Raw genomic sequence first — 57,671 nt, 5'->3', positions numbered from 1 at the left:
TGAGCGTCGCGGCAGCCGCCGCGATGTCGGGCACCTCGAAGCAGACATGGTGCATGCCACCCGCCGGCGACTTGGCGAGGAAGGCCGCAATAGGCGAATTCTCGCCCAGCGGCTCGATCAGCTCGACCTTGGTGTTGCCGGTATCGATGAAGACCACCGTCACGCCATGCTCAGGCAGCGCCTGGGGCTGACCGACATGGGCGCCCAGCAGATCGCGATACTTGGCCGATGCGGCTGCGACGTCCGGCACGGCGATGGCGATGTGGTTGAGGCGGCCGATCATCGATTGCTCAACCTTCCTTCGATCTGGCTGAGCACGGAGAACGCCGCACTGAGCACATTGGTGCCGGGGCCGAAGATGGCCGCGACGCCGCAATCGAGCAGGAAATCATAGTCCTGCTCGGGGATGACGCCGCCGACAATGACGGTGACGTCTTTGAGTTCGCGGTCCGCCAATGCAGCGATCAGCTCGGGCACCAGCGTCTTGTGGCCGGCGGCCAGCGAGGAGACGCCGACGGCATCGACCTTGAGGTCATCGACATGGGCGGCGACTTCCGGCGCTGTCTCGAAGAGATCGCCCATATGGACGGTGAAGCCGAGATCGGCGAAGGCCGAGGCGATGACCTTGGCGCCGCGATCATGGCCATCCTGGCCCATCTTGGCGATGAAGATCGACGGGGCGCGGCCCCGTGCAGCCTTGAAGGCAGCGATGCGGCCAGAGATGGATTTGAACTCGGCGTCGTCGCCATAGCCCTCGGCATAGACGCCGGAGATGACGCGGGTGACGGCATGGTGGCGGCCGAACACATCCTCCATGGCCTGGCTGATCTCGCCCAAGGTGGCGCGGGCACGGGCAGCCTCAATGGCCGCTTCGAGCAGATTGCCCTCGTCCTTGGCCGCGAATTCGCGCAGGGCCGCCAGCATGGACTGGCAGCGCGCCTCGTCGCGGCTGGCGCGGACTTTGCTCAGCAGCGCCATCTGTTCGAGCCGCACCTTGGCATTGTCGATATCGCGAACGTCGATGGCGTCCTCGACATCGAGCCGGTAGCGGTTGACGCCGACAATGACATCCTCGCCGCGGTCGACGCGGGCCTGGCGCAAGGCGGCAGCCTTTTCGATCTCGAGCTTGGGCTGGCCGGATTGCACCGCCTGCGTCATGCCGCCAAGAGCCTCGGCCTCGCCGATCAGCGCCTTGGCGCCCTTGACCAGCTCAGCCGTCAGCGCCTCGACATAGTAGGAGCCGCCCAGCGGATCGACCACATCGGTGATGCGGCTTTCGTGCTGCAGGATCAGTTGGGTATTGCGGGCGATGCGGCTGGAGAACTCCGTCGGCAGGGCAATGGCTTCGTCGAAGCTGTTGGTGTGGAGGCTCTGCGTACCGCCCAGCGTGGCGGCCAGGGCCTCGATGGTGGTGCGCACGATATTGTTGTGCGGGTCCTGCTCGGTGAGCGACACTCCGGAAGTCTGGCAGTGGGTGCGCAGCATCTTGGAGCGCGCATCCTTGGCGCCCAGCCCGGTCATGATCTCGCTCCAGAGCTGGCGGGCAGCCCGCAGCTTGGCGACTTCGAGGAAGAAGTTCATGCCGATGCCGAAAAAGAAGCTCAGCCGGCCGGCGAAAGCATCGATATCGAGGCCGCGGGCCTGGGCGGCGCGGACATATTCCATGCCGTCGGCCAGGGTATAGGCCAGCTCCTGCACTGCCGTCGCCCCGGCTTCGTGCATGTGATAGCCCGAAATCGAGATCGAGTTGAACTTGGGCATGTGCTGGGCGGTATGGGCGATGATGTCGCCGACGATGCGCATGCTGGGCTCGGGCGGGTAGATATAGGTGTTGCGGACCATGAACTCCTTGAGGATGTCGTTCTGGATGGTCCCGTCGAGCTTGGCCTGCGGCACGCCCTGCTCTTCAGCCGCGACGATGAACATGGCCAGCACGGGGATAACCGCGCCATTCATGGTCATGGAGACGCTCATCTGATCGAGCGGAATGCCGTCGAACAGGATTTTCATGTCCTCGACAGAGTCGATGGCCACGCCGGCCTTGCCGACATCACCGACCACGCGCGGGTGGTCGCTGTCATAGCCGCGATGGGTGGCCAGGTCGAAGGCGACCGAGAGGCCCTTCTGGCCCTTTTCCAGCGCCTGGCGATAAAAGGCATTGGACTCCCGCGCCGTCGAGAAGCCGGCATATTGGCGGATGGTCCAGGGCCGGTTGGCATACATGGTCGCCCGCACGCCGCGGGTAAACGGCTCGGCGCCGGGCACTTCGCCGCCCGCGCCAAAATAGACCGGCTGCACCGGAATGCCGCCATAGTCGCGGGTCAACGACTCCACTGGCGTATCGCGCAGTTCCTTCTGGGCAAGCTTGGCCCATTTCTCGCGGTTATCAGACAATGCTGCCTCCGTGAACGGGCCGGTCGGCCAGTATCCCCCTCCACCCTTGAGGGGGAGGGTTGGGGTGGGGGGTGGTACAGTTGTTCACTGATGGACCCCCTCCCTCATTCCCTCCCCTCAAGGGGGAGGGATGCGAAAGAGCCAATACTGTAGCAACAGTACCACTCATCATACCGCCTCGAACTCGAGGATCACCTGATCGACCGCCAGCACGGCGCCGGCGACGGCGTGGACCTTGCTGACGCGGGCACGCTTTTCGGCCTTGAGCACGTTTTCCATCTTCATGGCCTCGACAATGGCCAGGGTCTGGCCGTCCTCGACGATATCGCCTTCGGCGACGTCGATGCGCACCACCTGCCCCGGCATGGGGCAGAGCAAATATTTGCTCATGTCGGGCGGCAGCTTGATGGGCATGTGCTTGAGCAGGCCCGCCACATGGGGCGCCAGCACCAGAACCTTGAGATCGGCCCCGCGATAGCGGATGCGGAAGCCCGATGTCGTAGTCTGGACCTTGAGCACAGAGGTGCGCCCGTCTGACCAGTCGATGGTGGCCAGGCGTTCGCCGGGCTGCCAATGCAGATGCGCGGCCTGGCTGCGCCAATCGGCCGAGACGGTGTAGCCATCGGATGTGCTGCCGATGCTGACCGGCAGGGCGTGGTCGCCGATCTGCACATGCCACTGCCGCTCCGCTCGACCGCCATCGCTGACATCGGCGCGGCGGCTCATCAGCAGGGCGGCAGCAGCGGCAACGTCCAGCCGATGCTGATCGCTGAGCGTAGCGCCATGGAAGCCCTCGGGGAACTCCTCGGCAATATAACCGGTGGTGAGCCGCCCGTCGCGGAACCTCTCCTGCTCCATGACGGTGGAGAGGAACGGCAGATTGTTGCCGACGCCTTCGACCTCAAAGCTGTCCAGCGCCACGGCCATGGCGTCGATGGCCGCGATGCGCGTCGGCGCCCAGGTGCAGAGCTTGGCGATCATGGGGTCGTAGAAGGTGGAGATCTCGCCGCCCTCGAAGACGCCGGTGTCGTTGCGCACATGCAGATCTGCCGCGGCGCTTTCGGCGGGCGGACGATAGCGGGTCAGCCGGCCGGTCGAGGGCAGGAAGTTGCGATATGGGTCTTCGGCATAGAGCCGGCTTTCGATGGCCCAGCCATTGCGCTGCACCTGGCTCTGGGTCAGCGGCAGCTTCTCGCCATTGGCGGCGCGGATCATCAGTTCCACCAGGTCCAGCCCGGTGATCAGCTCAGTCACCGGATGCTCGACCTGCAGGCGCGTGTTCATCTCGAGGAAGTAGAAGTTGCGGTCCTTGTCGACGATGAATTCCACCGTGCCGGCGCTGGTGTAGCCCACGGCCTTGGCCAGGGCGACGGACTGTTCGCCCATGGCCTTGCGCGTCGCTTCATCGAGGAATGGCGACGGGGCCTCCTCGATGACCTTCTGGTTGCGGCGCTGGATCGAGCATTCGCGCTCGTTGAGATAGAGCACATTGCCGTGGCTATCGCCGATGAGCTGGATTTCGATATGGCGCGGCTCGGTGACGAATTTCTCGATGAAGATTCGATCATCGCCGAAGCTCGACGCTGCCTCGGACTTGGAGCGCTCGAAACCTTCGCGGGCCTCGGCGTCGTTGTGAGCAATGCGCATGCCCTTGCCGCCGCCGCCGGCCGAGGCCTTGATCATCACCGGATAGCCGATCGACTTGGCGATCGTCACGGCATGTTCGGCGTCGTCGATCAGGCCCATGTGGCCGGGCACCGTCGAGACGCCCGCTTCGGCCGCCAGCTTCTTGCTCGTGATCTTGTCGCCCATGGCCTCGATGGCCTTCTGCGGCGGACCGACAAAGATGATGCCTGCCGCCTTGAGCGCCTCGGCGAACTTGGGGTTTTCCGACAGAAAGCCATAACCGGGATGCACCGCCTGGGCGCCGGTGGCCTTGCAGACGGCGATGATCTTGTCGATCTGCAGATAGCTGTCCTTGGCCGGCGACGGGCCGATGTGGACGGCCTCATCGGCCATGCGCACATGCAGCGCCTCGCGGTCCGCATCGGAATAGACCGCGACCGTGGCAATACCCATCTTCTTGGCGGTCTTGATGACCCGGCAAGCAATCTCGCCGCGATTGGCGATGAGGAGTTTGGTGATCATGGCTCAGCTCCTCACAACGGAATATTATCGTGCTTCTTCTTGGGCCCCTGGACGCTCTTGTTGCGCAGGGTCGAGAAGGCGCGGATGACGCGGCGGCGGGTGCCGTGGGGCATGATGACGTCGTCGATGAAGCCGCGTTCGGCGGCCACAAAGGGGTTGGCGAAGCGCGCTTCGTAGTCGGCGGTGCGCTGGGCGATCTTGTCCTTGTCGCCCAGTTCGGAGCGATAGAGGATTTCCGTGGCGCCCTTGGCGCCCATCACGGCGATTTCGGCCGAGGGCCAGGCATAGTTGACGTCGGCCTTGATGTGTTTACTCGCCATCACGTCATAGGCGCCGCCATAGGCTTTGCGCGTGATGACGGTGACCAGCGGCACGCTGGCTTCGGCATAGGCGAACAAGAGCTTCGCGCCATGCTTGATGATGCCGCCATATTCCTGCGCCACGCCGGGCAGGAAGCCGGGGACGTCGACCAGTGTCAGAATGGGGATTTCGAAGCTGTCGCAGAAGCGGATGAAGCGCGCGGCCTTCTTGGACGCGTTGATGTCGAGGCACCCGGCCAGCACCAGCGGCTGGTTGGCCACGACGCCCACGGTATCGCCACCCATGCGGATGAAGCCGACAAGGATATTGCCGGCATGATCCTTCTGCAGCTCTAGGAAGTCGCCCTCGTCGGCGATCTTTTCAATCACCTCGCGCATGTCATAGGGCTTGTTGGCACTGTCGGGGATGATGGTGTCCAGACTCGGCTCGTCGCGATAGCCGGTGTCATGGGTGGGGCGGTGCGGCGGCTTCTGGCCGGCGGCGAGCGGCAAGAAGCTATAGAGGCGGCGCACTTCGAGCAGGGTTTCGATGTCGTTCTCGAAGGCTGCGTCGGCCACCGAGGAAATCTTGGTGTGCGTCGTCGCGCCGCCCAGCTCTTCCTGGGTCACGCTCTCATTGGTCACGGTCTTGACCACGTCGGGGCCGGTCACGAACATGTAGCTGGTGTCTTTGACCATGTAGATGAAGTCGGTCATGGCCGGGGAATAGACCGCGCCGCCGGCGCAGGGGCCCATGATCACCGAAATCTGCGGAATGGCGCCCGAGGCCTGGGTATTGCGCCAAAAGACATCGGCATAGCCGCCCAGGCTGGCCACGCCCTCCTGGATGCGGGCGCCGCCGCTGTCGTTGAGGCCAATCACCGGCGCGCCATTCTGCATGGCCAGATCCATGATCTTGCAGATCTTTTTGGCATGGGTTTCGCTCAGCGAGCCGCCGAAGACAGTAAAGTCCTGGCTGAACACATAGACCAGGCGCCCCTCGATGGTGCCCCAGCCGGTGACCACGCCATCGCCGGGAATGATGGTCTCGGCCATGCCGAAGTCGGTCGCCCGATGGGTGACAAACATGTCGTATTCTTCAAAGCTGCCGGGATCGAGCAGCACGTCGAGCCGTTCGCGGGCGGTGAGCTTGCCCTTGGAATGCTGGGTATCAATGCGCCGCTGCCCGCCGCCGAGCCGCGCCTGGGCGCGCTTGTCTTCGAGTTCGGCGATGATCTTCTGCATGGGTGCCCTCCACTTGTGCCGGCAGACTAGCGCGCCAAACGAGATCCCCCAAGACAGCAAATGGCGCAGGTGTTACAATCACACAGAGCAGATTTTGTAATTTTGTGGATTTGTGAAGATGGCGACACGCAAGATCTTCGCCGGGGCGCGGCTGCGGGCGCTGCGCAACCAGCATCGGCTGACGCAGGCCGAGCTGGCGGCACGGCTCGATATCTCCGCCTCCTATGTCAACCAGATCGAATCCAACCAGCGGCCGCTGACCGCTTCGGTCATGCTGGCATTGGCGGACGGGTTCAATCTCGATCTCTCCAGCCTGATGACCGATGGGTCCGATCGCCTCCTGGCCGACCTGCGCGAGGCCATGGCCGATCCGCTGTTTGGCGAGGCGGTTCCGAATCTGCAGGAACTCAAGACCGTCACCGCCAATGCGCCCGACATGGCGCGGGCGCTGCTGACGCTTTACGAGGCCTATCGCAAGAGCAATGAGCGCCTCAACAGCGTGGACGCCGCGCTGACCCGCGACCCGCAATCGGGGATGCAGACGGCCTATGAAGAGGTGCGCGACTTCTTCCATTATGCCGACAATTACATCGACCCGCTGGACCGCGCCGCCGAGGCGCTGGCGACCGAACTGGGCGAGTTCGGCCCGGACCGGCTCAACAGGTTGATCGCCTATTGCCAGGAAGCCCATGACTTGCGCGTGGTGCTGACCGCGCCCAACCGGCCCGAGGTGATCAAGGAATTCGACCGCGCCGGGCGGACGCTGTCGATCAACACGCGGCTCGAGCCGAGTTCACAGTTCTTCCAGATCGCGGCGCATCTGGCCGGCATGGAGCAAACGACGCTGCTCGACCAATTGCTCGACGCCGCCAATTTCAAGACCGCCGATGCCCGCGCCATTGCCCGCATGGGTCTGGCCAATTACTTCGCCGGCGCGCTGCAGATGCCCTATGGCGCCTATCTCAAGGCGGCCGAAGCGCATCGCTATGACATCGAGGAGTTGGGGCAGCTCTTCGGAGCCAGTCTCGAACAGGTGGCGCATCGCCTCTCCACAATGCAGCGGCCGCGCGAGCGGGGCGTGCCGTTCTTTTTCGCGCGGGTGGATGCGGCTGGGACCATCACCAAGCGCCATTCAGCCACGGCGCTGCAGTTCGCCCGGTTCGGCGGCGCCTGCCCGCTGTGGAATGTGCATCGCGCCTTTGAGGCGCATGGCCAGATCACAAGGCAATTGGCCGAAACGCCCGATGGCAATCGCTATCTCTGCCTCGCGTGGTCGAGCGAAAAGCGCAGCGGCGGTTATCATGGCATCACGCGGCGCTATGCTTACGCGCTGGGCTGCGAAATCAGCCATGCCAATCGGCTGGTCTATGGCAGCGATGTTGATGTCACCCGCGACCGCTTCGACCCTATCGGCATCTCCTGCCGCATCTGCGAACGGCGCAATTGCCCGCAGCGCTCAGTGCCGCCGCTGGGCGCCGGCATCTCCATCGACGCCGACCGCCGCAGCATCGTGCCCTATCAGATCGGCTGACCGCGCAGGGCAGCGTTCTCGGCGCGGATGCGGATCCACAGCACGGCGCCATTGAGCGCCGAAAAAATCAGCGCGAACCAGCTCAGGCCAAAGACCAGCGGCAGCACGGCGATCTCGCCGATCACCACAACGTAGTTGGGGTGACTGAGGAAGCGATAGGGACCTTTTTTGACCAGCGGCGCGCCGGGCAACACGATGATGCGGGTGGTCCAGCGCGGCCCCAGCGTCGCCAGCACCCAGACGCGCAGGCCCTGCAAGACCACGAAAACCAGCAGCCAGGCCGTGTCGATGGAACGGTTCCAGGCCATTGGCCACAGCCCCACCAGCCAAGCCGTATGCAGCGCGACGATCAGCACATAGTGGCCGGGCGCATGTTCGACAGCGCCCTGCGCCAGGAGGCGGCTGGTGTTGTGGCGGGCCAGCGCCAGCTCCCCCAGGCGCTCGGCGGTGACCAGCGCCAGCAGCAGGATCGACCAGATCATTCTGCAGCCACCAGCGAGACGCAGCTCACCGAAAAGCCCGGCCCCATGGCAGCGAGCACGGACCGGTTCGGCAGGCCCTTGCGGCGGATGCGATCGAGCACGAAAAGCACCGTGGGCGCGGACATATTGCCATAGTCGCGCAGCACGTCGCGCTCCACATCGAGGGCCCCCTGTCCCAAATCAAGCGCATGTTCCAGCGCCTCGACCACCTTGGCGCCACCGGGGTGGCAGATGAAGCGGTCGACCTGGCTGCGCGTGAGACCATTGCGCCCAAGGATGCCGTCGACGGCCGGCCCCATTTCGGCCTCGGCAAAGGGTGGAATGGAGCGATCGAAAATCACGCCAAAGCCCTCGGGGTCAACGCTCCAGCCCATGATGTCGAGCGTATCGGGCCAGGTGTGCTGGCCGGCGGCCTCGACAGTGGCAAGGCCCCCCTCCCCCGCGCGCAGGATGCAGGCGGCGGCGCCATCACCGAACAGCGCCGTGGCGACCACATTGGCCTTGGTCATTTCATCGAGACGGAAGGCGAGCGTACAAAGCTCGACGGCGACCACCAGCACATTGGTGCCGGGGCGGGCCTGGGCCATGCGGGCCCCAATGCTGAAGCCGGAGACGCCGCCAGCGCAGCCCAGGCCAAACACGGGCACGCGTTCGATATCGGGGCGGAAGCCCAATGCGCCCGAAACCCGGGCCTCGATCGAGGGCGTGGCAATGCCGGTAGAGGAAACGGTGACAACGGTGTCGATATCCGTCGCCAGCAGCCCGGCTTCATCCAGCGCCCGTCGCGCCGCCGAAACGAAGAGCGCGCTGGCCACATCGAGATAGACCGCCGTTCGCTCGGGCCAGCTGCGCGGCTCGCGGAACCAGTCGATTGGCCGGGCGGCGTGACGCTTGTGGATGCCGGCGCTGTCGAACACCCTGGCCATGCGATCGAACTCGCGGAAGCGCGGCCCGAAGATTTCGCCAGCGGCAGCGGCGACGTCGCTCTGCAGCAGGATATTGTCTGGCACGGCAATGGCGGTGGAGATCAACTGGGCGGGTGCAGGCAATCTGGCATCCTCAATCCGGCACGATGGCGGCGCGGTTCAGAGGCAAGCTTAGCGCAGGGCCAAGCGTTGCCAACCATCACAAATGCACCCGGTCGACTTATTCCGCCGTTCCGCGGCCCCGCTACACCAGATCGGCGGGGTCGCGTGAGTAGAAGCGGCGGAAGATCAGGCGCAAGGCCGCCCCCATCGCCGGCGCCACAGCGCCCCGATGGCCAAGCCGGACGACTGCACGGTCAGAGGTCAGCACGGGCTGCTGGTCGCATTGATACTGCACCTGGGCAGCAAGGCGCTCCGTGATGGCCCGCGGCATGATGCCGTCAACCACCGCCAGGTTGAACTCCATCACCGCCTTGGTGTTGGTGATGGTCTTGGCGATGGCGCGGGCAGAGTCGTTGATCCAGTCCGTGGTGACTGGCTCGAGCGCATCCCAGTCCCACTCGGCCGGATTGCCGGCCGGCACGGCCAGGCCAGCGTCCCGCAGCCGCTGCTCGAAGGCGAAGATGGAGGCGATCAGATGCACGAAGGCCTGCTGTCCATTGCGGTCGGTGACGAGCATGGAGCCCAGATTGGCCGAATTGCCGCTCGGCCCTTCCCACAGCGCGCCCTGGGCGATGAGGCCGGCGCCCACAAAGGTGCTGATGAGGAAATAGGCCATGTTGGCCGGACGGGGAGCCGGCTGGGCTGCCAGTTCTGCCCAGCATGCTGCGTTGCCATCGTTGAGGATGCTGACCTCCAGACCCGTCTCGCGGTGGAGATGGGCAGCCAGGTCGAGATCGCGCCATGCCTGGGCGACCTCCAGCGGGGTGCCCAGCAGGTCGGCATTGCGGCCAATATTGGAGGGACTGGCGACGCCCAGCCCGATGATGCGATCCCGCTGGCCGTCCGGCACCGCCTCGATCATGGCGCGGGTACGATTGACCACCTCGGCAATGACGAATTTGGAATCGGGATAGGGGTAATCGACATGGTGCTCCAGCAGCACCTGGCCCGTCATGTTGCGGATCAACATGTGCAGGCTGCGCCAGCCAATTTCGCAGCCGATGCTGTAGGCACCTTCAGGATTGATGTAGATCGGCACAGCCGGCTGGCCGCGCTGGCCGCGCCGCGGCTCGCCGCGATAGAGCAGATGCTGGCTTTCCAACTCGTTGGCGATGCGCGCCACCGTCTGTGCCCCCAGGCCAGTGGTGCGGGCGACTTCTGCCGCCGACGGGCCGTTGCCGAGGGCAACCGCGGTCATCACCGCCCGTTCGTTGTTTTGACGCAGGCCAGAGACTGCCATCCGGGTGGACAGGGAGTGGAATAGGTCACGCTTGGTCACAGAGACTCCTCCCAATCGGCCCCGCACGGGTGGCCGTGACCGGATTTCAAGTCCGTCGACATGTCAGAAAGCGATATCAGCAAGCCCATCTGACATCGCGAGTCAGTATATAGCGTTTATCCCGCCTATTCTGCAACGCTTGCAGATATTTGCATTAATTGCGCACTATCGCTCGGCCCAGCGAGGTTTTCGTGCCCGGCGGTCGGCAGAGGTGGGGTCTGGTGGAGAAATCCATGGTGCCGCGCTGCGTAAGCGCGGGCTTTACGCCACTCCGGTCGGCGCCATTTCGCCTCCACTGACAATATTGAGCGGATCAGCCTTGTCAGAGGCGCGCCAGTATTGTCCCGGAACGCCCCCGACAACTTCAGCATTACCTGTGCCGTAGCGGCCGATGCCCCGATTGCTAATAACTCATCTTGATCCGTTAACCCGGGAGAAAGCCTCAACGGGGATCCCGCGTGAATTCCTCAAGGGAATTTATTATGGAGAGGGCATATTGAGGAGGATCGCATGCGGATCGTTATCGTTGAAGACAGCTCGTCGAATCTGGCCGTGTTGTGCCGGATGGTGGGTCACATCAACACCAGCCTGCAGAATGACCATGTCGAGTGCGTGGGCTTCACCGATCCGCTGAAGGCTATCGATTACCTGCAGGAATCGGCATGCGACCTTGTCATCACAGACTATCTGATGCCGTCCGTCACTGGCCTGGAGTTGATCCAGATGCTGCGCGGCATGCCGGCGCACCAGCATGTGCCAGTGGTCATCGTCACCGCCGATGCCGACCGTGCGCGGCGCATGGAGGCCATCCGGGCCGGCGCGACCGATTTCCTGACCAAGCCGGTTGATCCGATCGAACTTCGCCTGCGGGTGGCCAATCTGCTGGAACTGCGGCGCGCCCAGAACGTTATTGCCCGCCATGCCGACGATCTGGCTGAACAGGTTCGCATCGCCACGCAGCATCTGGCCCGCCGCGAAGAAGAGGTTGTGTTTCGCCTGGCGCGCGCCATCGAACTGCGCGATGGCGACACAGGCGGCCACGTCGACCGCGTGGCAGAGAGTTCGCGCATCATCGCCGAGACAATGGGGCTGGACAGCGGCTTCTGCCGCACGCTCGCCCTGGCATCCCCACTGCATGACGTGGGCAAGATCGGCGTGCCCGACGCCATTCTCAACAAGCCTGGTCGGCTCGACGACGCCGAACGTAGCGTCATGCAGAAGCACACCACCATCGGTGCCGAGATTCTGGCTCACGCCGACTCCGACCTGGTGCAGATGGCTGCGGCGATCGCCAATTCGCACCATGAGCGCTGGGACGGCACGGGCTATCCGCACCGCGTCGCCGGCGCCAACATTCCGCTCGCCGCACGGATCACCTCGGTCGCCGACGTGTTCGACGCCCTGATCAGCGAGCGCTGCTACAAGAAGGCCTGGTCACTGGAAGAGGCACGCGCCGAAATCCTGCGCGGGGCCGGCACACAGTTCGACCCGACATGCGTCGCGGCGTTTGAAAAGAGCTGGGACAAGATCGTTGCCCTGATGGCACGCGACTACGCCAGCTCCAATAAATCGGCAGCTTAGGAGATTCACGTGCGCCGTTTGATACTTGCCCTTTGCCTTTCTGCGGCTGGCGCCATGGTGGCGATTGCCGATGACCTTGCTGCGCCACAGGGCCCCGTGGTGCTGACGGTGTCGGGCGCGATTGCCCATACCAATGGGGACCACGTCGCCCAGTTTGACCAGGCCATGCTTGATGCCCTGCCCCAGCGCACCACCGTGACGACCACGCCCTGGTATGAAGGTCCGCAGCATTTCAGCGGCCCGCTGATGTCTGCCCTGCTTGACGCCGTTGGCGCGACGGGGTCGACGATCAAGGTGACGGCGCTGAACGACTATTCTGCCGAAGTGCCACTGCAGGACATTCTGAGCTACCCGGTTATTCTGGCTGACCGCCTTGACGACAAGCTGCTGTCGGTGCGCGACAAGGGCCCGCTGTTTGTCATCTACCCGTTCGATGAATATCGCGAACTATACGACGAAGTGCACTTCGGCCGCTCGGTCTGGCAGATCAACGCGATCACGGTCGAATAGCGGTGCTGCGGTCCCGGATGAACCTGCGCAGAGTGGTGTCCAGGCGCATTGGCCTGGGCATTGCCGTTCTGACGGTGACCAGCATCCTGATGCTGGCAGCGACGATGTGGCTGTTTGCCGGGCTGCGCGATCGCCAGATGGCGGAAGCGCAGAGCGTCCGTGAGAATGCGCTCTGGGCCGTGTTCCAGGCGGACCGGGAGGCCAATCATCTCACCGAGGCCATCGCAGCGCTCAAGTCCGACGGCACGGTTGAGGACATGCTGCTGCGCTTCGACCTGCTCTATAGCCGCATTGCCCTGCTGGGCAGCGGCGAATATGCCCAGATGTTCGGCGAGGACGCCAAAGTGGGCGCGGAGGCCAAGGCCGTCAATGACGCCGTGCAGGCCCTGACGCCACAGATGGACCAGATTGCGGCGGCCCCCGACACACTGGCGGCGCTGTTGCCCGCCATCTCGCAGGCGGCCGAGGGCATTCGCAGCACGACCGGCAGGCTGCTGGTCGACGCCAATTCCGCCATCAATCACGTGCGGGTGCAGGACAGAAGCACGGCACTGGCCACCTATCTGCAGATCGAGTTTGCCGTGGCGACGCTGACCATCGTGCTGGTCGCGATTGTCGTTCTGCTGGCGCGGCAACTGATGCATATTTCCCGGGCCGGTCGCGAGATCGAATTGCTGAGCGAAAAGAACGCACGCATCGCGGTCGCGGCGGAAGCCGCCAATCATGCCAAGTCGGCGTTCCTCGCGACCATGAGCCACGAGATCCGCACGCCGCTCAATGGCATTATCGGCCTGGCCGAGGTGCTCGAAGCGACGCCCCTTGATGCGACCCAGCGCGATCTATTGGGCAATATCCGCGCCTCGGGCGACATTCTGCTCGATGTGATCAGCGATATCCTGGATTTCTCCAAGCTGGAGGCCGGCACGGTCAAGGCCGAACCGCGCGCATTTGCGCTGGCGGAGGTGATGGACAGCGTCCGCACGGTGCTGGCGTCCCGCGCAGCGTCGGCGGGCCTGACCATCGTCGTCGAAACGCCGGAGCTGATGGTCACCAATGATCCGGCGCGGCTGCGGCAGGTGCTGATCAACCTGGTCGGCAACGCAATCAAGTTCACGGCCACCGGCTCGGTGACCCTGAGGGCTGTGGTCTCGGGCGAGACCCTGCGCTGCGAAGTCATCGACACCGGCCCGGGCATCGCCGAGAGCGACCTGCCCAGGCTGTTCAAGCATTTTAGCCAGCTCGACACTTCCAGCACCCGCGCGTTCGGCGGCACCGGGCTTGGCCTGGCGATCTGCCGCGAGTTGACGCAGGCCATGGGCGGCACCATCGGCGTCCACAGCCAGCTCGGCGAAGGCAGCACTTTCTGGCTGGAATTGCCTGTGGGCCCGGTTTCACCGATCCAGTCCTCCGAAGCCGCACAGACGATAGCGCCGCCGGCGGACGTCTCTGGCGCCACCGCAGTGTCGGGGCGGGTCGTGGTCGCCGACGACAATGCCATCAATCGCCAGGTGGCTGCCGAACTGCTCAAGCGGATGGGGCTGAGTGTCGTGACGGCCAACGATGGCGCCAGCGCGCTCGAATTGATTGACGCCGGCGGAGCAGACCTGGTGCTGATGGACATGCAGATGCCCGGCATGGACGGACTGACCGCCACCCGCATGGCGCGCAGCAGGGGTCACGCGGTCCCGATCGTGGGGCTGACCGCCAATGCCTTCGACACCGACCGTCGCGCCTGCCTGGATGCGGGCATGGACGAGTTCATCAGCAAGCCAGTCACCCGCGACAAGCTTGCCCAGGTGGTCCTGCCCCTCCTCAAGGCGCCTGTTGACGCTCCCCCGGCCCCGGCCGTTTTGACCCAAGCCGAGGTTGGCGCCGTCGATCCGGAATATCAGGCGATGCTGATCGAAGAGCTGGGCGCGGACATGTTCGACGAACTCAAGGGGCAGTTCGAGCGCGACGCTGTTCGCCTGGCAGACGAGGCCCGCGACGCCTTTGCCCGCGGCGACCTGGTGGCTCTGGACGAGACGCTCCATACGCTCAAGGGCGCGGCAGCGACGCTGGGCTATTCGGCACTTGCGGCGCAGGCGCAGGCGCTGCGCGGCAACGGCCTCAAACCATCCGAACTCGACAGGCTGGGGCGAGGCCTGGCCGCCTAAACCCCTGCTAAGCCATTGAATTTACGTATTTTATCCCGAACTGACAGTTAACCCTGTTTAAATATTTCTCCGGCAATTATTTGCTCGTATGCGTTTGGGAGCGCTTGCCATGCAACACGCCGAACCGTGTGCATGAGGCCTTGAGGAACTTTTGCATGAAACTTGCGACGTTTACGTCGGTAGCCGGCACGGCTATCGTGGTTTTGGCTGCGGGCATCGCAACCTATGGACACATCAACACCAGCTCGAACCAGGCAAATGTGCAGGCCTTGTTCGCCGATACGGTGGCCAAGCTGACGGCCAGCCGGCACCTCACCGAAGCGGTGGCCAACGTCAAGCTCGACGTCGTGCAGGTGCAGCAGTGGCTGACCGATATTTCAGCCACCCGGGGCCTGGACGGCCTGGATGATGGCTATGCGGAAGCGGAAGCCTACGCCACGCGCTTTTCGGAAGACGTTGCGACTGCGCGCACGATCGCCGAGGACATCGGCGAGAGCAACATTGTCGCCTCACTCGACCACAGCGAGACCGTGTTTCCGGCCTATTATGCCGCTGGCAAGACCATGGCGGCCAGTTATATCGCGGAAGGTCCAACCGGCGGCAACGCCAGGATGGCCGAGTTCGACGCTGCCGCAGCCGACCTTGCCACCGATATCGATGCGCTGATCGCGGCCGCGGATGCGTATTCGCGCACGGTGACGCAGACTGTCGATGCCGAGCGTCTAGACCTGGAGGCGGCAGAGGACAACACACTGTTCGCGCAGATGGCGGGCTATGGTTTTCTCATCGCCGCTATCGCGGCAATGACCGTGTTTTTCGCGGGCTATGTCCTGCCTCGCCTGCGTTCGATGTCTGCGAGAATGACAGCCATTGCGGCCAATGACTATTCGACCGGCGTCTATGGCTCCAGCTTCTGGGCCGAGCTCAAGGGCATGGGCGCGGCTGCCGACATTTTCCGCAGCAATGGGCTCCGCCTTGAGGCCCTGGCGGCCACCGAGGCCGAACAGGCTGCGGCGCGAGCTGCCGAACGCCGCGCCATGATGGCCGAATTGCAGTCGGCTTTCGGCTCTGTGGTGGATGCGTCCATCTCGGGCGACTTCAGCCGGCGCGTGCCCACGACCTTCCCCGATCCTGAACTCAATGCCCTGGCATTGAGCGTCAACGAGCTGGTGGCAGCAGTGGGCAAGGGCCTGGGCGAGACAGCGGACGTGCTGGCAGCCTTCGCCAAATGCGACTTCTCCGTTCACATGTCTGCAGACCAGGTCGGCGCCTTCACCCGGCTGCGCGACGACACCAATGCGGTGTCGCGCAATCTGACCGACGTGATCTCGCGGCTGCAGCAGACTTCGGGCTCCCTGCGCACGGCCACCACGGAAATCCTGGCCGGGGCCAACGACCTGGCCGACCGGACCACGCGCCAGGCGGCCACAATCGAGCAGACCAGCGCGGCGATGGAAACGCTGGCCAATATGATCGGCCTGAACGCGCGCGGCGCAGCGGACGCCGGCGTGCAGAGCCAGACAGTCAGTCAGATGGCGCTCGAGAGCGAGCAGAGCATGGCGCGGGCCACCGAGGCGATGAGCAACATCTCGGAATCCTCGTCGCGTCTGCAGAACTTTATCGGCGTCATCGACGATATCGCCTTCCAGACCAATCTGCTTGCCCTGAACGCCTCGGTGGAAGCGGCGCGGGCGGGCGAAGCGGGCAAGGGCTTTGCCGTCGTTGCCATCGAAGTGCGTCGCCTGGCGCAGTCGGCTGCGGAAGCGTCCCGCGAGGCGCAGCAACTGGTCGACCGCAGCGTCGCCGGCGTGCAGGACGGCAGCGCCATCCTCAACGAGGTCGCTGCCCGGCTGTCGGGCGTGACCCGCTCGATCGGCGAGACGGCCAAGAAGATGGACGAGATCGCCCGCGTCAGCAACGAGCAGTCCCGCGCGGTGGCCGAAGTGTCCACGGCCGTGCGACAGATGGACGAAATGACCCAGCACAATGCGGCGCTGGTGGAAGAGACCAATGCCGCCATCGAGCAGACGGAAACGCAGGCGCAGAACCTGGATGGTCTGGTGGGAGTCTTCACCATCGACAGGGCTGGCGCGCAGCCTGGCGCAATGCGGCGCGCCGCCTGATCCAGAGACCGGGGCCGGCATGCCCGGCCCTGTCTATTGCCGATGTGACGGCCGCCCGATGACGCGACAAAGCGTCAGAGGGTGGCCGTTTCGCTATAGGCGAGTACCAGCACCAGCATGGCCAGCGCGAACATTCCCAACAGCATAAGCGCGCGCAGGACGGGCGCTGTCCAGTGGGCGGCGCGATTGCCATTGTTGAGCTGCATTGTCGCACTCCGGACGGGGGTAAGTCCGGTCAAATAAATGCCGCGCATACGGTTAAGCAAGCCATTACCATCCAAAAGCTGCGGACTTGCTTAACGACGTCAAGGGCGTAAGCCCCGGACAGGCGGCGCGCTGCGACAGACCCGGGAGGGCTGTCAGAGGTGCTGGTGTCGTCCCAAGCCGACCGTCCGCCTGTGCCGCCGTAGTTTACGGCGGCACCCCCTTTGCCAGGCCGGACTAGCCGGCCCTGGCCAGTTGCCCGCTGCCCCGCCCCGCCGCCAGGCCAATTGCCGCCGGGCGCCGGGCGATCAGAAAAAGCGCGCTCTTGCGGCTGGGCTGCCAGCGATGCTCGATGGCAAAGCCGGCGTCGGTGAGGCTGGCCACCAACTGGTCCGAGGTCATCGGCACCAGATAGGGAATGATCCCCAGCCGATTGGTGAGCGGCGCGATCAGGCTCAGTATCGGACTGGCCTCGCGCATGCAGATGGTGCTGGACACAAATAGCCCGCCCGGCTTGAGCGCGGCAAAGACCTTGTCAATCACCGCCTGGCGGTGGCGCAACAGATGCAGGATGGACAGGCCGAGCACCATGTCGAGGCTGGCCGGCGCGAGGTCGACGCTGTCGATGTCGCCGGTCTCGAAATGGGCATTGCTGATGCCCGCAGCGGCAGCCTTTTCCCGAGCGATCTCGATCATGACCGGCGAGAAGTCCACGGCGCGAATGCTGCGGACATAGGGCGCGTGCACCAGGGCCGTCGAGCCTGTGCCGCAGCCGAATTCGAACAGATCCATGTCCGGCCGCAAGTGTCGCCGCGTTTCGGCGAGCTTGGTCTGATAGGCCGCCTCGTCGGCGATGGGCTGGGCGGCGTAGCGCCGGGCCAGGCGATCCCAGAACAGATGGGCAGATGACATAGCGATCTCCTTGTTGGTCAGACCCTAACAACTGCCCACATGAAGTAAATTGCAGAACAAGGCACAAGGCTTATACATATATGCATGGATAAGCCGCTTTCCGATCTCGACTGGAACCAGGTGCGGGCGCTGCTGGCGACTGTGGACGCCGGCTCGCTGTCGGGGGCGGCGCGCCAACTGGGTCTGACGCAGCCGACGCTGGGGCGCCAGGTGGCGGCACTGGAACAGGCCCTGGGCGTGACACTGTTCGAGCGTGTCGGCCGCCGGCTGGTGCTGACCCAGGGCGGGCAGGAACTGCTCGAGCCGCTGCGGGCCATGGGCAGCGCCGCCGAACGGATTGCCCTGGTGGCCTCGCGCCAGTCCCAGGAGATCGACGGGCTAGTGCGGATTACCGCCAGCGACATCTATGCCCATTTCGTGCTGCCCGAGGTGGTGCAGGCGCTGCGCCGGCTGGCGCCCGGCATCGTGGTGGAGGTGGTCGCTTCAAACGAGGTCGAAGATCTGATCCGCCGCAAGGCCGACATTGCCATCCGCCATGTGCAGCCGCGGCAGGCCGAACTGATTGCGCGCCGCTGCCCGGACACCACCGCCCGTCTCTATGCGACACCAGCCTATCTCGATGCGATCGGCCATCCCGACCATAGCGAGGGCTTTGGTCACGCCGACTTCATCGGCTTCAGCGACAGCACGGAGATCATGATCGCCGAACTGCGCCGGCACGGCCTGTCGCTGAGCGCGCGCAACTTTCCCCTGATGTCCAACAGCGGGCTGGTTGCCTGGGGCTGGGCCCAGCAGGGCTTGGGTATTGGCGTGATGATGGCGCCGGTGGCACAGGCAACGCCGGGTGTCGTGGACGCTTGGCCGGGGTTTGACGGCATTGTGGTGCCCACCTGGCTGGCGACGCATCGCGAGTTGCGCACCAGTCGACGCATCCGCTTCGTCTTCGACCTGTTGGCCGATCATCTCGCGCGCCTGGAGCCCGGCACGAGCCGCTGAAGGGCACCCCGCCCCTGTTCACCAAACGACCGCCAGATTGACCGATTCTCCGAAATGAGGTACGTACCTCAATAGTGGATCGCGCAAATGGTCCTGCAGTCGATGGGCGATGATCGTGGAGGCGGCATCGCAATAAGGAGGGGAACACGGATGACGGAAATGGCAATCGACTGGACGCACGGCGTCCATGACGTGGATACGCTCAGATCGCTCTACCCGACCGTCACCTCGCTGGCCCAGCTCAAGGTGCAGGATCGGCTCGACAGCCATGCGCAGGATTTCATCGCGCGGGCGCCATTCCTGTGCCTGGGCACGCAAAGCTTGGATGGCACGGCCGACGTGAGCCCGCGCGGAGACCCGCCCGGCTTTGTGCGCATCCTCGACGCGCGGACGCTGGCCATTCCAGATCGGCCAGGCAACAACCGGCTCGATAGCCTGGTCAATATCCTCGCCAATCCGGTGGTGGGCCTGCTGTTCATCATCCCCGGCTTTGACGACACGCTGCGGGTCAATGGCACAGCCCGGCTGGTGCGCGACCCGGCGCTGCTGGAGAGCTTGAGCGTGGATGGGCGCCTGCCCCGCCTGGCCATCATTGTCGAGGTCCGCGAAGTGTTCATGCACTGCGCCAAGGCGTTCCGGCGCTCGCGGCTGTGGGACCCGGCCTATCGGCAGGATCGCGCCAGCATGCCGTCGCTGTCCAAGATCATTCTCGACCAGACCACCGGCGCGCCGGAGGACGCCGCGGCGATGCAGGACATCGATGCGGCGCTCGAGGTCGAGTACGGCAAGACCATGTACTAGACGGACGGGGCGGCGAGCGCCTCGCGAACGGCAATCTCGGCCATGGCGAGGGCGGCTTCGCGGGTCCGCGCGGCCGCTACGAAACGCCCGTTGTGGCAGAAGCTGGCGCCGGCAACACCCGAGGCCCGTTCCAGATCTGCATTGGTCAGGCCAGCCCAGGCGGCCGGCAGATCGGCGCGGGTTTCAAAGCCCTCATCGCCGCGACGAATGGTGGTGAGGCACCAGTCGGTGTCGCGCGGATGCACCACAAACAGCAGGTGGTCGGCACCGGCGCGCACGATGGCCGGGCGGAAGGGCATGCCCATGGGCAGTTCCAGCACGCGATTGTCGCCAGCGGCGCGAATGGCCGTCTGGACGATGGTTTCGGCGCGCAGCTTGGCAGCATGCTTGGCGATACGGGCCTCGACAAAGCTGCGGGCGATGGCCAGCGCCGCATGGAAGGCGCGGTCGTCTGCGTCGGGCGTACGATCGTCAAACACCGGCTTGAGGGTTTCCAGCAGCACCGGCAGCGTCAGGTCAGCCAGCGGGCCGGTGGGGCTGAGGGCGCCATTGTCGGTGAGATCGATGGGCAACACGAAGTCGGCGTCGAAGGCGGCGTGGACGGACGCGACGTCTGCGGCGGGAATGCCCGAAGCCACCAGATAGTCCTCGCCAAAATGCTTCCAGACTAGGCCAAACGAGCTATAGGGCTGGCCGTCGTCGCGCAGCGGGGCGCCGCGCTGGTGGTGATCGAAGATCTGCCGGCCGGCATCATAGGCGCCGCCGACGTCATAAATGATGCGACAATCCGCCGGGGTGATCCATTCGGGCGCCCGGCTGCGCTTGATCTGCGCGGCCGGATAGAGGCGCGTGAGGATGACGCTGCTGAGCAGTTCGTCGGCGTGGAAGCCACCTGAATGGGTGACGAGATAGTCAATGGTCATGCGGCGCAGGTCCCCGAAAGCTGGCGCACTAATGGCGGAGCCATGCCGCTTTAGCAAGTCTGGGACCTGCAGAGGGGGTCAATGGAAGGCGCGGACCTCGACCGGTGCGCGGCACGCCATGGCCGCACGGCGGCCCCAATCCAGCGCCGTCGCCTCGTCGGGAAGATCGAGCACCCAGAAGCCGCCGATATGCTCCTTGCTCTCGATATAGGGCCCATCGGTGACCAGAATTTCGCCACCCGGCGTGCGCCGCAGCGCGTGTGCAGCCGAAACCGGCTTCAGGCCACCGACAAATACGCGAATGCCCTCGGCCACCATGGCCTGGTTGAGGTCATCGATGTCCCGACGCATCGCATCGTCCTCGACTACTGCCGGGTTGTAATCATCTGGATGGTGGATTGCGACAAGGTAGCGGGGCATGGGCTGGTCTCCGGTCACTGGCTGCGTAACCCAGCCATCATGATGACAACGAGCGAGTGGGCGCAATTTCGACAAGCCGAGAGAAAACCGGCGCTATTTCCTGCCGATGGCGCCCGAGAGCCGGGCGGCAGCGTCAGCCACGCGCTTGCCCAGTTCGGCCCGGCGCGCCGGCGGCGCCTCGGCGGCCATCATCGACATGGCCAGGGCCGCCTGGGCCGTTCCGGCCGCATCTGTCACGGCTGCACCTAGGCAGAGCATGCCCTGGCGCACCTCGCCGTCGTCGAGCGAAAAGCCCGCGTCCCGCACCTGCTGCAACTGTCTCTGCAATGCGTCAGCTCCGGACACGCCTGTCGCCGTAGACGCCTGTGGCCAGGGGCTGGGCAGGTGGGCCATCAATTGTGCCGGTGAGAGCGTCGCCAATTGCGCCTTGCCCGTCGCGGTATAGACCGCCGGCATACGCATGCCGATGCGGAAGGTGATGCCGAGCGGCGCATTGGCATTGCTGCAGGCGATATAGACCACCTCAGCACCCTCGAGCACCGAGAGCGTCAGCGTGTGCCGCGCCAGTTCGGGATCGCTGGCAATGGTGGTGTGGAAGGCGCGCACCAGTTCGGACTGCAGATTGAAGGCGCTGGCCCAGTGCAGCATGCCCGGGCCAACTGAGAACCCGTCCGCCCCCTCCTGCACAAGGCGCAGATGCAGCAGCGTCTGGCACAGCGCATGGGCGCTGCTCTTTGGCAGGTCCAGGCTTCGCGCAATGTCGATCAGGCGGGCCGGGCGGTCGCGCGCGGCGAGCAGGTCAAGAATCGCCGCAGCCCGCATCACGGCGGGCACCAGCTGGGCTGGCGCGGGCTCGCCGGTAGCAAGGCGTTGAGTTGACAGGCTATCGGCGGCGGCCATATGTTCATCCTGCTGACTATGGTTCAGTATATTGAACTTCTGGAGCCCTGCAAGATGATTGATCTCACCGACACGACGCTTCTGCGCGACGGCGCGCTGGTCAATGGCCAATGGCAGACGCAGGGCCAAAGTGGCACGTTCGATGTGTTCAATCCGGCCAATGGCGCGCGCATCGCGACACTGCCCATGCTGAGCGCTGACGAGATTGAAACCGTGATCGAGCATGCGCGCGTGGCCCAGCCGAAATGGGCGGCGCTCTCGGCCAAGGAGCGTGCGGCCATCATGCGGCGCTGGTTCGACCTGATGGTGGAGAACGCCGACGATCTGGCGCAGATCATGACGGCCGAGCAGGGCAAGCCACTGGCCGAGGCGCGTGGGGAAATCCTCTATGCAGCCAGCTTCATCGAGTGGTTTGCCGAAGAGGGCAAGCGCGTCTATGGCGAGACCATACCGAGCCCGCTGGCGGGCAACCGCATCACCGTCATCCGCCAGCCCGTGGGCGTCACGGCGGCGATTACCCCGTGGAATTTCCCGGCGGCCATGATCACCCGCAAGGCGGCCCCTGCCCTGGCGGCGGGCTGCAGCATGATCGTGCGTCCTGCCGATCTGACGCCGCTGTCGGCGCTGGCGCTGGCCGAGCTGGCGCAGCGCGCGGGTGTGCCCGCCGGCGTCTTGCAGGTGGTGACGGGTCGCTCGCGCGAGATCGGCGGCGTGCTGACGGCAAGCCCGGTGGTGCGCAAGCTCTCCTTCACCGGCTCAACCGAAGTGGGACGCACCTTGATGGCGCAGTGTGCGCCGACCATCAAGCGGCTGAGCCTTGAGCTGGGCGGTAATGCGCCCTTCATCGTCTTTGACGACGCCGACATCGACGCGGCTGTCGAGGGCGCCATGCAGTCCAAGTTCCGCAATGGCGGGCAGACCTGCGTCTGCGCCAATCGCATCCTGGTGCAGGCCGGCGTGCTGGACGCGTTTACCGAGCGCCTGGCCAAGCGTGTCGCGGCGCTCAAGGTCGGCGACGGCACCGAAAAGGGCACCGACATCGGCCCGATGATCGAGGAAAAGGCCATCGACAAGTTCGAGTCCCACATCGCCGACGCCGTCGAAAAAGGCGCACAGCTGGTACAGGGCGGCAAGCGCTTGGGCGGCCTGTTCGTCGAGCCCGCCGTGGTGACCGGTGTCACCCAGGACATGGCTGTGGCGCATGAAGAGACCTTTGGTCCCCTGGCGGCCATCTTCCCGTTCGACACCGAAGAACAGGCCATCGCCATGGCCAATGACACGATCTATGGCCTCGCCGCCTATTTCTATTCCGAAGGCTTCAGCCGCTCGATCCGCGTGGCCGAGGCGCTGGAATACGGCATGGTCGGGCACAATACCGGGCTGATTTCCACAGAGGTGGCGCCATTTGGCGGCGTCAAGCAATCAGGCCTTGGCCGCGAAGGCTCGAGTCATGGCATCGAGGAATATCTCGAGCTCAAATATGTGGCCAGCAAGGTGAAGGCCTAGCGAGCCTCCGCACCCGTCACGGACGCGCATGCCGGCGCGGCACGCCGGCAAAGAAGGCAGCATAGCCACCGCTGTGCGCCTCGGTGAACAGGCGGTCGAGCGCGGCCATTGGGTCGTCTGCGGCATCGATGCGCAGGTCGAGATCGGGATAGGCCTCGGCGCCATAGACCTTGAGCGCGGCCGAGCCGGTGCCGCGGCTGTCGCCCCCAGCGGCCGCACCGGCCATCAGCGCACGCAGCAGGCCTTGCGCCAGGCCATGCGCCGTCTCGCCCCGAAACGTTTCGAGCATGGCCTGCAGCACGTCCGAACCGGCCAGCATATTGCCGGCAACGGCAACGCCATCGCCCAGCAGATGGCCGGCATGGGGCACGCAGCTTTCGCCGGTCCAGCCGGCCACCCGGCCGTGCGAATCCACCACGATGATCTGGCGGCGCCCGGCTTCGGGGTCCATGGCCAGGGCCGCGCGCAGGGCGGCTTCGGCCGGCTCGGCGTCGAGCAGGGCCAGCGTGTCGATGGCGAGATAGGGATTGGTCATGGCCTGCGTCGCTACCGCACCAAGGCCCGAACGGCCGTGCGGCACCAGCGCACCAACCATGGGGCCAGCCGTCGCCGTGGCAATGCCCAGGGCGCCGGTTTGCGGGTCTCGGGCAACAATGGAAAAGGTCATGGCAGGCTCCTCACGGCAAGATAGATTTATCATCATAAATTGACGGGGGCGGAAATTTATGATGATAAATTGTCAATGCCCTTCTCCCACGGTCGACACCGCGAGGCAAGGGCGAGGGAACAAGGAGGTTTCATATGATCCGCAAATGGAAAGCCATCGCGCCGCTGCTGCTGGCTGCAACGGCCCTGGCCCTGGTCTCACCGGCCTCGGCGCAGACGCCCCCCAATATCCTGGTCGTCGGACAGATCGCCGAACCGGCATCGCTGGATCCGCAGGTGTCCACCGCCGCCAATGACTTCCGCATTGCGGTCAACATTTATGACGGCCTGGTGCGCAACAAGCCCGGCACGCTCGACATCGAGCCGGCACTGGCGACCGACTGGACCATTTCCGACGATGGCCTGGAATATACCTTCACCCTGCGCCCGGACGTGACCTTCCATGACGGCACCCCGTTTAACGCAGATGCGGTCAAGTTCAACTTCGACCGCATGCTTAGGGAAGACCACCCGTTCTACTCGACCGGCCCCTTCCCGCTCGCCTTCTTCTTCTCCTCGGTCAAGAGCGTGGATGTGATCGATGACCTGACGGTCAAGTTCACGCTGAACGAGCCCTATGCACCCTTCATGTCCAACCTGGCCTCGCCCACGGGCCTGATTGTCTCGCCTGCTGCTGTCGAGCAGTATGGCAAGGACTTTGGCCGCCACCCGGTCGGCACCGGCCCCTTCAAGTTCGAAGAATGGCAGTCCAACACCAGCGTCATCGCCTCGCGCAATGATGCCTATTGGGATGGCGCGCCTGCACTGGAAGCGGTGATCTTCCGCCCCATCACCGATGCCAATACCCGGGTGGCCGAAATGCTTTCGGGCGGCATCGACGTGCTGCTGGAAACGCCGCCGGACAATATTGCCCAGTTCCGCGATGACGCGAACTATCAGGTGGTCGAGGCCGTCGGCCCCCATGTCTGGTATGTGATGCTCAACGCCAAGGACGGCCCGTTTGCCGACAAGCGCGTGCGTCAGGCCGTGAACTATGCGGTCAACAAGGAGAGCCTGGTCACCGACGTGCTGCAGGGCACGGCCGATGTCTCGGCCGGTCCGATCCCGCCGGCCTTCAACTGGGCCTATAACGAGACCGTGCAGCCCTATCCCTATGATCCGGAAAAGGCCAAGGCCCTGCTGGCTGAAGCCGGTGCCGAAGGCGCCAAGCTGACGTTCCTGGTCACCGAAGGCGGCTCGGGCATGCTCGATCCGGTGCCGATGGGCACCGCCATCCAGGCTGATCTCGCGGCTGTCGGCCTCGATGTCGAGATCAAGACCTATGAGTGGAACACCTTCCTCTCGGAAGTGAACCCCGGGCTCGAGGGCAAGGGCGACATGGCTGAAATGGCGTGGATGACGTCCGATCCCGACACCCTGCCGTTCCTCACGCTGCGCACCGAAGCCTGGCCGGACAAGGGTGGGTTCAACTCCTCCTACTATTCCAATCCGGAAGTGGATGCCCTGCTCGACAAGGCCCGCCTCTCGACCGACCCGGCCGAGCGTGGCGATCTCTACAAGCAGGTCCAGACCATCACCCATGAGGATGCGCCCTGGCTGTTTGTCGCCAATTGGAAGCAGAATGCCGTGGTCACCAGCGCGGTCGGCGATTTCGAGCTGCAGCCCGATTTCAGCCTGATCCTGCGTGACGTCACCAAGCAGTAAAACCGCCAAGTCGCCCGGCCGGTTCCCTTGCGGGGGCTGGCCGGGCATCATTCCACCGGCCCGCCCCCGGCCGGCGCGCAAGGAGGAGCAGACATGACCGCCTATATCGGCAAGCGCCTGCTGGCCGCCATTCCGGTGATCCTGGGCCTGTCCATTATCGTCTTCCTGGTGATGAAGCTGATCCCGGGCGACCCAGCGCAGGCGCTCCTGGGCTCCTATGCCACGCCGGACAATGTCGAACGGATCAATCGCGCGCTGGGCCTCGATCGCTCCTGGCCGGAGCAATATGTGATCTGGATCGGCAATCTGCTGCATGGCGATTTCGGCCGCTCCTATATCCTGAACCGCCCCGTGCTGGACGAGGTGCTGGAGCGCTTCGGCGCCACGCTGATCCTGGCCGGCGCCTCTCTGCTGATCTGCTCGGTGCTGGGGATCCTCGCCGGCATCGCCTCGGCGGTGCGCCAGTTCGGCTGGACAGACCGCATCGTCACCTTCTTCGTCCTCATCGGCATTTCCATGCCGGCGTTTTTCCTTGGCCTCGTGTTCATCCTGTTCTTTGCCGTGCAATGGCGGCTGCTGCCGGCTTCGGGCATGTATGCCGTCTATGGCGGCGGGGACCTGCTGGACCTGTTGCGCCACCTGATCCTGCCTGCCGGCACGCTGGCCATTGTCGCCACGGGCGTCGTCGCCCGCCTGACGCGGGCAGCCATGCTCGAAGTGCTGCGGCAGGACTTCATTCGCACCGCCCGCGCCAAGGGGCTGAGCGAAAACGTGGTGATCTACCGCCACGCCTTCCGCGCGGCCCTGGTCTCGGTGATCCCCGTGCTGGGCATCCAGGCGGGCTTCGTCCTCGGCGGCGCGGTCTATATCGAAACCGTGTTCCAGTGGCCGGGCCTTGGCCAGATGCTGGTCAAGGCCGTCTCCACCCGTGATCTGCTGCTAGTGCAGGGCGGCGTGCTGGTGGCCGCCACCGTCTATGTTCTCGTCAACCTGCTGGCAGACGTTGCTCAGGCCATGCTCGACCCGAGGCTCAAGGCATGACCGATATGTCCCTCACGCCGCCCCCATCCCGCAAGCGCCGCAGCAACTGGCAGTTGCTGATGGCCAATCGCCTGGCTGCAGCGGGCCTGTTCATCTTCGGGTTGATCGTGCTGATAGCCGTGCTGGCGCCGCTGCTGCCGCTGCCCGATCCCAATATCACCGACCAGCCCAATCGCCTCTTGCCACCGCTGAGCGAGCGGCACCTGCTGGGCACCGACCATCTGGGGCGCGACATCGTCTCGCGCCTGATCTGGGGCACCCAGATCTCGCTGATCGTGGGCGTGAGCGCCACCGCCCTGGCGGCCCTCTTCGGCTCATTGATCGGGCTGGTCGCCGGCTATGCGCGCGGCGCCACCGACAGCATCTTGATGCGCTTTGTCGATATGCTGATGGCCTTTCCCTATATCCTTCTGGCCATTGCCATCGTGGCCGCCCTCGGGCCGGGCCTGCTCAACGCGCTCTATGCCATTTCCATCGTCAACATCCCCTTCTTTGCCCGCAATATCCGCGGCGTCACCGTCTCGATCCGCAACCGCGAATTTGTCGATGCCGCGCGGCTCTCGGGCAAGAGCCATGCGGCGATCCTGTTCACCGAGGTGTTGCCCAATGTGCTGCCGGTGATCGTGATCACCATGTCGACTACGGTGGGCTGGATGATCCTGGAAACCGCGGGTCTGTCCTTTCTCGGTCTGGGTGCGCAGCCCCCGACGGCCGATCTCGGCTCCATGCTGGGCCAGGCGCGGGCACAGCTCTTCACGGCGCCGCATGCCTCCATCATTCCGGGCGTGATGATCTTCGTGCTGGTGATGAGCATCAACCTTCTGGGTGATGGCATTCGCGACGTGCTCGATCCCCGGCTGCGCTCGGGCGCACTGGACCGGCCCATGCCCGTCACCCGCATCGACCGCCGCACCACGCCGCCGGCAAAGCTGACCGATGCGCCGGCGCTGGTGGTGGACGGCCTCTCCACTGGCTTTGACACCGGCGACTCCATCACGCCTGCCGTGCGCGACATCAGCTTCCGCCTGGGCAAGGGCGAGTGCCTTGGCCTGATCGGGGAAAGCGGCTCGGGCAAGTCGGTGACCGCCCTGTCGCTGATGGGCCTTGTGGCCTCGCCGCCCGGGGTGATTACCGATGGCGCCGTCTATATCGGCGGCGAGGACGTGTTGTCGCTGCGCGAGCAGCAGTTGATCGGCCTGCGTGGCGCCCGCGTCGCCTATGTGTTCCAGGATCCGCTGACGACCCTGCATCCGCTGTTCCCCGTGGCCGAGCAGATCGCCGAAGCCGTGCTGGCGCACAATCGGGTCGGCAAGCGCGCCGCCATGGCGCGGGCCATCGCGCTGATGAACACCGTGGGCATCCGCGACGCCGAAAGCCGCGCCAAGGCCTATCCGCATGAGCTCTCGGGCGGACAGCGCCAGCGCATCGGCATTGCCATGGCATTGGCCAATGATCCCGACATCATCATCGCCGACGAACCGACCACGGCGCTCGACGTCACGGTGCAGGCGCGCATCCTCGAATTGCTGCAGGACCTGCGGCGCGAGCGCGGCCTGGCGCTGCTGCTGATCACCCACGACTTCGGCGTCGTTGCCCAGGTCTGCGATCGGGTGGCGGTGATGAAAAACGGCGAGATCGTCGAGCAGGGCGACACCGGCACGGTGCTGCGCGCGCCGCAGCATGACTATACCAAGCGGCTGATCGCCTGCGTGCCCGAACTGGGCGAGGGCCACGGCTTCCTCGACCGGGTGCGGCCGCTGTTTGAGGAGGCGCGGACATGAGCCAGAACGCCGTAGACATCCGCAATCTGGTCAAGACTTTCGGTGGCGGGCGCAATCTGTTCGGGATCACCGCCAGCCAGGTGCAGGCGGTCAGGGGCATTTCCCTGCATCTGGCGCAGGGCGAAACCCTGGGCATCGTGGGCGAGAGCGGCTCGGGCAAGTCGACGCTGGCGCGCATGCTGGTGGGGCTTGAACGCCCCACGTCGGGCGACATGGTGATCGATGGCAAGCCGTGGTCGGTGCTGGCCGAGACCGGCCCGCGCGCCTTCGGCCGGGCGATCCAATATGTGTTTCAGGATCCGGTCGCCTCGCTCAATCCGCGCAAGACCATCGGCGAAATCCTGGATGTGCCGCTGCGCCTGCTGTGCGGCTACGACAGCACCAAACGCGCGGCACGCAAGAAGGCGCTCGTTGATGCGGTGCAGATGCCCGCCGATACGCTTGAGCGCTATCCGCATGAGTTTTCCGGCGGCCAAGCGCAGCGCATCGCCATTGCCCGGGCGCTTGCCGCCGAGGCGCGCATCCTGGTGCTCGATGAGCCGGTGAGCGCACTCGATGTCTCGGTACAGGCGCAGGTGTTGCTGCTGCTGCAGCAATTGCGCGACGATCTGGGGCTGTCCTATCTCTTCATCAGCCACGATCTGGCAGTGGTGGAATCGATTTCCGATCGCGTCGCGGTCATGTATCTGGGAGACGTGGTGGAGATCGGCCCGGCGGCCCAGCTCTTTGCCAGCCCGCAGCATGACTATACGAGGGCCCTGATCGCCAGCGCGCCCCGACTTGCCACATCGGACAGCCTTATATGAGCGAACCCGACAGCATCACCCCGCCTCCCACTGCCGGCGCCCCGCGCCGCAAACGCACCGACGAGATCGTCGATGCCATCAAGCGGATGATCGTTGAACATGGTCTGGGGCCTGGCGACCGCCTGCCACAGGAGCGAGACCTGATTGCCCAGTTCGCTGCCGGCAAGGGAACTGTGCGCGAGGCGCTCAAGGCGCTTGAGGTTCAGGGGCTGATCTCTGTGCGCACCGGCCCGGGCGGCGGCGCCTTTATCGAGCGCATGTCGGAAGGCCGCGCGATGAGCCTGTTGTCGAACTTCCTGTTCGCCAAGAACCTCTCGATCGCCAATATCTATGAGATGCGCAAGGTGCTTGAGCCGCAGGTGGCAGCCAGCGCCACCCCGCATATCGATGAGGCCGGCCTGAACCGGCTCGAGGCCATTATCCGCATCTATGACCATGAGCCTGCCGACGCCACAGAGCGATGGAACCAGCGCATGGCCGAGCTCGATTTCCATGGCGTGGTGGCCGAATATTCCGACAATCCGATCCTGGCCTTCACCTGCCGTTTCCTGCAGCGACTGCTCAAGGATCTGACCATTGCCCAGGACATCTACGTGCAGCCCGAGCCGGTGTCGCGCGAAAGCGGCATCCGGCACCAGCGCGAGCTGATCGCCGCCATGCGCCGCCGCGACGCCAAGGCGGCGAGTGCCATTCTCACCGAGCACATGGCCGAGGCCGAGCAGCATATGCTCACCCTGCAGGCCAAGCTCATGGACAGGTTCCTCACCGAAGACGCGGCGCCTGCCCGCAGCCGAAAGCGCCGTATCGCATGATCGACCAGAGCTATCTCCTCGACCGCCTGCTTGACCTGGTCAAGACTCCGAGCCCAGTCGGCATGACCGAACAGGCCGTGGCGCTGGTCGATGGCTGGTTGCGCGAGATGGGCTATGTGCCCAGCTACACGCGACGGGGCGTGCTTTCCGTCACTGTGGGCGATGGCGCGCCGCGCCGGGCGCTGGCTGTGCATCTCGATACTCTGGGTGCCATGGTCACCGAGCTCAAGCCCAATGGTCGCCTGGCCCTGCGCAATACTGGCACCTGGGCAGCGCGCTTCGCCGAGGGCGCCCGCGTCTCCATCTTCTGCGATGGCACGACGCATCGCGGAACCATCCTGCCGCTCAAGGCATCCGGACACCGCTTCAACACCGAGGTCGACACCCAGCCCGCCGATTGGGACAATCTCGAAATACGGGTCGATGCCCCCCTGCCCGACCGCGCTGCGCTGGTCGCCGCCGGCTTCAATGTCGGGGACATGGTGGCCATCGATGCCCAGCCCGAGGTGGTCGATGGCTACATCGTCTCGCGCCATCTCGACGACAAGGCCGGTTGCGCCACGTTATTGAGCCTGCTCAAGGCCATTGCCGAAGGCGCAATCCGCCCTGCCGTGCCCTTCCAGGCCATGTTCACCATCGGCGAGGAGATCGGCATCGGCGGCACGCATGGCTTCGGTCCGGAGGTCGAAGAGCTGCTGGCCATCGACAATGCCGTGACGGCCCCCAACCAGACCTCGCGCGACGATGCCGTCACCATTGCCATGCGCGACCGCCAGGGTCCGTTCGACGCCCGCATGACCCGGCAAATGCTCGCCATCTGCCAGCGCGACGGCATTCCGCACGAGCGCGACACCTTCCGGCACTATCGCTCCGACAGCGCTGCCGCCGTCGAAGCGGGCTGGGACATTCGCGTGGGCCTCGTCTGCTTCTCGCTGGATAGCTCGCACGGTTGGGAACGCACCCACATCGCCTCGCTTACGGCACTGGCGCAGCTGCTCGCCGGCTATGTGCAATCAGACCTCGACGCGCCGCACTAGCTTACGCAGCCGCCACTGTCGGCACAGCTACGCGCGACGGCCAGCGCCGTTCTCACCCACTCGCGCCAAAAGTGTAACTCACGATGGCATGGACGCCTTGGTACCTCTCTCGGACAACCGCAGCGAGGGAGTGGAGTGGTGTTCAGTGTTTGGCTTTCACGATACCGGCGTTGGCGCCTGAAGCGCCAAGCCGTCGACATTCTGCACACGTTTGACGACCGAACGCTGGCAGATATTGGAACCTTCAGGGACAGTATTGAGCTCTTTGTCGACAAGGTCGCCGACCAGTGAGCGGGCCGCCTTCATCCAGCGAAAAGCCCTGTGGTGACATCACACTGGAAGCTCTCCGCCCGGCAAGGTCAGGTCGTCGCGTTCGGCCCCTCACGCTATTGCGTCAACTCTTGCCCGCTGCCTCCAGCCGGTCGAACTGTTCCTTTGTCAGGGTGATACCTGAAGCGTCCAGGTTCTCGGTCAGCTGTTCGAGCGAGGATGCCGCGACCAGTGGAATGATCGAGGGGGACGACTGCATCATCCAGGCCAGCGCCGCCTGGCCGGGAGAGCAGCCAATCTCCGCTGCCACTGCACCGAGTGCCTCAAGGCGGGCGTTATTCGCGCCAGTCTGGTATTCCGCAGGCAAACGGCTGCGATCGACATAGGCGCCGCGCAGCATGGGCGTGTAGGCCACAATGCGGAATTCGGGGTCCATCCGGATGTAGTCGAGATGCTCGTGCAGCAGCCCGCCCTCGCCGCCGTGTCCGCCGCGCAGGCCCATTTGGGGGTGAAGGCGAAGCTCGCTGGTGGGTGCGGGACGCAGATAGCTGTATTGCTGCTGCAGAACCCGATATTCCGCATAGCCCGCGTGCCTGCTGATCTCGCGCGCCTGCGCAATTCGCCACGCTGTGTAGTTGGAACAGCCAATGGCGCGGACCTTGCCTTCCTTCACCAGCTGGTCGAACGCGGCAAGGGTCTCTTCAAGCGGCGTGGTCCGATCATCAATATGGGCGTAGTAGAGGTCGATGTAGTCCGTCTGGAGACGCCGGAGTGACGCTTCAGCCTGCGCGATGATGACGGGCCTGGTCAGCCCTTCGATGCTCTCCAGCCCGGCCCCCGGCTGTGTGGGGCGAGCGCCCAGCTTTGTCGCGACAACAATGTCATCGCGCCGGCCACGGTCCTTCAGCCAACGCCCGATGAGCTCCTCGCTCGTACCGGCGTGGGCATTGGGCACCCAGAAGGCATAGTTGTTGGCCGTATCGAGGAAGTTTCCGCCCATTCCGACGAACACATCCAGCATCTTGCGAGATAGCGCCTCGTCGATGCTGGCACCAAAGAGCATGGTACCAAGCGCGATTTCGGAGACAGGGAGCTGGTCAATCCTGGTCGTTTTCATATTTGCACTCATGATGGATAGCAGTCGCATTGAGCTAGACGGGCCAGCGGCTGATCGACAGCCTCAAGACTGCAATGGGTCTTTCATTCCTGCAAAGGCACGCACCTTTGCTGCCTGTCCTGACCAGTGCGGCACCAGGCGATCCCGCAAAAACCCTCGGTGACTATTGGGCTTTCGCGCCGCCCGACGCGGCTGGGCAGAGCCCCGTTCAGGCTGCGTCGGCCCCCGCTAAAGGCGGGCCAAGGACAATGCCGCCAGATTTGTAACTCCTGTCTTGACCGCCGGGCTGCTATCAATCGAGGCTTGCCGGCGCGCGAAGGTAACCTCTCGGATCGGCGCCGGAAGCATTGGAGTTGGGTGCCGGGCAATGAACAAGAAGGCTGAGATCATCGGCGAGTTCGCCGCCAACGCCGCCGGGCCGGTGCATGGTGTCACATTCGACGGCCAGCACGTCTGGGCGGCAACGGGCACGCATGTCCGCGCCTTCGATCCGGTCGATGGCGCTGAGAAGCGCGCCTTGCCGGTGGCTGCCCATGCCGGCACCGCATTTGATGGTCAGCACCTGTTTCAGATTGCCAATGACGTGATCCAGAAGGTCGATCCGGCAACCGGCGCCGTGGTCGCAACACTTCCGGCACCCGGCGGCGGCACGGATTCTGGCCTCGCCTGGGCCGATGGCTTCCTCTGGGTGGGGCAGTATCGGGGGCGACGGATCGTCCAGATCGATCCCAGCTCGGGCGCCACGATCCGCGTCATCGCCACCAAGAGATTCGTGACCGGTGTGACATGGGTCGATGGTCAACTCTGGCACGGTTATTCCGACGATGGCAGTGGCGGCCTGGCCCGCATCGATCCCGATACGGGGGCCGACCTCGCAACCCTGGACATGCCTGGCATGAGCGTGTCCGGTCTTGAGTCAGACGGTGGTGACCGCTTTTACTGCGGCGGCGGCAATAGCGGTCTTGTCAGGATTGTCCGCCGGGGCTGAAGCGTCAGCTGGCCCCGGGCAGCATCAGGCTCATGGGAAAGCCGGGTGCGGCCAATATGGTCCAGCGTATGGTGCGGGCGCGGCCGACCGACTGGATCTTCCCGGTCGCCTGCAGGGCCTGCAAGGACCGTTGCACCGAGCGTGTGCTCAAGCCCAGAACAAGGGCGATCGCCGAGCTCGCCCACAACTCTCCATCCGCCAGCAGCGCCATGATCTGGGCGTCCTGTCCGCCCATGGGGTGGCTCAGGATGACGACGTCTCCGGCTTCCGACACGAGGCGGTAGCCATGAGGGGCCGCTGACAGCCGCGCCATCGGCGCAACGAGCTTTCGCAGGCGCGCAATTTCCACGCGCAGGCGCGTCCGATGCGACTCATCGACATGCCGAGCCCCGAAAACCCGGGCGAGCAGAGATTCCCGCGCCGCGACACCAGGCCAGGCTTCCGCCAGCGCCACAGCCAAACCCATCAATATGGGACGCGACGCGAGGGATAGCGTGTTTGGACCGCTGCGCAGGGTGTTGCTGGTTGCATCGACAACCATCGCCTTGGACGCCAGTACGCGCTCGACCTCGTCGAGCAGGATGGGGCGGATGGTTCCGGATTGATGGAGCACGGCAGCAGGCTCATCCAGGGACCATTGCGCTGCCGCCACTTCATCGACGAGGCCGGCTATGCCGGACTGGCGTGCGGCGCTCTGCGCCCGGGCGAGCGCTGACCGCGCTGCAACGGCATGCTTGCGCCTGATGTCGATGCCGGCCAGCACCAGATCTCTGCGCGCGGCCAGTGCCGGGGGCAGAGACTGGCTATCCAGTCCGGCAAGCCGCGTGGTGGCAAGATCGAGATGCCCCAGCAGCAGATGCCGGCGGGCAGCAGTAATGGCGGCATGTGCCGCATTGCCCAGGTCACCCCTCTCCAGCAGGGTTTGCCCTGCTGACTCCAGGTTTTCCACTGGCCAGGCCAGATCGCGCGACACCAGGGCAATCTCTGCTTCGGCGAGGATGCAGCGCGCCCTGGCGACACTTTCCGACGGGCCAAAGGCCTTCGCCGCCGCCCGCAGCAGGTCGCGGGCCCGAGGCAGCTCTCCCAGTTGCGCCATGGCGATGCCGCGCATGGCCAGCGCGTCTGCGTCGTCGCGGAGAGCTATGCGGTTGAGCGCACCCAGGACATCGCCATGGGAAAGTGCCAAAGCTGCTGCATTCAGATTTGAGTCCATGGGCACCGTCGAACGTTGCTCGACCTGAAATCTAGTCGCTGCACCAGCGCGAGCGAAAGGTCATTACGGACTAGCTCCAATACCCGTTGGCGCGCCGGGCGCAATACCGTGGCGGTGCCAGCCGGCTTTCATGCCAAATATGTAACTCACATCCGTGGTCGTGGCGTCACTATCGTTGGTCATCCAAACCGAGATCAGCATGTCCACCGACCAGATCCATGCCGGCAACCGCCGCAGGCCCCATTTCGAAGCGAGACTGGCGACATGGCTTCGTCTGGCGGCAGCACCCGCCTTCGGCACGCTTGCTTGCCTCATGCTTCTCAACCCCGGCTTCAGCAGCCTGTGTGTGTCGACGTCCCCGACGTTTGCGTTCGACGACATGGGCCTGATGTACCTGTTGATGGCCATTGTTCATCTACCGGCATGGCTGACCCTGGCGGGGCAAGGTTTGGACGGACAAGCACCCCAATCAAAGGACACCGAACTATGACCCTGCAGCACGAGGTGGTTTCTGAAGAGCAGTGGCTGGAAAGCCGGCGACAGCTTCTCAGCGCCGAAAAGGAACTCACCAGGCTTCGAGACGCGGTCGCGCAGAAACGGCTCGCTTTGCCCTGGGTCGCGGTCGAAAAGGACTATGTGTTCGCCTCGACCGACGGGCCAAAGACCCTGGCTGACCTGTTCGATGGTCGGTCGCAGCTGATCATCCAGCATTTCATGTTTCCCTCGGGCTGGCGCCAGGGCTGCAAGAGCTGCTCCTTTATGGCCGACCACACTGATGGCATGAACAAGCATCTGGCCAACCATGACGTCACCATGGTCGCTGTCTCCAGAGCCACCCTGGCCGAGATTGACGCCTATCGCGCCCGCATGGGCTGGGCATTCGAATGGGTCTCGTCCCACGACAACACGTTTAACTTCGATTTTCGCGTCAGCTTCTCGCCGGAAGAGATCGCCAGCGGACACATCGACTACAATTTCGGCATGTGGGACATGACCGGGGAGGAGTGGCCCGGCGTCAGCGCCTTCTACAAGGACGCTGAGGGCCGCGTCTTCCGCACCTACTCGACCTATGGGCGCGGTGTTGAAGTCATGATGGGAACCTATGCGATGCTCGACATTGCGCCCAAGGGCCGAAACGAGGGCGAAGGCATGGATTGGGTCCGGCACCACGACCGCTATCGATAGGGACAGGCCGGGCAACAAGGCGCGGTTGCCCACACGCCCCTGCGTTGGAAGAACTTTTCAAGGACGCTGGAGGGCTGGCCTGCCGATGCCTTGGTATCGCCTTGCCTGCCCCCCACCAACCGCCGCAGGCCAGAACTGGCGGGCTCAGGGGCTGGGACATTTGCAATGCGGCTTGACGCATAACGCGATCAAAGGCGCGAAACGGCCTTCGGGTTTTGATTGGGTTCAGGGAGGCTCAAATGTCAAACGACATCGCAACGACGGAACGTCTGCGCATTCGCAAGTGGCGCGCCGACGACGTCGACGCGATTCTTGCCGTCTACGGCGATGCCGAGGCAATGCGCTGGGTTGGAGACGGACGTCCGCTCCAAAGGGCGGATTGTCTGTTCTGGATCGACAAGAACGCGGCCAACTACCGGTCTCGCGGTTACGGCATGTATGCGGTCGAGCACCGCGAAGACCGCCGAGTAGTGGGCTGCTGCGGCCTCGTCCATCCCGATGGTCAAGTTGAGCCAGAGCTCAAATATGCTTTTCTCCGGGAGCATTGGGGCAAGGGATATGCGCAGGAAGCCGCCAGGGCCTTGCTCTCCTATGGCAGCACGCACCATGCGCTCGGTCTTGTCATCGCAACCGTGGCTCCAGAAAACCGGGCCTCGCTGCGTGTGCTGGAAAAGATCGGCATGCGGGTCGTGGAAGAACGGACAGATGACGCTGGGGAGCGGGAAATCCTGCTGCACTGGAGGCCTACCGCATCACAATGAGCGTTCTGCCGCGCCTGCCGGTCTGGCAGCAGGCCACGCCATTGCCGCAAGCAAAGCCCAGCGCCACAGAGTTCATTGTCAATGTGCGGAACCCAGCCTGGGTCGGCAGGTCTTGCTGGGTGTTCGCGGGGCGGCTACCGGGCCATGCGCTGGCTGGGGCGCCAGGATTCGAACCTGGGAATGGCGGTACCAAAAACCGCTGCCTTACCACTTGGCGACGCCCCAACTGGCGCGGTTCCTACACGGTTTAACTTTGCTTCGCAACTCGGTCAGCGACTGCGTAAAAAGCCTGTGCGAAGCGCTTGAACGGCGGGGCAAGCGCAGCTATAACCCGGCTCATCGCGATGGCCGACACGCCCAGCTGGGCCCGTCCGCCGATCCTTCCCGTGTCGCGACTTTGACGGAGTATAGCGCAGCCTGGTAGCGCACCTGCTTCGGGAGCAGGGGGTCGAGTGTTCGAATCACTCTACTCCGACCAATCAACCCCGGCGTCTTCGGACGTCGGGGTTTTTTACACCGACAGGGTTACCGACAGGGTTTGCCCGGATCGTTACCTCTTGCGCTTGCCCATCGCTGCAGCAGCACCCTTGAGGTGATCGGGATGATGGTGCCCGTAAACCTCCATCAAGGTCTGCACCGTCATGCCGAAATAACCTGCGGCCTCCCAAAGCTCGATACCGTTCTGCATTGCCCAGGTCACCGCGGTATGTCGGAGAGCATGGGGGATGACTCCCTTATCTAGACCGCACTCAGCAACCAGGGCGCGAAAGGCCTTGCTGATGTTGTCGACTTTCCTGCCGTTGAACTCGACCGCGAAGGTCTGACCAGCGCGGCGCCAACGCCTGAGATGGGCGAGCAGGCCAAGCGGTAGCGGTATAGTCGTCTGCTTTTTCTTCGTTGCAAGTTTCGAAGAGGCCTTTCGCGTCCAGACGCCGCGCTCCAGATCGATGTAGCCATGGTCGACGCTGTGCACGAACGAGGCATTCAGGACGTCGCCACGTCGGGACCCGGTGTAGACGGCTAGCAGAATGAACCGTGCCAGGTGCCGCCGCATGTGCCAATTGTCGCCCTCCCCTGACCGACCGTTTGCTGCCCTTCCTCCCCGCCAGGCTGTCCAAACGAGCTTTGCGACCTCGGACCGCGTCAGCCAGCGTTCACGCGGCTTGGACTTAGGCGGCAGCGTCACGTTCACTGTCCCTTCCAACACCCGCTGTTCCTGGGCGTGCCGAAGAGCCGCCCGGAGCATCTCGAGATCCCGGCTTGCTGATCTGGTAGCGCCCACGAAGGTAACATAGGCATGGCAATTGGCGGCATTGATGTCGCTGACGAAGCCGGTCAGCACCGGTTTGGGCCCGATGGCTTTCCGGGATGCTTCAAGCGGGTTCCCCCACCATGACGCCAACCTGGCTATCATTGCGGCCGATTCCCTCGGACGCGCGTGCAAGCGAGCAACGTCGCGGGCGTAGACGTTGAGCACGTCGACGATCAGCACGTGCGACGGCTGGCCGACGTTGCGGCGAGGATCGTGCTTCTGGGTGATGTATTCCGCTAGTGCTGCCTCAGCCCCTGCAAGGTCGCCTGGAGGGCATCCCGTGCTGCGCTTGATCTTGCCGTCGCGGATCGCCCACCGGGCAGTCTCGACGCTTCCGTTGCTGTTCTTGCGCTCCGGCTGGAGCCAAAGCCTAGGTCCCTTACCTGTGGGTCCAACTGACACTTGCGACGCATATCCCTGATTGCATTGCGTGTGACGAGGTGAGTGCGTCCTACTTTTTCGAGGACCAGATTTCCGCGCCTATGCTCGGCCCGGAGACTAGCTGGCTTGATCGCACCACCGAATTCCACCTCGCACGCCACTTCGAGCGTCATGGGAAAATCGTCTTCGAGATGGCGGGGAATATCGAGCATAGTCATGTCACACGCGGGACCAGACACACGTCTGGCCTTCATGTTTCATTTTATAGCGAAACGCTCGACGGAGTGTCGCAGGTGACTGCAGAAAGTTGCGCCCACATCGGGCGATCGCCTAGATCGCGGCTGAAAACTTGAAATGGCACCAGGCCAGTATGGGTCATGCTCGATCCGTATTGCCGCATCTAGTTAGATCGGCCAATACAGCCGGCGTAGCGGCGGCAGCTGCTTGGTCTCGTTGTCCAAGGCGTCGTAGTTCTCGATCAGCGCGGCGACGAGCTCGTCGATGTCCATGGGCGAGAGGGGAATGCTGGCCCGCTCCGCCTCATAGCGCGCGTCCTTGGAGAACCCGCCGGTGCTGACATAGAGGCCCTTGTCGTCCTTGTGCCAGCCGACGAGGAAGCTGCAGATCTCCTGGCTGCCCATGGCTCCCTTGCGGTGCTTCACCTCGACGACATTGCGCGGCCTGCTTGCAATTTCACCATCTTGGTATGCCGATGCTCTTCCCGGCCCGATGCGAGCGGTAGTCCTTGATGAAGTTGCCGCCCGGTAACCCGCAAGCTGGTCGGAACGAGCTCGTCGGACTCACAGGAAGGCGACGGTCAAAGTGCCCTGTCGAGCTCGGCGAATACCCCAGCTTCGCGCCAAAGTCTCCTATTGCCGACAACGTAGATCGTCTCCTGAGCTCGTGAGACGGCAACGTTCAAGATGTTGGGCCTCGCACCTGCCCAGTTCCGCGCTCCCTTCTGCTGGGCCATCGGAGCGCCCAGAAGGAATATCACAGCCTCGGCCTCCCGCCCTTGAACCGTATGAACTGTTCCGATCCGGTCATATGGCCACTTGGCGGCGTCATCGACCCACCCAGTTAGAACGCCACTAGATCTGATTAGGTCTCGCATGCGATCCTGAACCACGACGAACGGTGTAACGATGTATAGGTCAGAACTTGCGCCACTTTCCCGCATTTGGCGCAGTAGGCTAATGACCTCTTGGCCTTCATCAGCGCACCACTTGTCTTGGCCAGATCCTTCCACATTGATCCAGCGCGACGGGCCCAACGCTACGGCGATTGGGGAGTGTTTTTGAACCTTCGCCTGAACCATAAGATTTTCGTAGGCGATGGCGTTTGAAATACCGAACATTGGATCGGCACAGCGTCGGTGCACGAGCAACGGCACTCCGACATCCCTCGAACCGATCCGTGTCTCGAACGACGCAAAAAAAGGCGTGGCTGAATCAGCAAGTGTTTGTGCAGATGCCGCGGGGGCGTTGTAAACGGTTTCGTCGACGTTGAATTCTTTACAGACCGCATCAGTAAGCGAGTCTGGCAACACCACGACTGGTTCGATTTGAAGCGGATCGCCTACCACAACAGCTCGGCGTGAACGCATGATCGCGCCAACTGCTGCCTGTGGGAGCGCTTGGCCGGCTTCATCAATGAGCAGCCAACCGATGTCCTCCGCGCCGATATTGGAGAACATTCGAGCGACAGAGGCGAATGTAGTAGAGACCACCGGCACTACCAAAAACAGGCTCGACCAAAGGTGCGGAATTAGGCGATCTTTTTCCTCACTGCCGAACGACCTTGTGCCGAAGCTATCCATCAGCAAATTGAGGTTGTGTCGTAGGGGGCGGGCGGCTGCGTCTACAAAGGCGCGATGCAGGTTGATGGCGGCCTCAAATAGGTCGTCCCGCTTTAGTGCTGCCTGGCCGGCCAGCCAAGGAGCAGCAAGCTGTTGCTCCTCATGCCCGCGCAGGAAATGCGACTGGTCGATTGCCGTGCCGCCAAGGGCAGTCTTCAGCGCCTCCGAACGCCTGACGAACTCTTCTCGTTGTGCCGTTTGCGTCTCCAGCCGAGCGACCATGGCCTCGAGAGTGGAAAGCTCAGCCGCGTGTTTGGCAACAAGCTGGTTGTGACGCTCCTCACACTTCTCGAAAGTAGCCTTTGCCTGCGCAGCCTTGTCCGACGCCACTTCAAAACCCGCACGCCAACGTCGAAGGCCCTCACGATTGAAGAGCCCCCTCAAGAACGTTGGTCTAGCAGCCTTCAAATGTGCCTTGGCCTCTTCGGCGCTTCGATAGTGATCCTTGGCAGTTTGGGACTCACGCTGCGCAAGTGGTTTGTCAGCAGAAAGTTGATTGACACGATCGTTGGCGGCACTCAGCGCCGGGACCAATTGTGCTATGTGTGCATCGATTTCGACGATCTGACCAGGCAGCGCGGCAAGTCGTGAAGCGCCATCGAGCACCTTTCTTGCAGAAGCCTCGGCCTCCTGAAAAGCCTTGCGTGCCTTTCGCCAGCGCTTCAGCGCCTCGTCTTTGTCAGCCGGCGGGCGTTCCTTGGTGACAACATACGGTGGCCTCTGGGTTTTCGTGCCGTCTTCGGCTTCCTCAACGATAAAGCTCGGCGTTCCAGTCGCATGCTTTAGGTAGTTGGACATGCCGTAGTCCTGGTCCCACCAGAAGCGCTGACTGAACTTGAACCGGTTGCCAGCATTGCCAAGAACTGCGGCTATGATACCCCAGCTGTCTCGTTCGAGAAGGACATCAGATACTGTCTTGAAATAGCCATTGGGGAACGCTTCGTCCGCCACTGCGGCCAAACCGGGCAGCTCTGCACTGACATTTTCGACTGCCTTGTTGTTCGAAGAAGCCACGACAATCTCAAACCCGCGCAGCTTCGCGTCGAGCTCATACATCCAGAGAAAAGCCTGACCCTTCTTGACCCTTAGTTTTGAATTGGTGAACGCCAGTTCCGGGTCAGTGTAAGTCGCCATCACGCGGGCACGCTCGGTGACGACATGAGCGACTACATCGCGCAACAGGGTGGTCTTGCCAGTCCCTGGAGGGCCATTCACGGCGAGAATGCCATCTTCCTTCAGGTGATTTGCCGTCAGGTTCACCGCGGCTTGCTGCAGCGCCACCAGAGGGTAGCGTCCGGCCGCCGGCCACCGTCCCAATGGCATCTTCGCAGGGTCTAGCGCGTCGGAGATAGCGTCTTGGTCGTGCAGCAGGTCACGACGTGTTTCAGGGGCTGTCTGTCCAATGTAGCGCTTCAGATTTGATGTGGCTTTTCCCGATTGGAACAGTTGACGGGCCCGGTCCAGGTCGGACAGGAAAAACGAGTTGAGCAGCAACGTCTCGGGAGTGTCGTCTAGCTTGAACCATTGGTATGTCCGCACGCAGAATGAAGGCGGGCTGACCATGTCCAGCGGCAGACCCAACTGCCCTACTAGCCAGTCGTGTGCGCTAGCAATGTCACCCAAGGTCAAGGGTTCCGGCTTCCCGGAGTCATCTGTCCGGCGAACACGTGCGTCCAATGCTTCAATCAACGTCCGCTCTGCGGATGGCCAATCTCCGAGAGCCTTGAGGTCGCCGTTCAGAGCCACTGGCACGCCCCAGGCAAAGCTTGAGAGCGCCACAGCATCTTGCTCGACTGGACGCCCTTCCCTGTCTACGAGGATGGTCGCAATAATGCTCTCACCAGAACTTGGTGGTTGCTCCGCGCGCTTGTCGGTGTAAACCGAAAGCAGCTGGCCGATAGCCTTCTCCATATCGATGGAACCGAGCACCACCTGATAGTAGAGCCGATAGTTCGGCTTTGATTTTTCACCGCCGTTTTCCCATGGCAGTCCACGCTCATTGAACCGAGCAACCCGTTGACGATCCCCACTAGCTAAGTCCTCGGGCCGTCGAAAGCTCTGTGGCGACAGCACCTCAAGTGCTGTCCACGTGAGCATGACCCGCTCTGGCTGCGAGAGGCCAGCGACATCGGCCGAGGCCCGCGCAGGTGAAGTCGGAGGTCGGCCCAATTGCACTGAAGGCGGGCGTGAGGGTGCGGGCGCGCTTCCTGTATTGCCAGGCGCGGGTGTAGGCGGAATTTGGCGCGGCAGAGCAGGCTCGCGCACCTGAGCCGCTGGTGGTGTCTGTTTAGGGCGCGCAGGCGTTGCAGCAGGTTGCGCGGGTTTGCCCTTGGGCGACACACCCAGCGCTTGCACTGCACGGTCGCGGAGTTGGGCGGCACGTTGTGTTTTGCGGTTCTTTAGTTCGGCGACCAGCGTCTTAAGGAACGCAGGATCATCGCGCTGGGCGTCGAACGCTTTTTCGAGGTCTTCAATTCCAATTGCTAGAAGGGGACGGCTAGCCAAAAAACTTATCCAACTGCTTGAGCCTAGCGCGCAGCCGGCACCGAGGCGAGTATTCTGATCAATGCGCCGGCGGCGCTCTCAGCGCACGGTTTTAAGAACCTCAGCTACCTTGGACGAAACCAGCTCAAGATGGTCGGTGACAAATGAACTCCACCAGTTGTCGATTTTGATCAGTAACTGGTTGGAATCAATATCAGCTGCCATGTCCCGCCGCAGATCCCTATATTCCCAGCCTCTTGGGTAGGTATCCGAACTTCTCTTCTTCTTACTTCCGAGCGCCTCCTGGAAGCTGTCTCGCAACTGAAAACGCTTCGCTTCGGGCACGTCTCCAACCACAAGCTCAAGTCTAACTCGGGTCGCCTTTGCATCGATTTCGATCTCGAAATTCACGTATTTTGGTTTGAACTCCAATGTTTCTGCTTCAATGGTCTCTTGGAAGCGCCAGTCTTTGTGGGTGAACCTCAATATACGGCTTGAGCACATACCAATATCGACGTTTGACTGTGTCTCAATTTTCTTCTGTAGGTAGTCTCTGATCTCCAGGCGCAAATCTGGCCTGTGCTCGAATATGATATCGAGCGCCCCCTTGTGTGCCTGATAGATTTTGCGCGCCAGCTTAGCGACCTCACTGTCTTCCAAGACGCTTCTCCTCAACAGATCAACATAGTGCCGAATGAGCACATCCTGATCGATACCCATATTGCCGAGAAGCGCCTTGTGAGAGGCGCCGAGCTCGTCAGCGATCATTGCGTAGGAAATGTTGCACCAGTGGGCTCCGTCCTCTGCCTTGGCTGGCGAACGTCCGTCCACAGTAAGAAAAGCAAATAACCTTCGATAACCCGCCCACTCGGGGTGGTCGTCGAGCACCCTCTTGTATCTGGTGAGCTGATCACTGTGCTCATCGGCCAGGAGCTTGTTTTCGATAGCCACGATGAGCTTGGCAGTCGGACAGATTATCAAGATGTCGATGCTGTTCCACTCGCAGCGAGTCTCGGCATCAGCAAAATTGGCGACATCAACGTCGACGACCGAAACCGCGTTCTGCGGTTCGAGCGCAATTGTCTTGAGCACGCGCTTTAGAAAATACTGACTGAGCCCATGGCCGTTTTGTGGACCCAGCAAGAATGACAGCGTCCGTGAGTGCCGGATTTCCTGGTGCTTCATGCCAATGGCATCGAAGATGTTGAAACCCGCCGACAATGCCTCCAGCCGCTCTAGGTCGTCGTTGCTGAAGACAAAATTCTCCAGCAGCCTCTTTTGCTCATCCGGCGTCAGAGCAGTGTCTGGCATCAATCGATATCCAAGGCTGGCAGTGAACGGACGATCTTCATGGTCTCGAGGCTAACTGTGATCACACGTTGGAACAGCTCCAGTGGGTAGGCAGGGTTGCCTACAGTTTCGATGGCGTAGCAGTTGGCGTCGTTGACAATATCACTGCCCTTCTTGGTTGTTGGATTATATGTGTCTTTCACTACGGCTTGTCGCTCCATCACCCATTCCAGTGCCGGCTTGCCATTGACGACATAGTCATAAGCCTCCAACGGGATGCCCGTCATGGTGATGTTGGCGTTGTAGACCACGGTAGACTTGTCGAGACCAGGGCGCGTTCCTCCGAACTTCATTTTTTCGACGCGGTAGAACTTGTTGGGGTCAGGGATATTTGCGAGACGCAGATCACCCTGTTTGATAGTCGTTGGGTAGGGAGCCACGGTCTCAAAATTCACATGCAGGTCAGCGAGCGCTCGCCCGGCACCGGTGAAAGCCCAAAAGTCTTCAGCTTTCTTCACTTTCGGGATACGCGGCAATTCCTTTGAGAGATTGTCCGCGAAGCTGGTCCGATACGCCTCAGAATGAAGTAAACCATATACATAGTAGAAAATATCTTCTTTGGATATTTCCTCTCCCATGTATGCGTTTTTAAAGTTGCGGAGACCTTGGTCAGTTATGCCGCTGTTTGGGTGAAATTCATTGGCGCTGCTAAATAATTCAGCGGCGACATCATCACCTTTCTCCGTGAAAAGCGCCAGAGGAAAGCACTGCGCGCCATCTACATCAGCAAAATGAATACTCGGCACAGCATTAACTACAAGAGCTGAAAACTGACCTCTACCACCTGGTCCTGAGAGGCAAATCGCGACGTTCTTCGTATCGGATTTGGGAAAGAACCGAGGCATTAGATAACTGCTCCAGTTCAGGGATTGATGCTTGTAGACCCACATCCTTTGAAATGGCCGATACATTGCTTCTTGGACCGCTTCGGGGTGATACTGAAGCTTCACGCTTCTTTCGAAATTTTTAAGAGTAGCTTGGCACCACTTGAATCTCGTCGGGTTTGGATCCGGTTTGTATCCCTTCTCCCCGCCAGCCCGATCAATCTCGCTGTTGAAGAAATCTATCGAAGCCCGAACACGCCGTTCCAGGGCCGACCTCGAGAAATCGTAAACCCAGACATCTCGGTTGGTTTTCAAACCTGCGGAATGCGTTTCAAAAATACCAGTAGAATCCCCGCCCTTCGCAGTGATGCTATTGTATTTTGCAAAACCTTTGGCTCGTTGATCTATCCAATCGTTATGTTCGTCTGGCTCGACCCGCGACCAGGCGTTTGAACGATTTACGCCTCCAATACTCCCAAAATCCTTTATTATGGCGAGTTTCTGTTTCTGGTCGAGATAGTCCCCAATATCATGAAAGAAAATCTCACCATGTTTGTCAGCACTAGGATTTTTCGTGAATATGCTGATGGCAATTGGCGTTCGAGTGCCCTCTCCGAAGACGTTTCCTTTTTCTCTACGGCGCTGCTCGCCAGAGGTGCGTGCGTTCCCTCGAAGATGGAAAACATGAAGTGAGCTAAATTCTTCCCGAAGACATTTGCGGAGTCCGTCAAGCGCGGCCCCATCTACCCAGCCTGCGTTCGAGACATAGGCCATGACACCGCCGCTACTTTTAAGCCGGTCGCTTCCCCAACGGATGGCCCGAATGTAGCTGTCATAAATAGCGCGCTTGTTTGTCATCGAAGTGTGCGCTGCGTAGGTGTCGCGAATGCGTGCGTCCAGAGTTGGATAGATGACATTTGCCGCGTCGTCGTTCGCGCTTGTTTGTCCAGCGGAGTAAGGTGGATTTCCGATAATAACCCGCAGATCCAACTCCTTTTGCCGTTTTCGGCGGTCAGAATTGTCCGGCATAAGCTGGGCTACCAGGTCCTCGCCCTCATACATTTGAAAGGTATCCGTCAGGCAAATACCCTCAAAAGGCACATAGTCATCCCGTTCACTCAGGTCGTGGAACACTGCCTCGATATTGATCGCCGCTATGTAATACGCGAGCAGCACAATCTCGTTGGCGTGGATCTCGTGCCGAAACTTGTGCTCGAGTTCTTCAGGCTTGATCAAACCGGATTGAAGCAGACGGGTTATGAAGGTTCCCGTGCCAGTGAATGGGTCAATGATGTGCACACCCTTCGAGCCGATTGTTGTGCCAAATTCCGATTGCAGCACTTCGTTCACCGAGTGAATGATGAAGTCTACTACCTCGACCGGTGTGTAGACAATTCCGAGCTTTTCTCTCAAGCGTGGGAAAGCTTTACTAAAGAACTTATCATAGAGCTCGACGACAATCCTCTGCTTGCCTTCTGCATTATCGATGCCGGAGGCGCGGAACCGAACGCTGTCATAAAATTTCTGGAGGCTCTGGGACTCCTTCTCGATGTTCTGCTCTTCGAGCACATTGAGCACCGACTGCATGGCCTTTGAGACAGGGTTCTCAGAAGTGAAGCTGTGTCCCTCGAACAACGCGTCAAACACCGGTTTGGTGATGAGGTGCTGCGCCAGCATTTCGATGGCTTCGTCCTCGGTGATGCTGTCGTTCAGGTCATCCCGGAGCTCAGCCACGAAACTCTCGAATGCGGCGCGCTCTTTGGTGCCTGGTTGTTCGACTAGGGCCTTGATGCGTGTAATGTGGGTCTGCGCGATCTTGGCGATGTCGCCAGCCCAGTCTTCCCAGTAGGTGCGGCGGCCGCATTTCTTGACGATCTTGGCCATGACGGCGGTGGCGAATTCGTCGAAAACAAACGCTGTCTGTGTGGCGACATCTCGCGCTATCAGCGGACCTTCAATATAGTCCTCGTCGCTGTGGCGACCAGCGCTGCCAATTCCGGCAGCCTCAGCCTTGGCGGCCTGTTGGGGCATGTCGTTGGTGACGGCGATGATCTCGATTTGCGCGCTGACGTCGGCGCCCAACTCCATCTTGTTGATGGTCGCGTCAAAGCGGTCATCATGGGCACGCAGCGCGTTGAGGATCTGCCAGACGACCTTGTATTTCTCGTTGTTGTTGAGCGCCTCTTCGGGGGACATGCCGGCCGGAATACCCACGGGCAATATGACGTAGCCCATCTTCTTGCCTTCCGCCCGCCGCATCACGCGGCCAACGGACTGCACGACGTCAATCTGTGACTTGCGGGGATGCAGGAACATGATTGCATCGAGCGCAGGCACATCGACGCCTTCAGACAGGCACCGCGCGTTCGACAGAATGCGGCAGGTATTCTCCTCGGCCTCATCCTTGAGCCAGTCCAGCAGCGTTGTCCGGCTCTTCGCATTGAAGGTGCCGTCAACGTGGTTCAGTTCACAGTTGAGGGCTGTCTCACCTTCGGCTAGCTCCACGTTACCGAGATACTCATTGACCACGCTGGCGAACTCGCCGGTGATCAACTTCGAACTCTTGATGTCCTTACAGAAGGCAATGGCGCGTCGCATCGGGTGGGGGTCCGAAAGCACGTCCGGCTTCAAGTCAATTTTTGTCAGGGCCTTGTAGCAACCAATGATCTTGGTCGCATCGTCGAGCAGCAGAGAGCTGTCCGCATCCATCAGCCGGCGCTGCACACTGCTGCTGACCATCTGCTCGTCCACTGCGAGCACGATGACCTTATAGTCCGTCAGCAGCCCGTTCTGGACTGCCCAGGAGAACCCGCGCTGGAAGAGCACCGCGCCATACAGCTCCTCATCATCCATTGAGCAAATCTCGACGGAAGCCTCAGCGGCTTTGGTCTTCACACCATCGCCGTAGATGCGTGGCGTCGCGGTCATATAGAGGCGCTTGTTGCCGCGGATGAACTCCTGGCGGTGCACCTTGACGAAGTTGGACTCTTCGCCATCAGCGAAGGTCGCCCCGGTCGTGCGATGGGCTTCATCACAAATGATCAGGTCAAAGTCGGGAAGGCCGTGCCGCTGTTGCGCATCCGAGATTACCTGGATGGATTGGTAGGTTGAGAAGATCACCGTCATCTCATCAGGTGTCTCGTGGTCGAACTTCTGAGCCAGCTTGCGCGGATCGGTGGTCGCCGGGAACGCCAAGTCATGAATTTCGAGATCAGCGACATCCTCGCTGGCCCGACGCTTGCCAACTTGGCTATCGGAACACACTGCGAAGGCACGTAACGGCGTTTGGGTATCAATCGTCCACTCGCGCACCGTCTGTGACATCAGAGCCAGGGACGGCACCAAGAACAGAACACGCTTACCTTTGCCGGCCATGCGTTCGGCAATCTTGAGAGCAGTGAAGGTCTTGCCAGTGCCGCACGCCATGAGCAGCTTGCCACGATCGGCGGTTTCCAGGCCCGCTTCCACTTCATCCAGGGCTTCCGCCTGGTAGGGGAATGGCACCTTCTTTGGCGCCAGCACCACACGCTCATCGCGCTGATAGACACTCCAGTCGATCGCGCTGGCCGAGAGATCGCTCAAACCAACGCGCATGGTCTCAATCTGCTGGTCACGTAGCGCCGCCTCGGCGTGCTCGCTCCACTCAGCGTCAGTGGTGTCGATGATTAGACGCCGCGCAAATGGCGCCTTGCCAGATGCTGTGAAGAAGGAGTCGATCTCGCTCTTGGAGATGCGTTTGTCTTCGTCATAGAATTTGCATTGAATGGCACAGTAGCCGCCGCTGTCACGCATACGCGCCACCAGGTCGATGCCAGTGTCGCGACGATCAATACCCCGCGCTTGGGCCCAATCTGAAAAGGGCCACACCTCGTCATATTGAGCCGTCTGGAGCGGATCATTCTTCAGATAGGCGACACACAGCCGCTCGAAATAGGTGCCCTTTTCACGCTCGGTTTTCGCTGATTGCCGGTAGTGGTCGAGGATCGCTGCGAGCGCCTGATCCATGTGGTCCCCCAAGTCGAATTCAGCTTTATCGCGCTAGCCTACGTTCTGGAGACGCTGGTGCCGGCACGTTTGACTAAAAATCACCAAATCAATGTGCGGGACGATAGGTTTATGCGTGACAGGTTGTCCAGCAACCCCTGCAGTGAAATGGATGGCTTATGCAGGAATGGGCCTACGCCCCACCCTGGCAGCTCGCGGCGGCTGTTCTTGATTAGGACGTCATCGCATTGATCGTCTTGATGATGTCGGCCCCAAGCTGGCGTGTGTTTTTGGGCTGGGAATTGCCATTGAGCAGATCGACACCGACGGAGGCCGCAATCTTGCGAAGGAATGGTTTTGCTACTGCCTGGGCCTGACCTTCGACCAGCACGGTGATCGTCCCGTTCTCATATTGCCTGACCAGCAGATTTTCGAACTGAGCTTCGGCTGATACTTTGAGATCTTCTAGCGGCTTGATGGGCCTTGAGCGCGTTTGAATTCCGAAAGACAGCCGATCGCCCAGGTCGCGACACAGTGTCATTGCCTCAGCCGCGCTGTTGTCTAGAAGCGTTTCGACCGAGACACCATTGTCGTCGTCTATGTTCACGCGCAACACCATGACCCGATCAACAAACTCAAACGTCTTGGCATTGAATGAGACATGCGAGCTCGACGTGATCGTCTTGACGGAGATGCGTTCGTTCTCTGCACTGATAACGTCGTAGCCGCGCTGGTTGGTCTCCAGAGCCATCTGCCCGCGAGTGATCATGGCCGCATAAAGTTCGCCGATACGGCCGGTCAGGTGATTGAGCTCGGCCGGCGCCACACCCCAGCTTAGTTCTTTCTCGAACCAGGAGAGCGCCTCGGCCAACGATTGAATGATCTGGACCTGCGAAAGAGCCACCACAAACCTGCCATGTCTGCTTATCCAAGAAGCGTAGCGACCTTTAGCCTTGACGGTCAGTCCTCGGAGACCAAGCTCCAAATCCGCTTGAGCGGCAGCTCGGCTCTTAAAGTCTCAGGCAATCGGTCGTAGACCGAAAACAGTGCCTCCATGATCTCGTCGCGCCCCCAGAGGCGAACCCTGAAATAAAGATCGTTTGTTCGTTGCTTGACCGCGCCGGTAAAGCCGGACCAGCTCACCAGCAGGCCATGTTCCGCATGGGTATCTTGGATCGTGCCAAGCAGTCCCTGCAGTGTGGGCTGGTCAGCGACAACACCACCAGATTTGACCTGCACGACAAGTCGTGGCCCCTCAAAGCCGAGCGCACCCTGCCCAGCAACAATATCTACTCCTCGGTCGGCTCCAGGCGGGCTTACGCGAGTTTGGTATCCCTGCGCGCGCAGTATAGCGGCGATCAACTCCGTGAACGCGTGACCAGTAAAGTTTGCGGCGATGTGGCGTTCAATCTGGTCGCGAGCACTTATCGCAAAGTCTGGCTCGCTCTCGGCCGTGTCCTGTTGTGCCGAATTGTTCGGACCAACCGGCCCAGGGCCGCTTAGGGGACCCGGGTCTCTACCCAATTCCACAAGGGCGGCAAACCGCTCTGCGGCTTCATTCCGGGAAATTTCGCAGATGGTCTGCGACGCACCAAGGCTGAACAGCAAATCCTGCTTGATAGAATCTCTTGGAAGGTCCGTGCGTAGCCATTTCACGCGCCGGGTAGGCCTGCCTTCGCTGTCTGTGGCAAATGCGCCTACAATCCGGCCTATCGCTATCTGGCCGGTCGTCTTGAGAGGCGTAACCGTCAAGTCGCCTTCAGTAACGACATTTGCAAGTTGGTTCAGTTGCACTGCCCAATTCTGCAATGTGCCGGCCTTTTGGTCCGGATAAGCATCTTCGAGGGCAGTTCCGATGTTCTCTTTGGAATGGTCGGCAGGGAAACTGGGTATTGTCCAGCCTGTGGCCAATACACCATTTCCAAGTGCAGCGCTTTCTTGCTCGCCGAACTTACCTAAGCGAACCAACCACACTCGCGCCATACGATCACCTCCGAAAGTTTCTGTTCTCACCATAGCTTAAATGACATCACATTCGACGTCGTTGGTCCGGCATTAGGTTTCCATTTAAGCGTCAAGGCCCTGACCTAAATCCAGAGCTATGGCGTGCGAAGCTTCATCCGGCCTCTGGTTGGGCTGGAGCGTGCCGCCGTAGCTGCAACCTTCAGCACAGTCATCGCCGAATGGTCAGACATTGCCGATCAAATCGAATTCGTCGATCTGGTGATCGAGCATCTCACCGAGAAGTGCGTCATGGATTCCAAGCTGCTCTGTGAGAGCCGTTCAAGGATATCGCGCCATCCGGACCGGAATAGGCGTTTTCCATGGAGCGCACCTACCAACTCTTCGACGTGATCGACCGGATCAACATGAGCGCCGGTGAGGAAGTCGCCTGAGACCGTTGCTTCTTGCGCTCGCCTTCGCGGCCTTCGGCCTTGATCCGCGGCTGACGGCGCCGGCGAGCCCGAAGGGTGTCCTGCTGTTTTAGCTACTCCAGCAGAACTTCGGGCCGGTGAAAGACAAAAACTCGCCGGGATCTGGGAACAGGATCACACATGTCGCGGAAGTGGGCTTAATTACCTGTGGTTTCGTAGTCGAAGACCAGGCTTTCGTCCCAGCTCGCCAGATGAGGTAGGAGCGGGCCCATATAGTTCTCTGCTGTTCTGCAACACCGCGGGGGTCACCTCGGACTTGTTCGCCGCTACGACGCCGGCCGTCTTGCCAGCCGCGAACAGCAGACGGTCGGCATGGCCGGAGGGCAGTGGGAACTCTCCGACAGCGACTCCCTGGTTGGCATTGCGGTCGAGGTGCTCCCGATCCTGGAGAACCCACGCGGCATCGCGGAGAAGTCGATCAATGCTCTCGCGAGCCGTTTGCTCCGGTGCGGCCAATAGCTCACCCTTACCTCCAGGCAGTTCTGGTCTCGTCGTCCCGGAGACGTCCCAAGAGTGACGCTTCCCTATGTAGTTCTATATTCCAAGAGATATATACATTTAGGGAGGCGTCACCCCGGTTCATCTAGGGAAGCGTCACCTCCGGCAAGGGGGACGTGGCGGTGAGGGAGCTAGATACTCCGGCTGATGCGGTCGCGGCCTTCTTCTTCGCGCGATACCGCTTCTGCCGCTCATTTGGAGCCTTCCTCAGTGCCTTCTGACGCGGCTCTTCATGGCCGGTATTCCGCAGAACCTCTGATTTCACCATGGATGCGAGGCCGTTGCAGGAAGCCGAGGAGCAGCACTTCCGGCACGCCTCTGCGCGTGTGTCCATCGCACTCGGCATTCCATGGCACGACGGCCACAAAATGCCCGCAAGAGCCGCGTCTGACACAGGTGTAGGACCAAGTGCCCCCAGCAATGCAGTGGCGACACTTGCTTCCAGCACCTCCGGCGGCACTATCGCGGCGAAGTCATCTGGCGTCACGATCGGATAACTGTAGCACCACATCTCAATTGCCCTGGGCCAAGAGCATTCTGACCGACCACAAAGATCGACGATGAAGGCGCGTGCTGCAATCTGCTCGGCGGTTCCTTCGAATGCATCAGGATGGAGCTGCGGAACATCGGCGAGCGAACGGGACGCAGCCCAGAGCCGATCATGCGACAAGAACTTATTGAATTCTGCCCGCCAGGCGGTCTCAGTGGCGTCGGAAAATCCCAGCTGATTGATCTGCGGGACATTGCGGCGACCACCGCTTGCCCTCCTCGACCAGAACCAGAAGCCGAATTCGATGTAGATCTCGTATGGCACACCAAAGGTATCGGCAATCTGTCGCGCAGACCAAGCCATGGCGAGATTTTTGGGGTTCTTCACAAAGTCCGAAAACGGAACCATGGGCAAGTTATCTGCCAGGTCTTTGTCCTTGTGCTCGCGAACATAACCTACACGAAGGCTACGATAGATATCATAGAAAAGCTTCGTCGCTGCCAGCGGCGTCATGAAGCGGTAGCCGACCCATTTCAGGTCCTGCAGCTCCCGCTCAGTGGTGAGGCGGCAATGCTCAAGATTGGAAGCGACGAAGACAGCGTCATCGAAGCGCTGCTTCTTGTGGGAAAGGTCCAAGGTGGTCATTGGAGGACGAGTTACCTTCTCATTGTTGAGGATGTCTCGTTTATAGCGGTCCGGTCCATGAAGTGCTGGAGGTGGGCCTTGAGCAAGTTCAAGCCCGAGAAGAACACGGCCAATCGCGCCAACGACTACTACCTTGAACGCCTCGAGGTGGAGGCACCGTTGATCTACAACGATCTGCTCGCCGGCAAGTTCTCGTCACCAGCGGCGGCATTCAGAGTGGCGGGGTTGAAGAAACAGCGCACCCGGCTGCAGGAGCTCAAGAATGCCTGGACTAAGGGATCGAACGAGGAAAGGCGGGAATTTCTGTTGTGGCTGCGAGCACTGGCAGGTGGATCCTCCACCACGCTCAGGTCGCCGGGCGCGGTGACCCCGCCACGCACGCCCCCTATTGCGACAACGCCGCCAACACCCCCCGCTTCCACGATCCCGGCGATGATGGTCGTGCTGTCGGATGAAACCAAACGCAGAGTTCGTGCCATCCTGAATGCCCGCTCGATTGGGGCCGGGGAGGCAATGAAGGAGATGGGCTACAAGAGCTTGAACGGTTCACTGGGGATGTCCCTTCACCGCGGCTCGCGGGTTGACGAGGAGTTGGCACGTGCCGTGGAAGCGTGGCTCCTCGCCAACGAGCCGTAGATCGATCTACATCGCGCACTGGGTGCGCAGGAGCGGAGGCTACCGAAAATTGCCGTCGAAGACGCGCGCACCGAGTTCGCTTGCCAAGGCTCCTGTCATAGTTGGAGCAGCTATCTGCATTCAGCGGTCGGCCACGTCAGGAGTCGTCGGACATGGACGAAATTGCAGAGTGCGGGAGCGCCACAGCTCGACGACAAGTGTCTGGTGCTCATGTCAGGTCTACCCGACAAAGTCGCCTGACTGATGGTCGAGATACCTATTTCCCCAGGCAATCCCGACGTCTCAGCGAACATCAGGTCGAGCTCAAGTCAGACCGGAAGATACTACGCGCTGGTATCGAAGAGACGTCGAAGCCCGCTGGGCACGCGACGGGAGATCTGCGACCGGGTCTCATGACTGAACGCCGCTGATAGAGAGACTTGCGGGAAGCCAGCGCGAAAATAAGTCGTTTCCGCTCTTCTGTGTCAACCAAACGTAAAGATCTGCCAACTTTATGGCACGAAATACCTATTTCTGATCCCCATAAGTTGACATCGGTGGGCAGAAAGTTGTCATTTTTGATCTATTGCTTTACATTTTTGAGGCAGAAATGCTTCCGATGTAAACTTAGTGTTACGTTTTTAGACCGCGGTCATTATCGACGGAACACGTGGTTGGCTGCGAGAATGAAGCGTGAAATACCTATCGTGATCTCTGGGGTGTCAGAGGAGGTTTGGACCATAGGTATTCTCGAACACCCGATCAGTCCCCATGCGCTCATCGCTGGCATTCTAGGACTTCGATTTGGGGCTGACGTCCGCCCTTCTTGTCACCACAAGCCGAAAGCGTGGCAGAGGTCGCGTGACATCAGAATTTTCTTGCTCGGTCGGTCCCTAGGGAGCTAGCCAGTCCTACTATCTACGCCCTTCGCGTTTCCCTTCTCCAGGTCGCTGATCTGATTGAAGGAAGTGCAAACACTGCGAAGCGTGACCGGTGCGCTCCTGTGGCCGAAGCCCAGGACCTTGGCTCCGTCCTGCTTCAGGCGCACCACCAGCGGTGTGAAGTCTGCGTCACTCGCAATCAGGGCATATATGGGCGCAGGGCGGGTCAGATGCAACTCAACGGCGTCCGTCGCAAGCGCAATGTCGGCACCGTTTTTCCCGTCAGCCAGTTGCGCCATGTGACGGACAATCAGACCCCGGCGCTTGGTCAGGCTCGACCAGGACCTCACATTACCGTTGTTGATGTTCCCGAAAACGCGCACCTGCGATACGACGCTTCGATCGCGGAGGTGGTTGAGGACGATCTCGACGTGGTGCGCCGAAACACTGTCGCCGTCGACAAAGACGACTACCCTCTTGGAGGGCGACCAGCATTGCCCGATCGAACCAGCGATACGCAAGGCAAGGTTACGCATCGTCATCCTCCGTCCAGGTCAGGACGAGGGCCCTCACCGCCCTCACGCGATCGAGCGTGATTGCAGGCAAGACACCATTGGGCTTCAACGCGCGGATCCAGAGCTGCTCCAGCAGGCGAGGTGATACCAACCGGCGGCTATGTGCTGGCATGGCCATCCTCACTTTCCGAAGATGCTGCGCAGCGACGTGCGCGTCCTGGTTGTGACGGCGGGGTCCGTATTGTCCGATGCGGCCCTAATTTCATTGATCCAGTCGGCCTCGTTGCGAGACACCACAGTGCTGAAGATGGCTTCGAAAGCACGCGCCGCTGACGAGCCGACCCACTGCTCGAGCGCCAGCTGGAGCAGTCGGGCCGGGTCTACGTCCAAGGCCGCCGCAAGGGCGGGCACACGATCAAGCGGCAGCCGAGTTGCACCGCTCTTGATCAGTGACATCATGTTGGGGTTGACGAAGCCAGTCTCGGCCGCCACCTCGGCCTGGGTCTTGGTGGGGCGCAGTTCGAGAATGCGCTTCTCGATGAATGCTGTCAGTCGGGTTCCTTCATACGGCTTCGTTACGGTCATAGGCGTCTTTCAAGAGAGTTACTGTATTGATGTTGCTTGATTTATAGCGATGTCATCGTTGGAAGTGATGCGGACGTTCCCGATCGGGAACATACCAGCCAATAGACCGGGTAAGTTCCCGATCGGGAACACAAAGGTTGCTTTCCGGCAGCGATGCGAGTATTGCTCCCGATCGGGAACACAGGTGGAAGCTGGAATGTCGGATCAATCCGTATCTCGATCAGGACCAATCCGCTCCGGCAGCGATCTGGGTGTGTTCATCGCCCTGACTAGAAAATCGCGTGGCTATACACAGCAGGATTTCGCAGACATAGCCGGCGTCGGACGTCGGTTTGTCTCCGACCTTGAGAACGGTAAGGCCACCGTGCAGCTCGGGAAGTTGCTCCAGGTGCTGACGGCTCTGGGACTGGATCTGGAAGTGAAGAGCCGCTGATGCAACTCGATGTTCGCCTCGAAGGCTTTGACGAACCCATCGGCCAGCTGTCGTCTAGCTGGGCCACGGGTGCCACCGCATTCGCCTATGCAGGCGACTATGTTGTCCGTTCTGACGCACTTCCACTGTCCATGGCGCTGCCACTAGGCCAGGAAGCGTTCGTCGACTACGCCACCCGGGCCTACTTCGACAACCTGCTTCAGGAGCGCGATACAGCCCGCGCCGACGTCATCGCGAAATATCGTCTGGCCAATGATGACATCGTCGGGATCCTTGCCCATCTCGGCAAGGACTGCGCCGGCGCCGTCTCTGTGCTCCCGGAGGGCTCACCACCGACAAAGGTGCCTGGACGGCTGGGACACGACTATCGTCCATACGCAGACGATGAAGTCGCGGCGATTGTCCAGGCGCTCTACCGCCGAGAACCACTTCCGCAGGAGCTGGTCGACCCCTCCCCGCTGGCTGGTGTCCAGAGCAAGATCGCCATTACCGTCCTGCCGGATGGTCGCTACGCCGAACCGATTGCCGGCGCGCCGACCACGCACATCCTAAAGGTGCCCCAGGAACGCCATGAGCGCGACGCGATGCGTGAACATGCCGGGATGAAAGCTTCGACAGCTGCTGGCTTCGAGACGGCGCCAACGAGCCTGGTAGAGATCGGTGGCATCCCGGCACTGCTTGTCGAGCGCTTCGACCGGCGGGTCGAAGAGGGTATCGTAACGCGCGTGCATCAGGAGGATTTCTGCCAAGCCCTGGGCCTACCTGCGCGGCACAAATATCAGCGGCCCGAGCGTGGCGCCAATGGCTTCAATGTGCCCGCCATCCGCAACATCCTTGATCGCACCATCGATCCCGCCGGCGAGCGCATCAAGTTCGTGCACGTCACCCTCTTCGACATCCTGCTGGGCAATGTGGATGGCCACGCCAAGAATTTCGCCCTGTTCCATCTGCCGGGCGGCCGAATCAGAACCACGCCGCGCTACGATGTCATGCCGACGATGCTGGACCTACGGACGACGGACGAGTTCGCCTACTACCTAGGGTCGGCAAAAACGCTTAAGGAGCTCGACCAGGCAGCTCTGGACCAGTTCATGATCGACCTCGGCTTCGCATCTGCAGCCGGCCGCAAGCGCGTTGTCGGTGCGGCTCTGGCCGAAATCATCGAAGTTTTGAACCGCGAGATCGAAGCCGTCGAATACGACGACAAGAACTTCGCGGACCTCATCGGCAGCAACATCAGGACGCTATGCGCCAACCTCGGACTTCCGGCTCCCATACTATCAAGAGGTCGAGATACGTTCGTCCGATAGGTCGATTTCCACCGACAGACCACCGACAGGGCTAGCGGAACAAAAGTGGATTTTCGGGGCATTTCCGAAAACAAAAAGCCCGGTTTTCCGGGCTTTTCTCTTTCGGCACCTGCTTCGGGAGCAGGGGGTCGAGTGTTCGAATCACTCTACTCCGACCAATCAACCCCGGCGTCTTCGGACGTCGGGGTTTTT

The 57,671-nt window shown here is 61.9% G+C and carries 47 protein-coding genes and 2 tRNA genes (1 of these 49 only partly in view); 23 read left to right on the top strand and 26 right to left on the bottom strand.

The window, feature by feature from the left end:
- The 4 genes from mce to K1177_RS01860 form a co-directional block, all read right to left on the bottom strand.
- Positions 1–283, bottom strand: the 5' portion of a protein-coding gene (mce, locus tag K1177_RS01875) for a methylmalonyl-CoA epimerase (RefSeq protein WP_224701623.1). It extends 128 nt beyond the left edge of the window; the window shows 283 of its 411 coding nt (coding positions 1–283); its start codon is at positions 281–283; the stop codon falls past the left edge of the window.
- Positions 280–2,394, bottom strand: coding sequence for a methylmalonyl-CoA mutase (gene scpA / locus K1177_RS01870; RefSeq protein ID WP_224701622.1), 2,115 nt, complete (start codon positions 2,392–2,394; stop codon positions 280–282). Before scpA ends, mce begins: the two co-directional genes overlap by 4 nt.
- A 168-nt stretch (positions 2,395–2,562) precedes the next feature.
- A complete protein-coding gene (locus K1177_RS01865) occupies positions 2,563–4,542 on the bottom strand; it encodes an acetyl-CoA carboxylase biotin carboxylase subunit (protein WP_224701621.1) in 1,980 nt (659 codons plus the stop codon).
- Positions 4,543–4,553: 11 nt separating this feature from the next.
- Positions 4,554–6,086, bottom strand: a complete 1,533-nt coding sequence (locus K1177_RS01860) for an acyl-CoA carboxylase subunit beta (RefSeq protein ID WP_224701620.1) — start codon at positions 6,084–6,086, stop codon at positions 4,554–4,556.
- 118 nt (positions 6,087–6,204) lie between these two features.
- Between K1177_RS01860 and K1177_RS01855 the strand changes: the two genes are divergently transcribed.
- Positions 6,205–7,617: a helix-turn-helix domain-containing protein gene (locus K1177_RS01855; protein WP_224701619.1), complete on the top strand. Its 1,413-nt coding sequence runs from the start codon at positions 6,205–6,207 to the stop codon at positions 7,615–7,617.
- Here K1177_RS01855 and K1177_RS01850 read toward each other — a convergent pair.
- The 3 genes from K1177_RS01850 to K1177_RS01840 all read right to left on the bottom strand — a co-directional run bounded on the left by K1177_RS01850 (position 7,605) and on the right by K1177_RS01840 (position 10,385).
- On the bottom strand, positions 7,605–8,099 hold the full coding sequence (locus K1177_RS01850; protein ID WP_224701618.1) for an isoprenylcysteine carboxyl methyltransferase family protein: 495 nt from the start codon (positions 8,097–8,099) through the stop codon (positions 7,605–7,607). The genes K1177_RS01855 and K1177_RS01850 overlap by 13 nt on opposite strands.
- Positions 8,096–9,148 carry a type III polyketide synthase gene (locus K1177_RS01845; protein ID WP_224701617.1) on the bottom strand — a complete coding sequence of 351 codons (1,053 nt, stop codon included), beginning with the start codon at positions 9,146–9,148 and terminating at the stop codon, positions 8,096–8,098. The genes K1177_RS01850 and K1177_RS01845 overlap by 4 nt, the downstream gene beginning before the upstream one ends.
- A gap of 121 nt (positions 9,149–9,269) precedes the next feature.
- The gene (locus K1177_RS01840; protein WP_224701616.1) at positions 9,270–10,385 is read right to left on the bottom strand and encodes an ROK family protein; all 1,116 of its coding nucleotides are present in this window, start codon (positions 10,383–10,385) and stop codon (positions 9,270–9,272) included.
- Between the two features lie 591 nt (positions 10,386–10,976).
- On the opposite strand from K1177_RS01840, the gene K1177_RS01835 reads away from it, so the two are divergent.
- The 4 genes from K1177_RS01835 (at position 10,977) to K1177_RS01820 (ending at position 16,836) form a co-directional block, all read left to right on the top strand.
- Positions 10,977–12,047, top strand: coding sequence for an HD domain-containing phosphohydrolase (locus K1177_RS01835; RefSeq protein ID WP_224701615.1), 1,071 nt, complete (start codon positions 10,977–10,979; stop codon positions 12,045–12,047).
- 9 nt (positions 12,048–12,056) lie between these two features.
- On the top strand, positions 12,057–12,557 hold the full coding sequence (locus K1177_RS01830; RefSeq protein WP_224701614.1) for a hypothetical protein: 501 nt from the start codon (positions 12,057–12,059) through the stop codon (positions 12,555–12,557).
- Between the two features lie 17 nt (positions 12,558–12,574).
- Positions 12,575–14,713 (top strand): hybrid sensor histidine kinase/response regulator, encoded by a 2,139-nt coding sequence (locus tag K1177_RS01825; RefSeq protein WP_224701613.1) that lies wholly within the window; start codon positions 12,575–12,577, stop codon positions 14,711–14,713.
- A gap of 155 nt (positions 14,714–14,868) precedes the next feature.
- Positions 14,869–16,836, top strand: coding sequence for a methyl-accepting chemotaxis protein (locus tag K1177_RS01820; protein ID WP_224701612.1), 1,968 nt, complete (start codon positions 14,869–14,871; stop codon positions 16,834–16,836).
- Positions 16,837–16,910: 74 nt separating this feature from the next.
- Here the strand turns inward: K1177_RS01820 and K1177_RS18320 are convergent, their stop codons facing one another.
- Positions 16,911–17,042, bottom strand: a complete 132-nt coding sequence (locus K1177_RS18320) for a hypothetical protein (RefSeq protein WP_263574735.1) — start codon at positions 17,040–17,042, stop codon at positions 16,911–16,913.
- Between the two features lie 235 nt (positions 17,043–17,277).
- Positions 17,278–17,952: a class I SAM-dependent methyltransferase gene (locus K1177_RS01815; RefSeq protein ID WP_224701611.1), complete on the bottom strand. Its 675-nt coding sequence runs from the start codon at positions 17,950–17,952 to the stop codon at positions 17,278–17,280.
- Positions 17,953–18,036: 84 nt separating this feature from the next.
- On the opposite strand from K1177_RS01815, the gene K1177_RS01810 reads away from it, so the two are divergent.
- Entirely contained in the window at positions 18,037–18,948 is a 912-nt protein-coding gene (locus tag K1177_RS01810) for a LysR family transcriptional regulator (protein WP_224701610.1), read from the top strand.
- Positions 18,949–19,098: 150 nt separating this feature from the next.
- Positions 19,099–19,749 carry a pyridoxamine 5'-phosphate oxidase family protein gene (locus K1177_RS01805; RefSeq protein ID WP_224701609.1) on the top strand — a complete coding sequence of 217 codons (651 nt, stop codon included), beginning with the start codon at positions 19,099–19,101 and terminating at the stop codon, positions 19,747–19,749.
- Here K1177_RS01805 and K1177_RS01800 read toward each other — a convergent pair.
- From K1177_RS01800 to K1177_RS01790, 3 genes are all read right to left on the bottom strand, one after another.
- Entirely contained in the window at positions 19,746–20,672 is a 927-nt protein-coding gene (locus tag K1177_RS01800; protein ID WP_224701608.1) for an MYG1 family protein, read from the bottom strand. The genes K1177_RS01805 and K1177_RS01800 overlap by 4 nt on opposite strands.
- A 78-nt stretch (positions 20,673–20,750) precedes the next feature.
- Positions 20,751–21,092: a YciI family protein gene (locus tag K1177_RS01795; protein ID WP_224701607.1), complete on the bottom strand. Its 342-nt coding sequence runs from the start codon at positions 21,090–21,092 to the stop codon at positions 20,751–20,753.
- Between the two features lie 93 nt (positions 21,093–21,185).
- Positions 21,186–21,992, bottom strand: a complete 807-nt coding sequence (locus K1177_RS01790; RefSeq protein ID WP_224701606.1) for an IclR family transcriptional regulator — start codon at positions 21,990–21,992, stop codon at positions 21,186–21,188.
- A 54-nt stretch (positions 21,993–22,046) separates the two neighbouring features.
- On the opposite strand from K1177_RS01790, the gene K1177_RS01785 reads away from it, so the two are divergent.
- Complete coding sequence (locus tag K1177_RS01785; protein WP_224701605.1) at positions 22,047–23,498, top strand: NAD-dependent succinate-semialdehyde dehydrogenase; 1,452 nt, start codon at positions 22,047–22,049, stop codon at positions 23,496–23,498.
- A gap of 16 nt (positions 23,499–23,514) precedes the next feature.
- Here K1177_RS01785 and K1177_RS01780 read toward each other — a convergent pair whose 3' ends face one another.
- Entirely contained in the window at positions 23,515–24,165 is a 651-nt protein-coding gene (locus K1177_RS01780) for a DUF1028 domain-containing protein (RefSeq protein ID WP_224701604.1), read from the bottom strand.
- Between the two features lie 134 nt (positions 24,166–24,299).
- On the opposite strand from K1177_RS01780, the gene K1177_RS01775 reads away from it, so the two are divergent.
- The 7 genes from K1177_RS01775 (at position 24,300) to K1177_RS18545 (ending at position 31,636) form a co-directional block, all read left to right on the top strand.
- Positions 24,300–25,868: an ABC transporter substrate-binding protein gene (locus K1177_RS01775; protein ID WP_224701603.1), complete on the top strand. Its 1,569-nt coding sequence runs from the start codon at positions 24,300–24,302 to the stop codon at positions 25,866–25,868.
- A gap of 93 nt (positions 25,869–25,961) precedes the next feature.
- A complete protein-coding gene (locus K1177_RS01770; RefSeq protein ID WP_224701602.1) occupies positions 25,962–26,909 on the top strand; it encodes an ABC transporter permease in 948 nt (315 codons plus the stop codon).
- Positions 26,906–28,690: a dipeptide/oligopeptide/nickel ABC transporter permease/ATP-binding protein gene (locus K1177_RS01765; RefSeq protein ID WP_224701601.1), complete on the top strand. Its 1,785-nt coding sequence runs from the start codon at positions 26,906–26,908 to the stop codon at positions 28,688–28,690. Before K1177_RS01770 ends, K1177_RS01765 begins: the two co-directional genes overlap by 4 nt.
- Positions 28,687–29,496: an ATP-binding cassette domain-containing protein gene (locus K1177_RS01760; protein WP_224701600.1), complete on the top strand. Its 810-nt coding sequence runs from the start codon at positions 28,687–28,689 to the stop codon at positions 29,494–29,496. Before K1177_RS01765 ends, K1177_RS01760 begins: the two co-directional genes overlap by 4 nt.
- Positions 29,493–30,308, top strand: coding sequence for a FadR/GntR family transcriptional regulator (locus K1177_RS01755; protein WP_224701599.1), 816 nt, complete (start codon positions 29,493–29,495; stop codon positions 30,306–30,308). The genes K1177_RS01760 and K1177_RS01755 overlap by 4 nt, the downstream gene beginning before the upstream one ends.
- Positions 30,305–31,345 (top strand): osmoprotectant NAGGN system M42 family peptidase, encoded by a 1,041-nt coding sequence (locus tag K1177_RS01750; protein ID WP_224701598.1) that lies wholly within the window; start codon positions 30,305–30,307, stop codon positions 31,343–31,345. The genes K1177_RS01755 and K1177_RS01750 overlap by 4 nt, the downstream gene beginning before the upstream one ends.
- A gap of 135 nt (positions 31,346–31,480) precedes the next feature.
- The gene (locus tag K1177_RS18545; protein WP_396119195.1) at positions 31,481–31,636 is read left to right on the top strand and encodes a DUF1127 domain-containing protein; all 156 of its coding nucleotides are present in this window, start codon (positions 31,481–31,483) and stop codon (positions 31,634–31,636) included.
- Positions 31,637–31,739: 103 nt separating this feature from the next.
- Here the strand turns inward: K1177_RS18545 and K1177_RS01740 are convergent, their stop codons facing one another.
- Positions 31,740–32,732: an aldo/keto reductase gene (locus K1177_RS01740; RefSeq protein ID WP_224701596.1), complete on the bottom strand. Its 993-nt coding sequence runs from the start codon at positions 32,730–32,732 to the stop codon at positions 31,740–31,742.
- Between the two features lie 367 nt (positions 32,733–33,099).
- Here K1177_RS01740 and K1177_RS01735 point away from each other — a divergent pair, with 367 nt between their 5' ends.
- Entirely contained in the window at positions 33,100–33,720 is a 621-nt protein-coding gene (locus tag K1177_RS01735; RefSeq protein ID WP_224701595.1) for a Vgb family protein, read from the top strand.
- Between the two features lie 4 nt (positions 33,721–33,724).
- Here the strand turns inward: K1177_RS01735 and K1177_RS01730 are convergent, their stop codons facing one another.
- Positions 33,725–34,933, bottom strand: coding sequence for a helix-turn-helix domain-containing protein (locus K1177_RS01730; protein ID WP_224701594.1), 1,209 nt, complete (start codon positions 34,931–34,933; stop codon positions 33,725–33,727).
- Positions 34,934–35,132: 199 nt separating this feature from the next.
- Here K1177_RS01730 and K1177_RS01725 point away from each other — a divergent pair, with 199 nt between their 5' ends.
- From K1177_RS01725 to K1177_RS01715, 3 genes are all read left to right on the top strand, one after another.
- On the top strand, positions 35,133–35,423 hold the full coding sequence (locus tag K1177_RS01725; protein WP_224701593.1) for a hypothetical protein: 291 nt from the start codon (positions 35,133–35,135) through the stop codon (positions 35,421–35,423).
- 2 nt (positions 35,424–35,425) lie between these two features.
- Complete coding sequence (locus K1177_RS01720) at positions 35,426–36,118, top strand: DUF899 domain-containing protein (RefSeq protein ID WP_224703672.1); 693 nt, start codon at positions 35,426–35,428, stop codon at positions 36,116–36,118.
- Between the two features lie 239 nt (positions 36,119–36,357).
- Positions 36,358–36,879, top strand: a complete 522-nt coding sequence (locus K1177_RS01715; RefSeq protein ID WP_224701592.1) for a GNAT family N-acetyltransferase — start codon at positions 36,358–36,360, stop codon at positions 36,877–36,879.
- A gap of 150 nt (positions 36,880–37,029) precedes the next feature.
- On the opposite strand, the gene K1177_RS01710 is transcribed toward K1177_RS01715, so the two are convergent.
- Positions 37,030–37,104, bottom strand: a tRNA-Gln gene (locus K1177_RS01710).
- A gap of 176 nt (positions 37,105–37,280) precedes the next feature.
- Here K1177_RS01710 and K1177_RS01705 point away from each other — a divergent pair.
- Positions 37,281–37,357, top strand: a tRNA-Pro gene (locus tag K1177_RS01705).
- A gap of 72 nt (positions 37,358–37,429) precedes the next feature.
- Here the strand turns inward: K1177_RS01705 and K1177_RS18475 are convergent.
- From K1177_RS18475 to K1177_RS01665, 8 genes are all read right to left on the bottom strand, one after another.
- Positions 37,430–38,593, bottom strand: a complete 1,164-nt coding sequence (locus K1177_RS18475; RefSeq protein WP_224701591.1) for a tyrosine-type recombinase/integrase — start codon at positions 38,591–38,593, stop codon at positions 37,430–37,432.
- Between the two features lie 383 nt (positions 38,594–38,976).
- The gene (locus K1177_RS01695; RefSeq protein WP_224703671.1) at positions 38,977–39,264 is read right to left on the bottom strand and encodes a restriction endonuclease; all 288 of its coding nucleotides are present in this window, start codon (positions 39,262–39,264) and stop codon (positions 38,977–38,979) included.
- A 125-nt stretch (positions 39,265–39,389) separates the two neighbouring features.
- Positions 39,390–42,935: an AAA domain-containing protein gene (locus tag K1177_RS01690; RefSeq protein WP_224701590.1), complete on the bottom strand. Its 3,546-nt coding sequence runs from the start codon at positions 42,933–42,935 to the stop codon at positions 39,390–39,392.
- Positions 42,936–43,013: 78 nt separating this feature from the next.
- A complete protein-coding gene (locus K1177_RS01685) occupies positions 43,014–44,225 on the bottom strand; it encodes a PDDEXK-like family protein (RefSeq protein ID WP_224701589.1) in 1,212 nt (403 codons plus the stop codon).
- A complete protein-coding gene (locus K1177_RS01680) occupies positions 44,225–49,093 on the bottom strand; it encodes a DEAD/DEAH box helicase (RefSeq protein WP_224701588.1) in 4,869 nt (1,622 codons plus the stop codon). Before K1177_RS01680 ends, K1177_RS01685 begins: the two co-directional genes overlap by 1 nt.
- Positions 49,094–49,304: 211 nt before the next feature.
- Positions 49,305–49,976, bottom strand: coding sequence for a DUF6998 domain-containing protein (locus K1177_RS01675; protein ID WP_224701587.1), 672 nt, complete (start codon positions 49,974–49,976; stop codon positions 49,305–49,307).
- A 56-nt stretch (positions 49,977–50,032) separates the two neighbouring features.
- Positions 50,033–51,055 carry a restriction endonuclease gene (locus tag K1177_RS01670; protein ID WP_224701586.1) on the bottom strand — a complete coding sequence of 341 codons (1,023 nt, stop codon included), beginning with the start codon at positions 51,053–51,055 and terminating at the stop codon, positions 50,033–50,035.
- Between the two features lie 1,035 nt (positions 51,056–52,090).
- Positions 52,091–53,140 carry a hypothetical protein gene (locus tag K1177_RS01665; RefSeq protein ID WP_224701585.1) on the bottom strand — a complete coding sequence of 350 codons (1,050 nt, stop codon included), beginning with the start codon at positions 53,138–53,140 and terminating at the stop codon, positions 52,091–52,093.
- Positions 53,141–53,218: 78 nt separating this feature from the next.
- Between K1177_RS01665 and K1177_RS01660 the strand changes: the two genes are divergently transcribed.
- The gene (locus K1177_RS01660) at positions 53,219–53,776 is read left to right on the top strand and encodes a hypothetical protein (RefSeq protein WP_224701584.1); all 558 of its coding nucleotides are present in this window, start codon (positions 53,219–53,221) and stop codon (positions 53,774–53,776) included.
- An 880-nt stretch (positions 53,777–54,656) separates the two neighbouring features.
- Here the strand turns inward: K1177_RS01660 and K1177_RS01655 are convergent.
- Both K1177_RS01655 and K1177_RS01650 read right to left on the bottom strand, forming a co-directional pair.
- Positions 54,657–55,172, bottom strand: a complete 516-nt coding sequence (locus tag K1177_RS01655) for an NYN domain-containing protein (RefSeq protein WP_224701583.1) — start codon at positions 55,170–55,172, stop codon at positions 54,657–54,659.
- 159 nt (positions 55,173–55,331) lie between these two features.
- Positions 55,332–55,736: a helix-turn-helix domain-containing protein gene (locus K1177_RS01650; RefSeq protein ID WP_224701582.1), complete on the bottom strand. Its 405-nt coding sequence runs from the start codon at positions 55,734–55,736 to the stop codon at positions 55,332–55,334.
- A gap of 196 nt (positions 55,737–55,932) precedes the next feature.
- Here K1177_RS01650 and K1177_RS01645 point away from each other — a divergent pair, with 196 nt between their 5' ends.
- Both K1177_RS01645 and K1177_RS01640 read left to right on the top strand, forming a co-directional pair.
- On the top strand, positions 55,933–56,169 hold the full coding sequence (locus tag K1177_RS01645; protein WP_137151236.1) for a helix-turn-helix transcriptional regulator: 237 nt from the start codon (positions 55,933–55,935) through the stop codon (positions 56,167–56,169).
- On the top strand, positions 56,169–57,479 hold the full coding sequence (locus K1177_RS01640) for a HipA domain-containing protein (protein ID WP_224701581.1): 1,311 nt from the start codon (positions 56,169–56,171) through the stop codon (positions 57,477–57,479). Before K1177_RS01645 ends, K1177_RS01640 begins: the two co-directional genes overlap by 1 nt.
- Positions 57,480–57,671 lie beyond the last annotated feature (192 nt).

The organism is Devosia aquimaris, from assembly GCF_020169335.1.
Classification (GTDB): Bacteria; Pseudomonadota; Alphaproteobacteria; order Rhizobiales; family Devosiaceae; genus Devosia; species Devosia aquimaris.
This window is presented reverse-complemented; position numbering and strand designations above follow the sequence as displayed.

Bases quoted from the DNA above. Each gene is read 5' to 3' on its own strand.
- K1177_RS18320 (WP_263574735.1), bottom strand. From the start codon at position 17,042: ATGCAGCTCAACAATGGCAATCGCGCCGCCCACTGGACAGCGCCCGTC.
- K1177_RS01800 (WP_224701608.1), bottom strand. From the start codon at position 20,672: ATGACCATTGACTATCTCGTCACCCATTCAGGTGGCTTCCACGCCGAC.
- K1177_RS01740 (WP_224701596.1), bottom strand. From the start codon at position 32,732: ATGAAAACGACCAGGATTGACCAGCTCCCTGTCTCCGAAATCGCGCTT.
- K1177_RS01640 (WP_224701581.1), top strand. From the start codon at position 56,169: ATGCAACTCGATGTTCGCCTCGAAGGCTTTGACGAACCCATCGGCCAG.
- K1177_RS01865 (WP_224701621.1), bottom strand. From the start codon at position 4,542: ATGATCACCAAACTCCTCATCGCCAATCGCGGCGAGATTGCTTGCCGG.
- K1177_RS01730 (WP_224701594.1), bottom strand. From the start codon at position 34,933: ATGGACTCAAATCTGAATGCAGCAGCTTTGGCACTTTCCCATGGCGAT.
- K1177_RS01665 (WP_224701585.1), bottom strand. From the start codon at position 53,140: ATGACCACCTTGGACCTTTCCCACAAGAAGCAGCGCTTCGATGACGCT.
- K1177_RS01810 (WP_224701610.1), top strand. From the start codon at position 18,037: ATGGATAAGCCGCTTTCCGATCTCGACTGGAACCAGGTGCGGGCGCTG.
- K1177_RS01850 (WP_224701618.1), bottom strand. From the start codon at position 8,099: ATGATCTGGTCGATCCTGCTGCTGGCGCTGGTCACCGCCGAGCGCCTG.
- K1177_RS01795 (WP_224701607.1), bottom strand. From the start codon at position 21,092: ATGCCCCGCTACCTTGTCGCAATCCACCATCCAGATGATTACAACCCG.
- K1177_RS01790 (WP_224701606.1), bottom strand. From the start codon at position 21,992: ATGGCCGCCGCCGATAGCCTGTCAACTCAACGCCTTGCTACCGGCGAG.
- K1177_RS01835 (WP_224701615.1), top strand. From the start codon at position 10,977: ATGCGGATCGTTATCGTTGAAGACAGCTCGTCGAATCTGGCCGTGTTG.
- K1177_RS01805 (WP_224701609.1), top strand. From the start codon at position 19,099: ATGACGGAAATGGCAATCGACTGGACGCACGGCGTCCATGACGTGGAT.
- K1177_RS01785 (WP_224701605.1), top strand. From the start codon at position 22,047: ATGATTGATCTCACCGACACGACGCTTCTGCGCGACGGCGCGCTGGTC.
- K1177_RS01725 (WP_224701593.1), top strand. From the start codon at position 35,133: ATGTCCACCGACCAGATCCATGCCGGCAACCGCCGCAGGCCCCATTTC.
- K1177_RS01680 (WP_224701588.1), bottom strand. From the start codon at position 49,093: ATGGATCAGGCGCTCGCAGCGATCCTCGACCACTACCGGCAATCAGCG.
- K1177_RS01765 (WP_224701601.1), top strand. From the start codon at position 26,906: ATGACCGATATGTCCCTCACGCCGCCCCCATCCCGCAAGCGCCGCAGC.
- K1177_RS01645 (WP_137151236.1), top strand. From the start codon at position 55,933: ATGTCGGATCAATCCGTATCTCGATCAGGACCAATCCGCTCCGGCAGC.
- K1177_RS01755 (WP_224701599.1), top strand. From the start codon at position 29,493: ATGAGCGAACCCGACAGCATCACCCCGCCTCCCACTGCCGGCGCCCCG.
- K1177_RS01855 (WP_224701619.1), top strand. From the start codon at position 6,205: ATGGCGACACGCAAGATCTTCGCCGGGGCGCGGCTGCGGGCGCTGCGC.
- K1177_RS01770 (WP_224701602.1), top strand. From the start codon at position 25,962: ATGACCGCCTATATCGGCAAGCGCCTGCTGGCCGCCATTCCGGTGATC.
- K1177_RS01670 (WP_224701586.1), bottom strand. From the start codon at position 51,055: ATGGCGCGAGTGTGGTTGGTTCGCTTAGGTAAGTTCGGCGAGCAAGAA.
- K1177_RS01815 (WP_224701611.1), bottom strand. From the start codon at position 17,952: ATGTCATCTGCCCATCTGTTCTGGGATCGCCTGGCCCGGCGCTACGCC.
- K1177_RS01820 (WP_224701612.1), top strand. From the start codon at position 14,869: ATGAAACTTGCGACGTTTACGTCGGTAGCCGGCACGGCTATCGTGGTT.
- K1177_RS01735 (WP_224701595.1), top strand. From the start codon at position 33,100: ATGAACAAGAAGGCTGAGATCATCGGCGAGTTCGCCGCCAACGCCGCC.
- K1177_RS01715 (WP_224701592.1), top strand. From the start codon at position 36,358: ATGTCAAACGACATCGCAACGACGGAACGTCTGCGCATTCGCAAGTGG.
- K1177_RS01650 (WP_224701582.1), bottom strand. From the start codon at position 55,736: ATGACCGTAACGAAGCCGTATGAAGGAACCCGACTGACAGCATTCATC.
- K1177_RS01775 (WP_224701603.1), top strand. From the start codon at position 24,300: ATGATCCGCAAATGGAAAGCCATCGCGCCGCTGCTGCTGGCTGCAACG.
- K1177_RS01760 (WP_224701600.1), top strand. From the start codon at position 28,687: ATGAGCCAGAACGCCGTAGACATCCGCAATCTGGTCAAGACTTTCGGT.
- K1177_RS01750 (WP_224701598.1), top strand. From the start codon at position 30,305: ATGATCGACCAGAGCTATCTCCTCGACCGCCTGCTTGACCTGGTCAAG.
- K1177_RS01840 (WP_224701616.1), bottom strand. From the start codon at position 10,385: ATGACCGCGGTTGCCCTCGGCAACGGCCCGTCGGCGGCAGAAGTCGCC.
- K1177_RS01685 (WP_224701589.1), bottom strand. From the start codon at position 44,225: ATGCCAGACACTGCTCTGACGCCGGATGAGCAAAAGAGGCTGCTGGAG.
- K1177_RS01825 (WP_224701613.1), top strand. From the start codon at position 12,575: ATGAACCTGCGCAGAGTGGTGTCCAGGCGCATTGGCCTGGGCATTGCC.
- K1177_RS01780 (WP_224701604.1), bottom strand. From the start codon at position 24,165: ATGACCTTTTCCATTGTTGCCCGAGACCCGCAAACCGGCGCCCTGGGC.
- K1177_RS01655 (WP_224701583.1), bottom strand. From the start codon at position 55,172: ATGCGTAACCTTGCCTTGCGTATCGCTGGTTCGATCGGGCAATGCTGG.
- K1177_RS01860 (WP_224701620.1), bottom strand. From the start codon at position 6,086: ATGCAGAAGATCATCGCCGAACTCGAAGACAAGCGCGCCCAGGCGCGG.